The organism is Hydrogenophaga sp. LT287 (genome assembly GCF_055702805.1).
In genome coordinates this window covers 339,284-396,639 of record NZ_JBVPZC010000001.1, presented here as the reverse complement: position 1 = coordinate 396,639, position 57,356 = coordinate 339,284, and the positions used below count along the sequence as shown (strand labels likewise).

49 protein-coding genes (1 of these 49 cut by a window edge) are annotated in these 57,356 nt (G+C 63.4%); 30 read left to right on the top strand and 19 right to left on the bottom strand.

Annotated elements, in window-relative coordinates; all coding sequences use genetic code 11:
- Window positions 1-462 precede the first annotated feature (462 nt).
- The 3 genes from ligA to smc form a co-directional block, all read right to left on the bottom strand.
- Complete coding sequence (gene ligA / locus AC0GNR_RS01825; protein ID WP_472899292.1) at window positions 463-2,544, bottom strand: NAD-dependent DNA ligase LigA; 2,082 nt, start codon at window positions 2,542-2,544, stop codon at window positions 463-465.
- A 115-nt stretch (window positions 2,545-2,659) separates the two neighbouring features.
- Window positions 2,660-3,820, bottom strand: a complete 1,161-nt coding sequence (locus AC0GNR_RS01820; RefSeq protein ID WP_472899291.1) for a cell division protein ZipA C-terminal FtsZ-binding domain-containing protein — start codon at window positions 3,818-3,820, stop codon at window positions 2,660-2,662.
- 18 nt (window positions 3,821-3,838) lie between these two features.
- A complete protein-coding gene (gene smc / locus AC0GNR_RS01815; protein ID WP_472899290.1) occupies window positions 3,839-7,369 on the bottom strand; it encodes a chromosome segregation protein SMC in 3,531 nt (1,176 codons plus the stop codon).
- A 339-nt stretch (window positions 7,370-7,708) separates the two neighbouring features.
- Here smc and dapC point away from each other — a divergent pair, with 339 nt between their 5' ends.
- From dapC to AC0GNR_RS01760, 11 genes are all read left to right on the top strand, one after another.
- Window positions 7,709-8,932, top strand: a complete 1,224-nt coding sequence (gene dapC / locus AC0GNR_RS01810; protein WP_472899289.1) for a succinyldiaminopimelate transaminase — start codon at window positions 7,709-7,711, stop codon at window positions 8,930-8,932.
- Between the two features lie 50 nt (window positions 8,933-8,982).
- Window positions 8,983-9,807, top strand: a complete 825-nt coding sequence (dapD, locus tag AC0GNR_RS01805; RefSeq protein ID WP_472899288.1) for a 2,3,4,5-tetrahydropyridine-2,6-dicarboxylate N-succinyltransferase — start codon at window positions 8,983-8,985, stop codon at window positions 9,805-9,807.
- Window positions 9,808-9,945: 138 nt separating this feature from the next.
- Window positions 9,946-11,106, top strand: a complete 1,161-nt coding sequence (locus AC0GNR_RS01800; protein ID WP_472899287.1) for a PilT/PilU family type 4a pilus ATPase — start codon at window positions 9,946-9,948, stop codon at window positions 11,104-11,106.
- 4 nt (window positions 11,107-11,110) lie between these two features.
- A complete protein-coding gene (gene dapE, locus AC0GNR_RS01795) occupies window positions 11,111-12,283 on the top strand; it encodes a succinyl-diaminopimelate desuccinylase (RefSeq protein WP_472899286.1) in 1,173 nt (390 codons plus the stop codon).
- A gap of 20 nt (window positions 12,284-12,303) precedes the next feature.
- Window positions 12,304-13,197 (top strand): 50S ribosomal protein L3 N(5)-glutamine methyltransferase, encoded by an 894-nt coding sequence (gene prmB / locus AC0GNR_RS01790; protein WP_472899285.1) that lies wholly within the window; start codon window positions 12,304-12,306, stop codon window positions 13,195-13,197.
- The gene (locus AC0GNR_RS01785; RefSeq protein ID WP_472899284.1) at window positions 13,194-15,254 is read left to right on the top strand and encodes an ABC-F family ATP-binding cassette domain-containing protein; all 2,061 of its coding nucleotides are present in this window, start codon (window positions 13,194-13,196) and stop codon (window positions 15,252-15,254) included. Before prmB ends, AC0GNR_RS01785 begins: the two co-directional genes overlap by 4 nt.
- 177 nt (window positions 15,255-15,431) lie before the next feature.
- Complete coding sequence (locus AC0GNR_RS01780) at window positions 15,432-15,680, top strand: GlsB/YeaQ/YmgE family stress response membrane protein (RefSeq protein ID WP_472899283.1); 249 nt, start codon at window positions 15,432-15,434, stop codon at window positions 15,678-15,680.
- Window positions 15,681-15,750: 70 nt separating this feature from the next.
- Window positions 15,751-16,083: a VanZ family protein gene (locus AC0GNR_RS01775; RefSeq protein WP_472899282.1), complete on the top strand. Its 333-nt coding sequence runs from the start codon at window positions 15,751-15,753 to the stop codon at window positions 16,081-16,083.
- 101 nt (window positions 16,084-16,184) lie between these two features.
- Window positions 16,185-16,955, top strand: coding sequence for a leucyl/phenylalanyl-tRNA--protein transferase (gene aat / locus AC0GNR_RS01770; protein WP_472899281.1), 771 nt, complete (start codon window positions 16,185-16,187; stop codon window positions 16,953-16,955).
- Window positions 16,952-17,692 carry an arginyltransferase gene (locus tag AC0GNR_RS01765; RefSeq protein ID WP_472899280.1) on the top strand — a complete coding sequence of 247 codons (741 nt, stop codon included), beginning with the start codon at window positions 16,952-16,954 and terminating at the stop codon, window positions 17,690-17,692. Before aat ends, AC0GNR_RS01765 begins: the two co-directional genes overlap by 4 nt.
- Before the next feature lie 118 nt (window positions 17,693-17,810).
- On the top strand, window positions 17,811-18,611 hold the full coding sequence (locus AC0GNR_RS01760) for an IclR family transcriptional regulator (protein ID WP_472899279.1): 801 nt from the start codon (window positions 17,811-17,813) through the stop codon (window positions 18,609-18,611).
- Between the two features lie 66 nt (window positions 18,612-18,677).
- Here AC0GNR_RS01760 and pbpG read toward each other — a convergent pair whose 3' ends face one another.
- From pbpG to AC0GNR_RS01730, 6 genes are all read right to left on the bottom strand, one after another.
- Window positions 18,678-19,973, bottom strand: coding sequence for a D-alanyl-D-alanine endopeptidase (gene pbpG, locus AC0GNR_RS01755; RefSeq protein WP_472899278.1), 1,296 nt, complete (start codon window positions 19,971-19,973; stop codon window positions 18,678-18,680).
- Between the two features lie 177 nt (window positions 19,974-20,150).
- Complete coding sequence (locus tag AC0GNR_RS01750; RefSeq protein ID WP_472899277.1) at window positions 20,151-21,692, bottom strand: 2-isopropylmalate synthase; 1,542 nt, start codon at window positions 21,690-21,692, stop codon at window positions 20,151-20,153.
- Window positions 21,693-21,930: 238 nt separating this feature from the next.
- Window positions 21,931-22,740, bottom strand: a complete 810-nt coding sequence (pssA, locus tag AC0GNR_RS01745) for a CDP-diacylglycerol--serine O-phosphatidyltransferase (RefSeq protein ID WP_472899276.1) — start codon at window positions 22,738-22,740, stop codon at window positions 21,931-21,933.
- 183 nt (window positions 22,741-22,923) lie between these two features.
- Window positions 22,924-23,940, bottom strand: coding sequence for a ketol-acid reductoisomerase (gene ilvC / locus AC0GNR_RS01740; protein ID WP_304840010.1), 1,017 nt, complete (start codon window positions 23,938-23,940; stop codon window positions 22,924-22,926).
- Between the two features lie 144 nt (window positions 23,941-24,084).
- Window positions 24,085-24,576, bottom strand: a complete 492-nt coding sequence (ilvN, locus tag AC0GNR_RS01735) for an acetolactate synthase small subunit (RefSeq protein WP_439114320.1) — start codon at window positions 24,574-24,576, stop codon at window positions 24,085-24,087.
- A 115-nt stretch (window positions 24,577-24,691) separates the two neighbouring features.
- On the bottom strand, window positions 24,692-26,473 hold the full coding sequence (locus AC0GNR_RS01730) for an acetolactate synthase 3 catalytic subunit (protein ID WP_472899275.1): 1,782 nt from the start codon (window positions 26,471-26,473) through the stop codon (window positions 24,692-24,694).
- A gap of 329 nt (window positions 26,474-26,802) precedes the next feature.
- Here AC0GNR_RS01730 and AC0GNR_RS01725 point away from each other — a divergent pair, with 329 nt between their 5' ends.
- Genes AC0GNR_RS01725 through AC0GNR_RS01715 form a run of 3 tightly spaced genes read left to right on the top strand, consistent with a single transcriptional unit; the run spans window position 26,803 to window position 28,453 of the window.
- Window positions 26,803-27,411, top strand: a complete 609-nt coding sequence (locus AC0GNR_RS01725) for an RDD family protein (protein ID WP_472899274.1) — start codon at window positions 26,803-26,805, stop codon at window positions 27,409-27,411.
- A 19-nt stretch (window positions 27,412-27,430) separates the two neighbouring features.
- Window positions 27,431-27,829 carry a diacylglycerol kinase gene (locus AC0GNR_RS01720; RefSeq protein ID WP_472899273.1) on the top strand — a complete coding sequence of 133 codons (399 nt, stop codon included), beginning with the start codon at window positions 27,431-27,433 and terminating at the stop codon, window positions 27,827-27,829.
- 36 nt (window positions 27,830-27,865) lie between these two features.
- The gene (locus tag AC0GNR_RS01715; protein WP_472899272.1) at window positions 27,866-28,453 is read left to right on the top strand and encodes an LOG family protein; all 588 of its coding nucleotides are present in this window, start codon (window positions 27,866-27,868) and stop codon (window positions 28,451-28,453) included.
- Window positions 28,454-28,468: 15 nt separating this feature from the next.
- Here the strand turns inward: AC0GNR_RS01715 and AC0GNR_RS01710 are convergent, their stop codons facing one another.
- Window positions 28,469-28,807, bottom strand: a complete 339-nt coding sequence (locus tag AC0GNR_RS01710) for a P-II family nitrogen regulator (protein WP_304840000.1) — start codon at window positions 28,805-28,807, stop codon at window positions 28,469-28,471.
- A gap of 138 nt (window positions 28,808-28,945) precedes the next feature.
- Between AC0GNR_RS01710 and AC0GNR_RS01705 the strand changes: the two genes are divergently transcribed.
- From AC0GNR_RS01705 to AC0GNR_RS01695, 3 genes are read left to right on the top strand one after another with little or no spacing between them, the layout of a single operon-like run.
- The gene (locus tag AC0GNR_RS01705; RefSeq protein WP_472899271.1) at window positions 28,946-29,674 is read left to right on the top strand and encodes an ABC transporter ATP-binding protein; all 729 of its coding nucleotides are present in this window, start codon (window positions 28,946-28,948) and stop codon (window positions 29,672-29,674) included.
- Complete coding sequence (locus AC0GNR_RS01700; RefSeq protein ID WP_472899270.1) at window positions 29,671-32,028, top strand: ABC transporter permease; 2,358 nt, start codon at window positions 29,671-29,673, stop codon at window positions 32,026-32,028. The genes AC0GNR_RS01705 and AC0GNR_RS01700 overlap by 4 nt, the downstream gene beginning before the upstream one ends.
- Window positions 32,029-32,030: 2 nt before the next feature.
- A complete protein-coding gene (locus AC0GNR_RS01695) occupies window positions 32,031-33,227 on the top strand; it encodes an efflux RND transporter periplasmic adaptor subunit (RefSeq protein ID WP_472899269.1) in 1,197 nt (398 codons plus the stop codon).
- Between the two features lie 31 nt (window positions 33,228-33,258).
- Here AC0GNR_RS01695 and AC0GNR_RS01690 read toward each other — a convergent pair whose 3' ends face one another.
- Window positions 33,259-34,956, bottom strand: a complete 1,698-nt coding sequence (locus AC0GNR_RS01690; RefSeq protein WP_472899268.1) for an NAD+ synthase — start codon at window positions 34,954-34,956, stop codon at window positions 33,259-33,261.
- A gap of 103 nt (window positions 34,957-35,059) precedes the next feature.
- Between AC0GNR_RS01690 and AC0GNR_RS01685 the strand changes: the two genes are divergently transcribed.
- The 6 genes from AC0GNR_RS01685 to AC0GNR_RS01660 all read left to right on the top strand — a co-directional run bounded on the left by AC0GNR_RS01685 (window position 35,060) and on the right by AC0GNR_RS01660 (window position 38,845).
- Window positions 35,060-36,490, top strand: a complete 1,431-nt coding sequence (locus AC0GNR_RS01685; RefSeq protein ID WP_472899267.1) for a GNAT family N-acetyltransferase — start codon at window positions 35,060-35,062, stop codon at window positions 36,488-36,490.
- Between the two features lie 86 nt (window positions 36,491-36,576).
- Entirely contained in the window at window positions 36,577-36,894 is a 318-nt protein-coding gene (locus AC0GNR_RS01680) for a hypothetical protein (protein WP_472899266.1), read from the top strand.
- Entirely contained in the window at window positions 36,885-37,325 is a 441-nt protein-coding gene (locus AC0GNR_RS01675; RefSeq protein WP_472899265.1) for a polymer-forming cytoskeletal protein, read from the top strand. Before AC0GNR_RS01680 ends, AC0GNR_RS01675 begins: the two co-directional genes overlap by 10 nt.
- A 20-nt stretch (window positions 37,326-37,345) precedes the next feature.
- Window positions 37,346-37,939 (top strand): bactofilin family protein, encoded by a 594-nt coding sequence (locus tag AC0GNR_RS01670; RefSeq protein ID WP_472899264.1) that lies wholly within the window; start codon window positions 37,346-37,348, stop codon window positions 37,937-37,939.
- A 27-nt stretch (window positions 37,940-37,966) separates the two neighbouring features.
- Entirely contained in the window at window positions 37,967-38,437 is a 471-nt protein-coding gene (locus AC0GNR_RS01665; protein ID WP_472899263.1) for a hypothetical protein, read from the top strand.
- 3 nt (window positions 38,438-38,440) lie between these two features.
- The gene (locus AC0GNR_RS01660) at window positions 38,441-38,845 is read left to right on the top strand and encodes a bactofilin family protein (RefSeq protein WP_305334347.1); all 405 of its coding nucleotides are present in this window, start codon (window positions 38,441-38,443) and stop codon (window positions 38,843-38,845) included.
- Window positions 38,846-38,936: 91 nt separating this feature from the next.
- On the opposite strand, the gene ppa is transcribed toward AC0GNR_RS01660, so the two are convergent.
- Window positions 38,937-39,473, bottom strand: a complete 537-nt coding sequence (gene ppa, locus AC0GNR_RS01655) for an inorganic diphosphatase (protein ID WP_472899262.1) — start codon at window positions 39,471-39,473, stop codon at window positions 38,937-38,939.
- Between the two features lie 303 nt (window positions 39,474-39,776).
- On the opposite strand from ppa, the gene AC0GNR_RS01650 reads away from it, so the two are divergent.
- On the top strand, window positions 39,777-41,837 hold the full coding sequence (locus tag AC0GNR_RS01650) for a sodium-translocating pyrophosphatase (protein ID WP_472899261.1): 2,061 nt from the start codon (window positions 39,777-39,779) through the stop codon (window positions 41,835-41,837).
- 68 nt (window positions 41,838-41,905) lie between these two features.
- Here AC0GNR_RS01650 and AC0GNR_RS01645 read toward each other — a convergent pair whose 3' ends face one another.
- Window positions 41,906-42,532: a TetR/AcrR family transcriptional regulator gene (locus AC0GNR_RS01645; RefSeq protein WP_472899260.1), complete on the bottom strand. Its 627-nt coding sequence runs from the start codon at window positions 42,530-42,532 to the stop codon at window positions 41,906-41,908.
- 136 nt (window positions 42,533-42,668) lie between these two features.
- Between AC0GNR_RS01645 and AC0GNR_RS01640 the strand changes: the two genes are divergently transcribed.
- The 4 genes from AC0GNR_RS01640 (at window position 42,669) to moeA (ending at window position 46,847) form a co-directional block, all read left to right on the top strand.
- Complete coding sequence (locus tag AC0GNR_RS01640) at window positions 42,669-43,490, top strand: metal-dependent hydrolase (protein ID WP_472899259.1); 822 nt, start codon at window positions 42,669-42,671, stop codon at window positions 43,488-43,490.
- Window positions 43,491-43,572: 82 nt separating this feature from the next.
- A complete protein-coding gene (moaA, locus tag AC0GNR_RS01635) occupies window positions 43,573-44,709 on the top strand; it encodes a GTP 3',8-cyclase MoaA (RefSeq protein WP_472899258.1) in 1,137 nt (378 codons plus the stop codon).
- A gap of 134 nt (window positions 44,710-44,843) precedes the next feature.
- Window positions 44,844-45,467, top strand: a complete 624-nt coding sequence (mobA, locus tag AC0GNR_RS01630) for a molybdenum cofactor guanylyltransferase MobA (RefSeq protein WP_472899257.1) — start codon at window positions 44,844-44,846, stop codon at window positions 45,465-45,467.
- A gap of 18 nt (window positions 45,468-45,485) precedes the next feature.
- Entirely contained in the window at window positions 45,486-46,847 is a 1,362-nt protein-coding gene (gene moeA, locus AC0GNR_RS01625; protein WP_472899256.1) for a molybdopterin molybdotransferase MoeA, read from the top strand.
- 25 nt (window positions 46,848-46,872) lie between these two features.
- On the opposite strand, the gene AC0GNR_RS01620 is transcribed toward moeA, so the two are convergent.
- The 5 genes from AC0GNR_RS01620 to AC0GNR_RS01600 form a co-directional block, all read right to left on the bottom strand.
- Window positions 46,873-48,258, bottom strand: coding sequence for a phenylacetate--CoA ligase family protein (locus tag AC0GNR_RS01620; protein ID WP_472899255.1), 1,386 nt, complete (start codon window positions 48,256-48,258; stop codon window positions 46,873-46,875).
- 154 nt (window positions 48,259-48,412) lie between these two features.
- Complete coding sequence (locus tag AC0GNR_RS01615) at window positions 48,413-51,502, bottom strand: efflux RND transporter permease subunit (protein ID WP_472899254.1); 3,090 nt, start codon at window positions 51,500-51,502, stop codon at window positions 48,413-48,415.
- 55 nt (window positions 51,503-51,557) lie between these two features.
- A complete protein-coding gene (locus AC0GNR_RS01610) occupies window positions 51,558-52,730 on the bottom strand; it encodes an efflux RND transporter periplasmic adaptor subunit (protein ID WP_472899306.1) in 1,173 nt (390 codons plus the stop codon).
- Between the two features lie 146 nt (window positions 52,731-52,876).
- Window positions 52,877-53,311 (bottom strand): ribonuclease HI, encoded by a 435-nt coding sequence (gene rnhA, locus AC0GNR_RS01605; RefSeq protein WP_472899253.1) that lies wholly within the window; start codon window positions 53,309-53,311, stop codon window positions 52,877-52,879.
- A gap of 75 nt (window positions 53,312-53,386) precedes the next feature.
- On the bottom strand, window positions 53,387-54,208 hold the full coding sequence (locus AC0GNR_RS01600; RefSeq protein ID WP_472899305.1) for a class I SAM-dependent methyltransferase: 822 nt from the start codon (window positions 54,206-54,208) through the stop codon (window positions 53,387-53,389).
- 321 nt (window positions 54,209-54,529) lie between these two features.
- Here AC0GNR_RS01600 and gloB point away from each other — a divergent pair, with 321 nt between their 5' ends.
- A complete protein-coding gene (gene gloB, locus AC0GNR_RS01595) occupies window positions 54,530-55,303 on the top strand; it encodes a hydroxyacylglutathione hydrolase (RefSeq protein WP_472899252.1) in 774 nt (257 codons plus the stop codon).
- A complete protein-coding gene (locus tag AC0GNR_RS01590) occupies window positions 55,300-57,075 on the top strand; it encodes a transglycosylase SLT domain-containing protein (protein ID WP_472899251.1) in 1,776 nt (591 codons plus the stop codon). Before gloB ends, AC0GNR_RS01590 begins: the two co-directional genes overlap by 4 nt.
- Before the next feature lie 35 nt (window positions 57,076-57,110).
- Here AC0GNR_RS01590 and AC0GNR_RS01585 read toward each other — a convergent pair whose 3' ends face one another.
- On the bottom strand, window positions 57,111-57,356 hold the 3' portion of the coding sequence (locus AC0GNR_RS01585) for an ABC transporter substrate-binding protein (protein WP_472899250.1). Its footprint extends 729 nt past the window's final position; the window shows 246 of its 975 coding nt (coding positions 730-975); its start codon lies beyond the right edge, outside the window; it ends in the stop codon at window positions 57,111-57,113.

Genomic DNA, 57,356 nt, shown 5'->3' with positions numbered 1-57,356 from the left:
CGTGCTTTTTGCCTAAAGAACAAATAAATTGAAAGAAGAGGAACTGTCACGTTTTTGACAGTTCATTTTTTCGCGAAAGCTTGCTCTATTTTTTAGAAATACAGCAACTCACCTAATTCAGGCGATGAGGGACCTTAGGCGGCTCACTGAATGGAGCGCTCGTGACGGTCCACCATCGAAGAATCAACGTAACGCGAGCCCTCGGGGCTGCGGTTCTTGGACAGGATGGTTAAACCGCCGAGGTCGAAGCGTGCGTTGGACATCGCCGACCCGCATAGAAGCCATGGCCGGGCGTACACCATATCCAAGCACTGATACTGTTTGCCTCACCCTCTCACCAAGCAGTACTTTTCAATCAAAAACCGTGAAATAAGCTAGGAGCCCCTCCGCCTCCGGGCGATATAACGTACAAAAAAGTGCTATTTCTTCAACGCAACGGATCGCATAAACCGTAGTGTGTGGTCACCCCTGCCCCAGCAACCCCATCATCCCCGCCTCATCAATCACCGTCACACCCAGCACCTGTGCTTTGTCCAGCTTGCTGCCGGCTTCCGCACCAGCCACCACGTAGTCGGTTTTCTTGCTCACCGAGCCGGCCACTTTGGCGCCGGCAGCTTCCAGCAGGTCCTTTGCCTGGTCGCGGCTGAGGGTGGGAAAGGTGCCGGTGAGCACGAAGGTTTTGCCGGCCAGGGGCTGGGCGGCTCGTTCGGCCGGGGCGCCCTCTGCCCAGTGCACGCCGCAGGCGCGCATCTGCTCCACCACCTCGCGGTTGTGGGGTTGGTCAAAAAAGGTGCGAATGCTTTTCGCCACTACCGGGCCCACGTCGTTCACTTCAAGCAACTCTTCTTCGGTGGCGTCCATGATGCAGTCGAGCTGGCCGAAGTGGCGGGCCAGTTCTTTGGCGGTGGCTTCGCCCACATGCCGTATGCCCAGGCCAAACAGAAAGCGTGGCAGCGTGGTGGTTTTGGACTTTTCTAGCGCGGCCAGTATGTTCAGGGCCGACTTGTCGGCCATGCGGTCGAGGCTGGCCAGGGCGGTGAGGCCCAGGCGGTACAGGTCGGGCAGGGTTTTGACCACGCCCGCGTCTACCAGCTGCTCCACCAGTTTGTCGCCCAGGCCTTCCACTTCCACGGCGCGGCGGTGGGCGAAATGCAAGATGGCTTCTTTGCGCTGGGCGCTGCAAAACAGGCCGCCGGTGCAGCGGTAGTCGGCCTCGCCGTCTTCGCGCACGGCGGCGCTGCCGCACACCGGGCACTGGTGCGGCATGGTGAAGGGGGGCGGGTTGCCCACGCGTTTGTCGGGCAACACGGCCACCACTTCGGGGATCACGTCGCCCGCGCGGCGCACGATCACCGTGTCGCCCAGGCGCACGTCTTTGCGGCGGGCTTCGTCTTCGTTGTGCAGGGTGGCGTTGGTCACGGTCACGTTGCCCACAAACACGGGTGCGAGCTTGGCCACAGGCGTGAGCTTGCCGGTGCGGCCCACCTGCACGTCAATGGCGAGCACGGTGGTGAGCTGTTCTTGTGCGGGGTATTTGTGGGCCACGGCCCAGCGCGGCTCGCGGGTGACAAAGCCCAGCTGGCGCTGCAGCGCGAGCGAATTGACCTTGTAGACCACGCCGTCGATGTCGTAGGGGAGTTGGTCGCGCCTGGCGCCGATGCGCTGGTGAAAGGCCACCAGCTCGCTGGCACCGTGGGCGATGGTGGTTTGCTCGGCCACCGGGAAACCCCAGGCTTTCAGCTGCATGAGCAGTTGAAAGTGGGTGTCAAACACCGGCCCGCCTTGCTCGGGCGGCGTCATGTCGCCCAGGCCATAGGCAAAAAAGCTCAAGGGGCGCTGGGCTGCAATGCCCGAGTCCAGCTGGCGCACCGCGCCGGCGGCGGCGTTGCGGGGGTTCACAAAGGTTCTTTCGCCTTTGGCACCAGCGGCGATCTTGGCGCGCTGTTTGTCGTTGAGCGCATCAAAGTGGTCGCGGCGCATGTAGACCTCGCCCCGCACCTCCAGCACGGGCGGTGCGTCGGCCGGTAAACGCAGCGGAATTTGCCCAATGGTGCGGATGTTGCCCGTGACATCTTCACCCATCTCGCCGTCGCCGCGCGTGGCGGCTTGCACCAGCACGCCGTTTTCATAGCGCAGGCTCATGGCCAGGCCGTCAAACTTCAGCTCGGCCACGTATTCCAGCGGCGCGTCTGCCTCGCCCAGCCCGAGCGCGCGGCGCACGCGGGTGTCGAAGTTTTGCGCCCCGGTGGGTTCGGTGTCGGTCTCGGTGTTGATGGACAACATGGGCACGGCGTGGCGCACCGGCGTAAAGGCGTCCAGCACCCCGCCACCCACCCGCTGCGTGGGTGAATCCGGCGTCAACAGCTCGGGGTGCGCAGCCTCCACCGCCTGCAACTCACGAAACAGCCGGTCGTACTCGGCGTCTGGAATCTCGGGCGCGTCCAGCGTGTAGTACAGATGGGCGTGGCGGTTGAGCTGCGTGCGCAACTCTGCCGCGCGCTCGGCCGGCGTGGGCTGCAATGAAAACAGGTCAGGGGTCGTCATAAACAGGATGCTTCGAATCTGAAGGGAAGTCAGACCCAGAACGCCGCGGAACCGGCTCCGCCGGGCCGCCAGCGTTGCCCCCTGGGGGGTGACGCCGCAGGCGGCGCGGGGGGGGTTAACTAAACAATCGGCGAGCCTGCGCCGAACCCGCCGCCAGGTCGCGGCTGTCCAGCGCGTCGTACAGGCTTTCCAGGTCGGCGCCGATGCGGTCCATGGTGTCGGTGGACAGCAGCTGCCCGGCGTCGTCGGTAATGACACCGTCCATGGCTTCTGCCAAGGCGGCTGCGGCTTGGCGCATGCGCACAAACGGCTGTTCGCTGCGCGGCACGTGGGTCACTTCCAGCGACAGGGCAATGTCGCGCAAGGCGCTTTGTTCGGGGTCGTCGGCCATGGCGGCTTGGGGGTCAAACGCCAGGCTGAGAATGGGCGCCTGCCCGTGCTGGCTGCCGGCCAGCACCATGCGGCCGGGCAAGGCACCCGCCACAAAGCCCAGGCGAGCAGCGTGCTGCGCCAGGTAGCCGGGGCTCCAGGCGGCCCGGCGGGCGCGCAGGGTGAAGCCCAGTTGCGCGTCGTGGCCGCTGGCAAAGGCGTCAAGCTCGCGGGCGCGGGCCACTTCGGCGCGCATGTCGGGGAAGTCGGGCGCGGCGCCCACCGCGTCGGCAAAGGCCTGTACCTTCACCACAAACTCTGAAAACTCAATGTCGTTGAGTGCGCCGGATCGGTTGGCCAGTTGCACACCAGCCTGCAAAGCACGGTAGCGCTGGCCCAGGCGCGGCGTTTCCCACTCGCCCGTGGCTTCGCTGAGCCCTTCCACCGCAAAGGGTTTGCTGCCCACGCGGCGCGTGCCGGGCAGCGCGGCCAGCAAGGCGTCGCCCGAGACCTCGCCTTCAAGCAACAACGGGGTGATGACGTCGATCAGGGCGTCAAGCCCGGCTTTTTTCTCGGGCGGGTTGACCACATGGTTGAGCGTGACCGGCACCACCGGCGGCGGCTGCAGGCGCTCGCCATCGGCCATGGCAGAGCCGCTGCCGTTGCCGTCGCTCTCAAACTCGCCGCCCAGCACCGGGTCGATGCGGTGGTCGCCGGGTGGGCGGGCTTCGCTGCTGTCGGCCACCGGGGCGGTGTCGTCAAAACCGGCGGCATCGCCACGGCCTTCTTGCACGCGCTCGCTGGCGGTGCGCGGGGCGCTTTTGCGTGTGATCCAGGCGTTGTAGGCGACCACGCCCGCCAGCACGAGACCGCCGATGATGGCCAGACTGATTTGCAGTGTGCTCATGGTGCTTGGGACTTGGTTTTAGGTGGACTCAATCATGCCGGCGGCGGACTCCATGTCCACCGCGACGATACGGGAAACGCCCTGCTCTTGCATGGTCACGCCAATCAGTTGTTCGGCCATTTCCATGGCGATTTTGTTGTGGCTGATGAACAGGAACTGGGTGCCTTTTTTGCTCATGCTGGTCACCAGATTGGCGTAGCGTTCGGTGTTGGCGTCGTCCAGCGGCGCGTCCACCTCGTCCAGCAAGCAAAACGGTGCGGGGTTGAGCTGAAAAATGGCAAACACGAGCGCAATGGCGGTCAGCGCTTTTTCACCGCCCGAAAGCAGGTGAATGGTCTGGTTTTTCTTGCCGGGTGGCTGCGCCAGCACCTGCACGCCGGCGTCCAGTATTTCTTCGCCGGTCATCACCAGGCGGGCGTTGCCGCCACCAAACAGCTCGGGGAACATGCGCCCGAAATGGCCGTTGACGGTCTCAAAGGTGCTGCCCAGCAGCTCGCGGGTTTCGCCGTCGATCTTCTTGATCGCGTCTTCCAGCGTGTTCATGGCTTCCACCAGGTCGGCCGACTGCGCGTCCAAAAAGGTTTTGCGCTCGCGGGCGGCGGTCAGTTCGTCCAGCGCAGCCAGGTTCACCGCGCCCAGCGCCTGAATTTCGCGGTGAATGCGGTCGATCTCGCTTTGCAGCCCGGTCAGGCGCACGTTGCCTTCGGTCACGCTTTGCGCCACGGCGGCCAGGTCGGCTTCGGCCTCGGTCAGCAGCTGGCTGTATTGCTCAACGCCCAGGCGGGCAGCCTGCTCTTTGAGCTGGAATTCGGTGATGCGGTTGCGCAGCGGCTCCAGTTCGCGCTCCAGCTGCAGGCGGCGTTCGTCGCTGGCGCGCAGTTTGGCGGTGAGGCCGTCGTAATCGCTGCGCAGCGTGCCCAGCGCCTGCTCGCGCTCCATCTTCACGGCCAGCGCGCTTTGCAGCCCGCCTTGGGCGGCGGCGTCGTTCAGGCGGGCGAGTTCGTCGCGGGCGCGCTGCTCTTCGTCGGCCAGCGACTTTTCCTGGCTGGCGGCCGTTTCCAGCGAACGCTGCAGCTCGCCCTGGCGCGCTTGCAGGCTGCGCAGGGCAAAGGTGGCTTCCTGGGCGGTGCGCTCCAGCGTGCGTTGCTGCTCGCGGGCCTGGTTCAGGGCGCGCTCGGCGTCAATCACTTTGTCGTCCAGCTGGGCGTGGCGCTCCTGGCTGTCGGCCAGCTGCATGTCCAGTTCTTCAAAGCGGGCTTCGGCGGTCACGCGGCGCTCTTGCAGCTCGTCGAGCTGGGCATCCACCTCGGCCATGTCGCCGGCAATTTGCTGGCTGCGCGCGCGGGTTTGCTCGGCCAGCTGGGCCAGGCGCAGGGCTTCCACCTGCAGTTCGTGGGCGCGGGTGCGAGCTTCGGCGGCATCGCGGCGGGCGCTCACCAGGCGCTGCGAAGCGTCGGCGTAAGCGGCCTCGGCGCGCACCAGCGCGGTGCGGGCCTGCTCGGCCATGAGCACCTGGGCGCGCACGGCTTTTTCCAGGTGTTCAATTTCTTGCGCCCGGGCCAGCAGGCCGGCCTGCTCGCTGTCGGGGGCGTAAAAACTCAGGCTGTGGGCGGTAACGGCGTGGCCACCGGGCACAAAAATGACTTCACCGGGCTGCAAATGGCTGCGCTGCGCCAGCGCTTCTTCCAGCGTGGCGGCGGTCAAGCAGCCGTGCAGCCACTCGCCCAGCAGGGCTTGCTGGGCCGCGTCTTGCTGGCGCAGCCAGCTGGCCAGCGGCTTCAGGCCGGTGGCGCTGGCACCCGCCTGCACCGGCGCAGCACCGGCGGGCGGGTTGTAAAAAGCCAGTTTGGCGGGCGGCGCGTCGTTGCCAAAGGCCCGCATCATGTCCAGGCGCGACACCTCAAGCGCGCCGAGGCGCTCGCGCAGCGCGGCTTCCAGCGCGTTTTCCCAGCCCGGCTCCACGTGCAGGCGGCTCCAGAGCGCTTGCAGGCCGTCCAGCCCGTGCTTGGCCAGCCAGGGCCGCAGCTTCCCGTCGGTACGCACCTTGTCTTGCAGCGCCTTCAGCGCTTCCAGCCGTGCGGTCAGCTCGGACTGCCGGGCCGACTCCTGGTTCACCGCTTGCTGGGCGGTGCGGCGCTCGTCGTCCAGCTGGGGCACGCTGTCTTGCAGTTCCTGCAACACGGCGTCGTTCAGTTCGGTCAACTCTTGTGCGCTGGCCAGCTGGGCCTGCGCTTCTTGCAAACGGCCTTCGTCGGGCGCGGCCAGCGCGTTGCGGTCGGCGGTCAACCGCTCGCGGCGCTGGTTGAGCTGGCGGCTTTGCTCTTCAATGTTGCGCTGCTCGGCGGCCAGCACCTGGATTTGCTGCTGCACCTGCGTCACGCTGGCGCGCTGTTCGTTGGCGCGGGCCTGGGTTTGGCGCAAGTTGTCTTCCAGCGCGGGCAGGGCCATGCCCTGCTCTTCGCCTTGTGCTGCCAGCACCACCGACTTGTCTTCGGCGTCCAGCATGGCTTCGGCCAGTTGCTCCAGCTCCACGCCGGCGTCTTCGCTGCGGGTGCTCCAGGCGCTGATCTGCTCTTTAAGCTGCAGCAGGCGCTGTTCGACCCGCTGGCGGCCTTCCACCACAAAGCGGATTTCAGCTTCCAGCTTGCCCACCTCGGCAGTGGCTTCGTAGAGCTTGCCCTGCGCCTGGTTCACCTGGTCGCCAGCGGCGTAGTGCGCCTGCCGGATGGTTTCCAGCTCGGCTTCCACCCGGCGCAGGTCGGCCGTGCGCGACTCCAGGTCGTTGAGCGCCTGCGCGGCGTCGTTTTTCACCTTGGCCTGGTCGGCGTCGGCCTCGCTGCGCTTCAAAAACCACAGCTGGTGCTGTTTGAGCGTGGCGCCGGCTTGTAGGGTTTTGTAGCGCGCCGCCACCTCGGCCTGCTTTTCCAGCTTGTCCAGGTTGGCGTTAAGTTCGCGCAAGATGTCTTCGACCCGCGTGAGGTTTTCGCGCGTGTCGGCCAGGCGGTGCGCGGTTTCGCGGCGGCGCTCTTTGTATTTGGAAACGCCGGCGGCTTCTTCGAGAAACAGACGCAGCTCTTCGGGCTTGCTTTCAATGATGCGGCTGATGGTGCCCTGGCCAATGATGGCGTAGGCGCGCGGGCCCAGGCCGGTGCCCAGGAACACGTCTTGCACGTCGCGCCGGCGCACCGGCTGGTTGTTGATGTAGTAGCTGCTGGTGCCGTCGCGCGTGAGCACGCGCTTGACGGCAATTTCACCAAATTGGCCCCACTGGCCACCGGCGCGGTGGTCGGCGTTGTCAAACACCAGCTCCACGCTGGAACGGCTGGCGGGCTTGCGGGTGTTGGTGCCGTTGAAGATCACGTCCTGCATGGACTCGCCACGCAGCTCGGACGCTTTGGACTCGCCCAGCACCCAGCGCACCGCGTCCATGATGTTGGACTTGCCGCAACCATTGGGCCCCACCACGCCCACCAGCTGACCGGGGAGCATGAAGTTGGTCGGCTCAGCGAAGGACTTGAACCCGGATAACTTGATCGAATTGAGGCGCACGGGGATTCGGTCGCGGAAGGCTAACTGTTTGATTTGTAACGAAAATCCTCCCCACACAGGGGCCGGACCGCAACGCGCATGATACCGTGTCCACCCACCCCAAAGCCCGAATACGCCCCCGCGCCAGCGACCGTCTTGCGTGCCTTGGGAAAATCCGTGGTTGTCCATTGGGCGCACCTTCGGTGCTGTTGGGGTGCTGGCGGCGCCGTTGCGGCCATTTTTGCCCCTCTTCGGCGGCCATGGCACAAGCCATGGCCTTCTCAGTCGGGACACAACTGACTCGCAACGGCATCCACCAGCCCACCCGACCCCCATGGGCAATCTCGGATAATGCACGCCATGAATCCCAAGTTGTCCCTCCTGCAGCCCTACCCCTTCGAGCGGCTGCGCAAGCTGTTTGCCGACGTCACCCCCAACCCGGACTACCGCCCCATCAGCCTGGGCATTGGCGAACCCAAACACGCCACACCCGACTTTTTGAAGCAGGCCCTGGCCGCCGCGCTCGACACCGGCCTGACCACCTACCCCGCCACCGCTGGCGAACCCGCGCTGCGCGAAGCCTGCGCCGCCTGGTTGCAGCGCCGTTATGGCGTGAGCGTGAACCCGGCCACCCAGGTGCTGCCGGTGAACGGCTCGCGCGAAGCCCTGTTTGCCTTTGCCCAGACGGTGATTGACCCCACCCAGCCAGGCGCCACGCTGGTGTTTCCCAACCCGTTCTACCAAATCTACGAAGGTGCGGCGCTGCTGAGCGGTGCCCGCCCGCACTACGTGGCCAGCGACCCGGCCCGCAATTTCGCGGTGGACTGGGACAGCGTGCCCGAAGCGGTGTGGGCACAAACGCAGCTGGTCTTTGTGTGCTCGCCCGGTAACCCCACCGGCGCCGTGATGCCGCTGGACGAGTGGAAAAAGCTGTTTGACCTGAGCGACCGTTTTGGCTTCGTGATTGCGTCGGACGAGTGCTACAGCGAAATTTACTTCCGCGACGAACCGCCGCTGGGCGGTCTGGAAGCCGCGCTGAAACTGGGCCGCACCGACTTCAAGAACCTGGTCATGTTCACCAGCCTGTCCAAGCGCAGCAACGTGCCGGGCCTGCGCAGTGGCTTTGTGGCGGGCGACGCAGCGCTCATCAAACCTTTTTTGCTCTACCGCACTTACCATGGCGGCGCCATGAGCCCAGCCGTGCAAGCCGCCAGCGTGGCGGCCTGGAACGACGAAGCCCACGTGGTGGACAACCGCCGCCAGTACCGCGAAAAATTTGCCCAAGTGACGCCGGTGATGGCGCAAGTGCTGGACGTGGCCCTGCCCGACGCCGCTTTTTACCTGTGGGCCGAGGTGCCCGAGGTGTTTGAAGGCCGCCTACCCGGGCTCACGGCCGACGAAGCCTTCGCCCGCGAATTGCTGGCTCAATACAATGTGACGGTTTTGCCGGGCAGTTACCTGGCCCGCGAAGTGGCCGGCGTCAACCCGGGCAAGGCCCGCATCCGTATGGCGCTGGTGGCCGAGCCCGCCGAATGCCTGGAAGCCGCAGGGCGCATCAACGCGTTTGTGTTCCACAACGACTGAACCCTGACCCCTTTTCTTTTCACCGCATCTTTTCTACAGAGCCTGAAACCATGACCCAACAACTGCAAAGCCTGATCGACACCGCCTGGGACAACCGCGCCGAACTCTCCCCCGCCTCGGCCCCCAAAGAGGTGCTGGACGCTGTGGAACACGTGATTGCCGAGCTCAACGTGGGCAAGCTGCGCGTGGCCACCCGCGAAGCCGTGGGCCAGTGGACGGTGCACCAGTGGATCAAAAAGGCCGTGCTGCTGTCGTTTCGCCTGAAAGACAACGAAATGATGCGCAGCGGCGACCTGGCGTTTTACGACAAGGTGCAAACCAAGTTTGCCCACCTGTCGGAGGCCGAAATGAAGGCCACCGGCGTGCGCGTGGTGCCACCGGCCGTGGCCCGCCGCGGCAGCTTCATTGCCAAGGGCGCGATCCTGATGCCCAGCTACGTGAACATTGGCGCCTATGTGGACGAAAACACCATGGTGGACACCTGGGCCACCGTAGGCTCGTGCGCGCAGATCGGCAAAAACGTGCATTTGTCGGGCGGTGTGGGCATTGGCGGCGTGCTGGAGCCGCTGCAGGCTGGCCCCACCATCATTGAAGACAACTGCTTCATCGGCGCCCGCTCCGAGGTGGTCGAAGGCGTGGTGGTGGAAGAAAACTCGGTGATCTCCATGGGCGTCTACATTGGCCAGAGCACCCCCATTTACGACCGCGCCACCGGCGAAGTGAGCTACGGCCGCATCCCGTCGGGTTCGGTGGTCATCAGCGGCAGTCTGCCCAAAGACGGCGGCAAGTACAGCCTGTACGCGGCCATCATCGTCAAGCGCGTGGACGCGCAGACGCGCAGCAAAACCAGCCTGAACGACCTGCTTCGCGACTGAATTTGGCCCACCCCCGTCGCTGCGCTCCGCCCCTCGAGGGGCAACATCTGCGGACTGGCCAAGCCAGATCCGCGATGTTCTGGGTGAAGGCACGTACTCCGGTCACGTATGGTTTTTTTCTTCAGTTAAGGACACGGCATGAGCAGCGGAACGATGGAGCGCATCCTGCGCCTGATGGCTGAGAAGAAGGCTTCGGACGTGTACCTGTCGGCGCACGCTCCGGCCATGATCAAGATCAACGGACAGACCATCGCGGTGAACAGCCAGGTGCTGCCACCCGATGCGCCGCGCAACCTGCTGGCTGAAATTGTGCCGGCCACACGCATGGAAGAGTTGGTGGAAACCGGCGAGCTCAACATGGCGGTGCCGCTGGAGGGCGTGGGCAACTTCCGCGTGAGCGCCTTTCGCCAGCGCGGCAACTATGCGGTGGTGATCCGGTTTGTGCCTGGCGAAGTGCCTGCGCTGGACTCGCTCAACGTGCCGACCATCCTGGGTGATCTGGTGATGGAAAAGCGCGGCCTGGTGCTGATGGTGGGCGCCACCGGTGCCGGCAAGACGACCACGTTGGCGGCCATGATCGACCACCGCAACGACCGCGCCACGGGCCACATCCTCACCATTGAAGACCCGATCGAATACGTCTACCGCAACAAAAAGTCGGTGGTCAACCAGCGCGAGATTGGCACCGACACGGCTTCGCTGCAAGTCGGTCTGAAAAACGCCTTGCGTCAGGCGCCCGATGTGATCCTGATCGGCGAGATTCGCGACCGCGAAACCATGTCGGCGGCCATTGCGTACGCGCAGTCGGGCCATTTGTGCCTGGCCACCATGCACGCCAACAACAGCTACCAGGCGCTCAACCGTATTTTGAGTTTTTACCCGGTGGAGGTGCGCCCCACCATGCTGGGTGACCTGGCCTCTGCGCTGCGGTCCATTGTTTCGCAGCGGCTCATGCGCACCCACACCGGCGGGCGCGTGCCGGCCATGGAGGTGATGCTGAACACCGCGTTGATCTCGGACCTGATCCAGAAAGCGGATTTTTCAGGCGTGCGCGAAGCCATGGAAAAGTCGATGGCTGAAGGCTCGCAAAGCTTCGAGCAAGATCTGGCCCGCCTCATCAACGACGGTCTGGTGTCGCGCAACGAGGGCCTGGCCCACGCGGACTCGCCCAGCAACCTGTTGTGGCGGCTGCAAAACGACTTCAATGCGTCGAAATCCAACCAGACGGCCACGCCGTCGGAAGACGACCATGGCGACAACGCCACCTTTACCGAGTTCACGCTCGACGTGAAATTCTGATCCTATGAATGCCACCCTGCGCCTGACCGAAGAACTGATTGCACGGCCCTCTGTCACCCCCAAGGACGAGGGTTGCCAGGCGGTGATCGCCAGCCGCCTGTCAGCGCTGGGTTTCGTTTGCGAGACCATCGAAAGCGGCCCGGCCGACTTCCGGGTCACCAACCTCTGGGCGCGCTTGGGGCAAGGCCGGCAACCCACCCTCATCTTCGCGGGCCACACCGACGTGGTACCCACCGGCCCCACCACCGCCTGGTCCAGCGACCCGTTTGTGCCCACGCACCGCGACGGCAAGCTCTTTGGCCGCGGCGCCAGCGACATGAAAGCCTCACTCGCGGCCATGGTGGTGGCTTGTGAAGAATTCGTGGCCGCCCAGCCCAACCCGGCCATTGACATCGCTTTTTTGCTCACCAGCGACGAAGAAGGCCCAGCGCTGGATGGCACCGTGGTGGTGTGCCGCGAGCTGCAGCGCCGCAACGAGCGCATGGACTGGTGCATTGTGGGCGAGCCCACGTCGGTGGAGCGCACCGGCGACATGATCAAGAACGGCCGCCGCGGCACCATGAGCGGCAAGCTCACGGTTAAGGGCATTCAGGGCCACATTGCCTACCCCCACATGGCCAAAAACCCCATCCACATGGCGGCACCGGCCCTGGCCGAGCTGGCCGCCACGGCCTGGGACGCCGGCAATGCCTATTTCCCGCCCACCAGCTGGCAGATCAGCAATATCCACGGCGGCACGGGAGCGAGCAACGTCATCCCGGGCACCGTGGTGGTGGACTTCAATTTCCGTTTTTCCACCGAATCCACCCCCGAGGGCCTGCAGCAGCGCGTGGCCGACATCCTTGGGCGCCACAGTCTGCAGGCGGGTGCCGACTACGACCTGGCCTGGACCGTGGGCGGCTTGCCGTTCCTCACCGCGCCCGGCACCCTGGTGGACGCCGTGCGGGCAGCCATTGACGCCGAAACCGGGCTGGACACCCAGCTGTCAACCACCGGCGGCACCAGCGACGGGCGCTTCATCGCCCAGGTCTGCCCGCAGGTGATCGAACTGGGCCCACCCAACGCCACCATCCACAAAATCGACGAGTGCGTGTCCGTGGCCGACATCGAACCCTTGAAAAACATTTACCGGCGCACCCTGGACAACCTGGCCCAAGAGGCCAGCGCCAGCCGCTGAACGCTCCACCGGACATCCTTTTGAAACTGCAACAACTTCTGACCGAAGCCACCCACAGCCTCGATGCGGCCCAGCTGGCCTACGGCCACGGCACCACCAACGCCCAGGACGAGGCCGCCTGGCTGGTGCTGTGGCAACTCGGCCTGCCGCTGGACAGCGACCTGGACGCGCTGGCCGAGCAGCCCATTTCACCCGAGCAGCAAGACGCGGTGCGCGCGCTCGTTCAGCGCCGCATCGACACCCGCGAACCCGCGGCCTACCTCACGCAAGAAGCCTGGTTGCAGGGCGTGCCGTTTTACGTGGACCGCCGCGCCATCGTGCCGCGCAGTTTCATCGCCGAGCTGATTGCCGAAGGCAGCATTGACCACTGGCTGGGCGCACATACCCGCACGGTGCTGGACCTGTGCACCGGCAACGGCAGCCTGGCGGTGCTGGCGGCCCTGGCCTGGCCTGACGTGCAGGTCACCGGCACCGACATTTCCACCGACGCACTGGCCGTGGCCCGCATCAACGTGGACCAGCATGGCCTGCAAGACCGCATCACCCTCATCGAGTCCGACGGCCTCGCGGCCTGCCCCGGCCCCTGGGACCTGGTGCTGTGCAACCCGCCCTATGTGAACGCAGCCAGCATGAGTGCCCTACCCGCCGAATACCGGGCGGAGCCCGAACTGGCGCTGGCCGGTGGCGCCGATGGCATGGATTTCATCCGCGCCTTGCTGCGCGACCTGCCCGCTCGGCTCAGACCGCAAGGCGTGCTGGTGCTTGAAATTGGCAACGAGCGCGAACATTTCGAAGCGGTGTTCCCGCAGCTGGAAACCGTCTGGCTGAGCACCAGCGCAGGCGACGACCAGGTCCTCCTTATCACTTCTGAATCCCTTTCGGCGCTGGCAGCATCGCCCTCGCCCCATCCATGATCACGCTCAAAAACCTTGTCCTTCGTCGCGGCACGAAGGTCCTGCTCGATGGCGCCTCCTGCACCATCAACCCCGGTGAAAAAGTCGGCCTGGTCGGCCGCAACGGCGCGGGCAAGTCCAGCCTCTTTGGCCTCCTCAACCACACCCTGCACGAAGACAAAGGCGACTTTTACGTGCCGGCCCAGTGGCGCATGGCGCAGGTGGCACAGGACATGCCTGAAACCGACATGCCCGCCACACAGTTTGTCATTGAAGGCGATGTGACGCTGCTGGCGGCGCAGACCGAAGTGGCCGCCGCCGAAGCCAGCGGCGACGGTGAACACATGGCCAACGCCTACATGGCGCTGCACGACGCCGGCGCTCACGACGCACCGGCACGTGCGCAAGCGCTCATTCTGGGCCTGGGCTTTCGCACCGACGAACTGGAGCACCCGGTCAACAGCTTCTCGGGTGGCTGGCGCATGCGCCTGCAGCTGGCCCGCGCCCTGATGTGCCCCAGCGACTTGCTTTTGCTCGACGAACCCACCAACCACCTGGACCTGGACGCCCTGGTCTGGCTGGAAGCCTGGCTCAAGCGCTACGAAGGCACCATGCTCGTGATCAGCCACGACCGCGAGTTTCTGGACGCGGTGACCGACGTCACCATCCACATTGAACGCGCCCAGCTCACGCGCTACGGCGGCAACTACAGCCGCTTTGAGGACATGCGCGCCGAACAAATGGCGTTGCAGGCCACCGCCTATTCCAAGCAGCAGGACAAGATGGCGCACCTGCAAAAGTTCATTGACCGCTTCAAGGCCAAGGCCAGCAAGGCCAAGCAGGCACAAAGCCGCGTGAAAGCGCTGGAGCGCATGGAGAAAATTGGCCCGGTGCTGGCCGACGCCGAATTCACCTTCGAGTTCAGCGAGCCGCAAAACCTGCCCAACCCCATGCTGGCCATGCAGGACGTGAGCTTTGGCTACCCCCCGGCGGTGGAAGGCGGCGAGCCCACGCTGATCGTGCGCAACGTCAGCAAGTCGGTGCTGGCCGGGCAACGCATCGGCATTCTGGGGGCCAACGGCCAGGGCAAGTCCACCGTGGTGAAGACCATCGCGCGCGACCTGCAGGCGCTGGCCGGCACCATCACCGAAGGCAAAGGCCTCAACATTGGTTACTTTGCGCAGCAAGAACTCGACGTGCTGCGCCCGGCCGACACACCGCTGGAACACATGATCCGCCTGGTGCGCGAGTGCACGGCTGAGGGCCGCCTGAGCGGCCAGGCCACGCGCGAGCAAGACCTGCGCGGCTTCCTGGGCAGCTTCAACTTCACAGGCGACCAGGTGAAACAGGCGGTGGGCAGCATGAGCGGCGGCGAAAAAGCCCGCCTGGTGCTGTGCATGATTGTGTGGCAGCGCCCCAACCTGCTGCTGCTGGACGAGCCCACCAACCACCTGGACCTGGCCACGCGCGAAGCGCTGTCCATGGCGCTGAACGAATTCGAAGGCACCGTCATGCTGGTCAGCCATGACCGTGCCCTGCTCCGCGCCGTGTGCGACGAGTTCTGGCTGGTCTCGCGCGGCGGCATTGAGCCGTTTGACGGCGATCTGGACGACTACCAGCGCTATCTGCTCGACATGGCCAAGCAGTCCCGCGAAGCCCAGCGCCAAGAGCAGCGCGACCAACAGCGCAGCAGCACGCCCTTGGCGGCAGCGTCCCCAGCGCCCAGAGCCAACGACAAGGCGGCGGTGGTGATAGCAGCACCCGTACCAGTTTCAAATGCGGTGGACCTTCAGTCGCTCACCAGCCGCAGCCCGGAGCAGCGCCGACAAGACGCCCTGCGTCGCCAGCAGGTGGCCGAAAAAACCCGGCCATTGAAGAAAGAGCTGGAACAAACCGAAAAACGCATGGCTTTGCTGGCGCAAGAAAAGACCAAGCTGGAAACCGCTTTGAGCCAGCCGATAAACAGCAGCGACATCGCAGACTCCGGGCGGCGCCTCAAAGCGGTGAACGATGAAAACGACACGCTCGAAGCGCGCTGGCTGGAACTGACCGAGGCCATTGAAGCCGCCAGCGCTTAAGCGGGCGACCTCCAGGCGCTTGATCACCACAGAACAGTGACAGGGCACACGCCTGGATCGCCGTCTTTGTGCTGCACTGCCGTCGGTGGTGAACCAACCGCTCGATGTTCGATACAGTTGAGCGGCGTTTGCGGCGGGTGCTAGCCCGTCATCCTTTCAACGAATCAGGGTCTCCACATGATGTCCATACTCGGCACGCTTTTCATTGGCCTCATTGCAGGCTTCATCGCTCGGGCCATCAAACCAGGTGAAGACGGCATGGGCTGGATCATGACCGCCGTACTGGGTGTAGCGGGCTCATTTGTCGCGAGCTACCTCGGGGCGGCGCTGGGCCTGTATGCACCCGGCCAGGCAGCCGGCTTCATCGCGTCCGTCATCGGCGCGGTGTTGTTGCTGGTGATCTATGGTTTTGTGAAAAAGAAATGAATCGCCGCTGGCCGACCGAGCGGGCCACAGGCATGGGCGCAGACCACGCAAAACGGCAGCCTGTGCCGGCATGAAAAAGACCGCCTTCTGGTGCGCCTTGGTCACGGTCATTGCGCTTTCGCTCATGCCCGGTGCCATGTTGCCCCCGGTGTTCAATTTCTGGGACAAGGCGCAGCATGCGCTGGGCTTCCTGGGTTTGACCTGGCTTGCCCTGTCGGCCTACCCCAAAAAGTCGCCGTATCACATCGGCACGGGCCTGCTGCTGGCCGGGGGTGCCATTGAATTGGCCCAGTCAGCCACAGGCTGGCGTTATGGTGACTGGCTCGATCTTCTGGCTGATGCGGTGGGTATTGCTGCAGCCCTTGGTGTACAGCGCGTATGGCGAGGCAAATCGGCCACCTGACGATGTACGAATGGTTGGCCAGTGTCTGAAGCTGAGCAGCCCGCAAAGCGCAACCGCTCGGTTCACGCTGGCGCACAGGTACCTGACGGCACAATAGAAACATGTCCCACAACCCAGCAACCCCCACCCTGCCCTGGCTGGAACCGGGCCAGGCATTTCCACCGGTGGAAATGGCCTGGGGCCCGCTCGACCCCGCACCGGGGTTGCTGGCTGCTGGGGGCGTGCTGGACGTTGCGACACTTGTGTCGGCCTACTCGCAAGGCATTTTTCCCTGGTACAGCGCAGGCCAGCCCATTTTGTGGTGGAGCACCGACCCCCGCATGGTGCTGCGCACCGACGCGTTTCGTCTGCACCGCTCGTTGCGCAAGACCATCCAGAGCCTGCTGCACGCCGGCCGACTGGAGATCCGTTTTGACCACGACTTTGAACGGGTGATACGCAGCTGTGCTTTGGTGCCCCGTGCAGGCCAAGATGGCACCTGGATTCTGCCGGCCATGGTGCAAGCCTACCTTCGGCTGCACCAGGCGGGCGTAGCGCACAGCGTGGAGACCTGGATAGACGGTGAGCTGGTGGGCGGGCTCTACGCCATCAACCTCGGCGCCATGGTGTTCGGTGAATCCATGTTCAGCCGGCAAAGCAACGCATCCAAAATCGCCCTGGCGGCGCTGGTCGCGTTTTGCCGAGCCCAGCAAATTCCGCTGATCGACTGCCAGCAAGACACCCCGCACCTGGCCGCATTGGGTGGTGAACTCATGCCGCGCCAAACCTTTAGCCAGCACATCAAAAGGGCCACGCAACACGCTGCGCCGCGCTGGGAATTTGAGCCGATATACTGGCAAAAATTGTTCAGCGAACACAGCCCACCCGCGTGACGCACCTCAAAGAACTCCCGCTTCAAGCGCTGCAGTTTTATGCCACGGCGCCCTACCCCTGTAGCTACTTGCCGGGCCGCCAAGCCCGCTCGCAAGTGGCCACGCCCAGCCACCTGATCCACAACGACGCCTATTCGGACCTTGTGACCCGCGGGTTTCGCCGCAGCGGCATGTTCACCTACCGGCCGTATTGCGATGGCTGCAAAGCCTGTGTGCCGTTGCGGATACCCGTTGCCGACTTCACCCCCAGCCGCAGCCAAAAGCGCAGCCTAGCGCAACACGCGGCGCTGCAAACCCGGGTGCTCAAGCTTTGTTATGTGCCCGAGCACTACCAGCTCTACCTGCGCTACCAAAACAGCCGGCATGCGGGCGGCGGCATGGACCACGACAGCATCGACCAGTACACGCAGTTTTTGCTGCAAAGCCGCGTGAATTCCCGTTTGGTCGAGTTTTACGAGCCTGGGGCCGATGGCGAGCCCGGTCCATTAAAAATGGTTTCCATCGTCGACGTCTTGAACGACGGTTTGTCCGCTGTCTACACCTTCTACGAACCCGACGGGCGGTCCAGTTATGGCACCTACGGCGTCCTGTGGCAGATTGAACAGGCGCGCGCGCTGGGCCTGCCCTATGTGTACCTGGGATACTGGATTGCTCAGAGCAGCAAGATGAACTACAAGGCCGGCTACCGGCCACACGAACTGCTGATCGACGGCGATTGGGTCCGCGACAGCGTGTGATCCCAGCGGCTGGATCGCAGCCGGACCGTCCGATCCAGACCGAAGCGCCACGCTGCTACGGGCCATGTGGCGGGGTGCAATTTCATCTCGTAAAATAAAAACAACCACTGCAGAGCCCATGACCAAACGATCCGACCAACTGCCCACCACGCCCACCGTACAGGTGATTGAACGCATGTTCAATCTGCTGGAAGTGCTGGCCTCACGAGAAGAGCCGGTTTCGCTGAAGGAAATCAGCGAAAAGACCGGGCTGCACCCATCGACGGCGCACCGCATCCTGAACGATCTGACCATTGGCCGCTTTGTTGACCGTCCCGAAGCGGGCAGTTACCGCCTCGGCATGCGGTTGCTGGAGCTGGGCAATCTGGTGAAGGCACGCCTGAGCGTGCGCGACGCGGCCCTGGTTCCCATGCGCGAACTGCACAAACTGATCCAGCAACCGGTCAACCTGAGCATGCGCCAAGGCGACGAAATTGTGTACGTTGAGCGTGCCTACAGCGAACGCTCTGGCATGCAGGTGGTCAGGGCAATAGGTGGCCGTGCACCGCTGCACCTCACCTCGGTCGGAAAATTGTTTTTGGCGGCAGACGACCCGCAACGCGTGCGCGCCTACGCTACGCGCACAGGTCTCGTGGGCAACACACGCAACAGCCTGACCCAGCTGGCAACGCTGGAGCGTGAACTGACCCAATGCCGTCAGGCCGGGGTGGCGCGGGACAACGAAGAGCTGGAGATGGGCGTGCGCTGCATGGCGGCAGGCATTTACGACGACCAATGCAAGCTGGTGGCCGGCCTGTCCATCTCGGCACCGGCCGATCGCATTGACGAGAACTGGGTGCCCAAACTCCGCGCCACGGCGGCGGAAATTTCGTCGGCCTTGGGGTGCCCCAAAGCGCAGCTGGGCGCTGGACGGCCCTGAGCCTCGGGGCGCAACTGCAGCACCAACAAAAAAACGGTCCAACTGGACCGTTTTTTTGTTGGGGTGTCAGCCCTGGGGTCTGACGAACACCGGTTCCCGGGTCTGGGCCTCTACCCAGCGGCGCACCCGCTCAGCATCCTGGACGCGGCTCAGCTTGCCGGCCGAATCGAGGAACACCATGATCACTTTGCGCCCTGCCACCTTGGCCTGCATCACCAGACAACGGCCAGCCTCCGAGATGTAACCCGTTTTCTGCAAACCAATATCCCATTCGGGGTTGCGAATCAGCCGGTTGGAATTGTTGAACTGCAGCGTGCGATGACCCAGCTCCAACTGGTGGCTTGGTGAAGTCGACAAGTCGCGCAAGATGGGACGCTCGTAGGCCACGGAAACCAAGGTGGCGAGGTCCCTGGCGCTGGACTGGTTCTGGCTCAACAGGCCGGTGGGTTCAACATAGCGGGTATCGTGCATGCCCAGTTCACGGGCCTTGCTGTTCATGAGCGAAACAAAATGTCGCAGGCCGCCCGGATAGGTGCGCCCCAAGGCGTGAGCAGCGCGGTTTTCGCTGGACATCAGCGCCAGATGCATCAGTTCACCACGACTCAAAGTAGAACCCACAGCCAGCCGCGAACGGCTGCCTTTGTAAATGTCCACATCATCTTGCGTGATGGTGATGGCCTCGTCCATGGGCAAGTTTGCATCGGCGATCACCAGGCCCGTCATGAGCTTGGTCAGCGAGGCAATGGGAAGCACCGCGGAATCGTTCTTGCTGAAGAGCACCTCGTTGGTGTCCTGATCCACCACCAGAGCCACGCTGGAGCTGAGATCCAGAGCGTCTTCGCTGCCTCTCAGACCCAGACGCTCGCCTGCGGACAGACTGGGCACCGCGGCCACACGCACCACGGAGGAAGCCGCACTGTTGCGCACCGCCACCTTGCTGGTGGCTGCAGCGTTGCGGCTCTTCGCAAGGACGGTATTTTTACGGGCCTGCTTGGACAGACCCGTCTTGTTGCCGCTCTTTTTCGCTGCCACGACGGTGCGGACATTGCGCGCCCCGCTTTTGGCTTGCTTGGTGTCTGAGACCCTGGCTTTTTTGTCAGGCTTCGCCTTGGCCAGCTTGGATTTGGCTAACGCCTTGGGTGCGGCCGCTTTTTCAGAGCTTGCTTTTTTCCGAGCAACAGCTTTTGTCTGCACAGGTTTCTTTTTGGCAGCAAGCTGGGTGGCGGTGGCCTTTTTGACTTTCTGCGTCTGTTTTTTCTCAGCCGCAGCGGATACAGAAAGGGGAACAGCAAAAACGACCGCAAGCGCGAGAGCGACGGTACCGTGGATGGCTTTTCGAAAGCGGTTTACGCAAGGGTTCATGGGTCCACTCCAGCCAACGGAATTGTGCTGGAGTGGAGTATAGACACATTGAAAAAAACTAGCAATATCAAAAACTTGTGTAACTTATCTCAGAAAAAGCGAGAGAAAGAACTACTTTTACCGTCAATTCTCTCTCTTACTGAAAATAGGCCTCTAAGTCATTGATTTTATTGAGTTTTATCCTTGTGCTGAAACCCGGTCGGCCTTGCTTTGCAGCTTGTTCAAGGCACTGAGGTAGGCCTTGGCCGATGCAACAACGATGTCTGGATCAGCGCCTACACCGTTGACGACCCGACCACCATGCTGCAAACGCACCGTGACCTCACCCTGGCTCTCGGTGGAGCCGCTGGTAATGGCGTTGACCGAGTAAAGAACCATCTCGGCACCGCTGTTGAGCTGGCTCTCAATCGCTTTCAAAGACGCGTCAACAGGGCCGTTGCCGTCGGACTCACAGACCACTTCCTTGCCACCGTTGGTGAACACAATGTTCGCGTGTGGCCGCTCGCCGGTTTCGCTGTGCTGGGACAACGAGACCAGGCCGTACTGCTCTTTCTCAGCGGTCACGCTTTCGTCGCTGCACAGCGCGAGGATGTCCTCGTCGAAGATTTCGCTCTTGCGGTCGGCCAGTTCTTTGAACGCGGCAAACGCGGTGTTGATCTCGCTCTCGGACTCCATCTCAATACCCAGGTCCTGCAAGCGCTGCTTGAACGCATTGCGGCCACTGAGCTTGCCCAGCACGATCTTGTTGGCAGCCCAGCCCACATCTTCCGCGCGCATGATCTCGTAGGTATCCCGTGCCTTGAGCACGCCGTCCTGGTGAATACCGCTCGCATGGGCAAACGCGTTGGCGCCCACGACGGCCTTGTTGGGCTGCACCACAAAACCGGTGGTCTGGCTGACCATGCGACTGGCCGGCACGATCTGGGTCGTGTCCACACCCACATCGAGGTTGAAGTAATCGCGGCGCGTCCGTACCGCCATCACCACTTCTTCCAGCGAACAGTTGCCGGCACGCTCTCCCAGGCCGTTGATGGTGCACTCGACCTGGCGCGCGCCGCCAATCTTCACGCCCGCGAGCGAGTTGGCCACCGCCATACCCAAGTCGTTGTGGCAATGAACCGACCAGATCGCCTTGTCGGAATTCGGAATGCGCTCGCGCAGGGTTCGGATGAACTCGCCGTAGAGCTCGGGAATCGCGTAGCCCACCGTGTCTGGAATGTTCAGCGTCGTAGCGCCCTCTTTGATGACGGCTTCGAGCACCCGGCACAAGAAGTCCATGTCGCTGCGGTAGCCGTCTTCCGGGCTGAACTCGACATCTTCAACCAGGTTACGTGCAAAGCGCACCGACTGCTTGGCCTGCTCAAACACCTCGTCAGGCGTCATGCGCAGCTTTTTCTCCATGTGCAGCGGGCTGGTGGCAATGAAGGTGTGTATGCGGGCGCGCTGAGCACCTTTGAGCGCCTCGGCGGCTCGGGAAATATCGCGGTCATTGGCCCGTGCCAATGAGCAGACCGTGGAGTCTTTGATGGTGTTGGCTATCGCCTGCACGCACTCGAAGTCACCGTTGGAACTGGCGGCAAAACCGGCCTCGATCACATCCACTCGGAGGCGCTCAAGCTGGCGCGCAATGCGCAGCTTCTCATCTTTGGTCATGGAAGCGCCGGGTGACTGCTCGCCATCGCGCAAGGTGGTGTCAAAAATGATCAGTTTGTCGCTCATCTCAAATCTCCGGTACGTGGCACCAATGACCACTCTTGAAAAAAACCCACAACCCAAAAACAAACGGCCCGTTGCAGGTGCAAACGGGCCGTTGTTGGAAATCACTCGCGCGTTACCAAGACTGCCCGTGAAGGACACCCAGTAGTAGAGCGAAAGAAATCCGTTTCATGGGAGCCAATGTATCACAAAGAAAGTTGCGTCTTGATTAAGGAAAACCATGGCCGCGATGCCCAAAACCTTATTCGTGCAGCCCGCGCTCGTCGGGCTCGTCGGTCGACGTGCTGATGACACTGGTTTGCCGCCCTTTGGCCTTGCGCCAGAAATACACCGCATAACCCGACAGCCCGTAGAGCACGAACAACGCAAACAGCACCGTGGGCGGGTCGATGTTGATCACCGCAATGCCCAGCGCCACCAGCACAATCGACGCAAACGGCACACTCTTCTTCAGGCTGAGGTCTTTGAAACTGTAAAACGGCACGTTGGTGACCATGGTCAGGCCGGCGTAAAGGGTGAGACCAAACATGGGCCACACCAGCTCGGACCCCTTGAACCCGTATTCGGTGGCCAGCCAGATAAAGCCAGCCACCAGCGCGGCGGCGGCGGGCGACGGAAGCCCCTGGAAATAGCGCTTGTCGACCACGCCGGTGTTGACGTTAAAACGCGCCAAACGCAAAGCAGCGCAGGCGCAGTAGACAAATGCCGCAATCCAACCCCAGCGACCCAGGCCGCTCAGAGCCCAGATGTATGCGATCAGGGCGGGCGCAGCACCGAACGACACCATATCGGACAAGGAGTCCATCTGCTCGCCAAATGCACTCTGGGTGTTTGTCATGCGCGCCACGCGGCCGTCCAAACTGTCCAGCACCATGGCCACGAAAATGGCCACGGTGGCCAAGTCGTAGCGACCATTCATGGCCATCACGATGGCGTAAAACCCCCCGAAGAGCGCCGCCAACGTGATCATGTTCGGCACCATGTAGATACCCTTGCGCCGTTTGCGCATCTCTTCGTTCTGGGGCATGAGTGGGTCGGATCCGTCGTGCATGTATTTCTCTGAAAAAGCCGAAGCAAATGAGCGGGCAGCTGACCTGCACTGCACCCAAAAAGCAAAACCCCAGTGTAAGCCAGCAACAAGCTGGCGCTACAAATAGAAAAGGCCACCGAGGTGGCCTTGTGTGTGCGCCCCCGCAGCTCCAGGGAGCCACGGGTGCCTATGCACGCAACAAAATCAGTTGCGGGTCTGGTCAACCAGCTTGTTCTTGGCGATCCAGGGCATCATGGCGCGTAGCTGGGCACCCACCACTTCGATCTGGTGATCGGCGGTGTTGCGGCGGCGGGCGGTCATGGAGGGATAGTTCAGGCGGCCTTCCTGGATGAACATCTTGGCGTAGTCGCCGTTCTGGATGCGCTTCAGGGCGTTGCGCATGGCTTTGCGCGACTCTTCGTTGATCACCTCGGGGCCGGTCACGTACTCGCCGAACTCCGCGTTGTTGGAGATCGAGTAGTTCATGTTGGCAATGCCACCTTCGTAGATCAGGTCAACGATCAGCTTGAGCTCGTGCAGGCACTCGAAATACGCCATTTCGGGCGCGTAGCCGGCTTCAACCAGGGTCTCGTAACCCATCTTGATCAGCTCGACAGCACCGCCACACAGCACGGCCTGCTCGCCGAACAGGTCGGTCTCGGTCTCTTCCTTGAAGTTGGTTTCAATGATGCCGGCCTTGCCGCCACCGTTGGCCATGGCGTAGCTCAGAGCCAGTTCGCGGGCTTTGCCGCTCTTGTCCTGGTGCACGGCCACCAGGTGGGGCACGCCGCCGCCCTGGGTGTAGGTGTTGCGCACGGTGTGACCTGGGGCCTTGGGCGCCACCATCCACACGTCCAGATCGGCGCGGGGCACGACCTGGTTGTAGTGCACGTTGAAACCGTGGGCGAAGGCCAGCGAAGCGCCTTGCTTGATGTTGGGGGCCACGTTGTTGTTGTAGACCTCGGCGATCATCTCGTCGGGCAAGAGGATCATGACCACATCGGCTGCCTTGACGGCTTCATCAACTTCCATGACGGTCAGGCCGGCTTTGCCGACCTTGTCCCAAGAAGCGCCACCCTTGCGCAGGCCAACCACGACCTTCACGCCGCTGTCGTTCAGGTTTTGAGCGTGGGCATGGCCCTGGCTGCCGTAACCGAGGATGGCGACGGTCTTGCCCTTGATCAGGGACAGGTCACAGTCTTTGTCGTAGAAAACTTTCATCTTTTGCTCCAGTAGGTGGTTTAGGGGTTGTGCCGTTCTTCGCGAGCCTGTCGAAGGGCTCTCGGGACCCCGGTGAATGCCAGGCACACACCAAGGCTTCGACAGGCTCAGCCCGAACGGGCAAATGGCTGAGCCCTGAAAAACTCAAACGCGCAGGATTCTCTCACCCCGGCCGATGCCGCTGGCACCGGTGCGCACGGTTTCCAGAATGGCCGATCGGTCGATGGCCTCCAGGAACGCGTCGTTTTTGCTCAAGTCACCGGTGAGTTCGATGGTGTAGCTTTTTTCGGTCACATCGATGATGCGACCCCGGAAAATGTCGGCCATGCGTTTCATCTCTTCGCGCTCTTTGCCTACCGCGCGAACCTTCACCATCATGAGCTCGCGCTCGGTGTAGGCGCCTTCGGTCAGGTCGACCACCTTGACCACCTCAATCAGGCGGTTCAGGTGCTTGGTGATCTGCTCAATCACGTCGTCCGATCCGGTGGTCTGGATCGTCATGCGCGAGAGGCTGGGGTCTTCGGTGGGAGCCACCGTGAGCGACTCGATGTTGTAACCGCGTGCAGAAAACAGCCCGACCACGCGGGACAGAGCGCCCGGTTCGTTTTCGAGCAAGACAGCAATGATGTGTTTCATGAAGGGATTCCTCTTTTCTGAGCCCTCCCCTGCGCACGGTAATGCGCAGGCTTGGCTGCAAATAGATTCGTCAGGGGCTGCCGCAGACCCAAGGGCCCGCAACAGGGTAAGTGGCTCAGAGGTCCTCTGAGCCCAACAGCATTTCCGTGATGCCTTTGCCGGCCTTGACCATCGGGAACACGTTCTCGGTGGGGTCGGTACGGAAGTCCATGAACACGGTGCGGTCCTTGAGCTTGCGGGCTTCGCGCAGCGCAGGCTCCACGTCTTCTGGGCGTTCGATCAGCATGCCGACATGGCCATAGGCCTCGGCCAGCTTCACGAAGTTGGGCAACGCGTCCATGTAGCTGTGGCTGTAGCGGCCTTCGTAGTCAATTTCCTGCCACTGGCGCACCATGCCAAGGTAGCGGTTGTTCAACGCCATGATCTTGATCGGGGTGTTGTATTGCAGGCAGGTAGAGAGTTCCTGGATGCACATCTGCACCGAACCTTCACCGGTCACGCAAAACACCTCGCTCTCGGGCTTCGCCAGCTTGATACCCATGGCATAGGGAATGCCCACGCCCATGGTGCCCAGGCCGCCCGAGTTGATCCAGCGGCGCGGCTCATCGAAGCGGTAGTACTGCGCGGCCCACATCTGGTGCTGACCCACATCGGACGTGACATAGGCGTCGGCGTCCTTGGTCATGTTCCAGAGCGTTTCCACCACGTACTGCGGCTTGATCACCTCGGTGTTACCACGGTCGTATTTCAGGCAATCCTTCGAACGCCATCCTTCAATGGTGTCCCACCAGGAAGCCAGTGCTGCGGGCTCGACACGGGTCGTGGTCTCGCGCACCATGTTGATCAGCTCGGTCAACACGTCTTTCACGTCGCCCACAATCGGCACGTCCACCTTGACGCGCTTGGAGATGCTCGACGGATCGATGTCGATGTGAATGATCTTGCGGTCCACCGACGCAAAGTGCTTGGGGTTGCCAATCACGCGGTCGTCGAAACGCGCACCGACAGCCAGCAGCACATCGCAATTTTGCATGGCGTTGTTGGCTTCAATGGTGCCGTGCATGCCCAGCATGCCCAGGAACTTCTTGTCAGACGCGGGGTATGCGCCCAAGCCCATCAGCGTGTTGGTGACGGGGTAGCCCAGCAGGTCAACCAGGGTGCGCAACTCTTGCACCGCATTGCCCAGCAGCACACCGCCACCGGTGTAGATGTAGGGCCGCTTGGCTGAAAGCAGCAGTTGCAGAGCCTTGCGGATCTGTCCGCCATGCCCCTTGCGCACCGGGTTGTACGAGCGCATTTCGACCGACTCAGGGTAGCCGGTGTAGGCGGTCTTGTTGAAAGACACGTCCTTTGGAACATCAACCACCACGGGGCCGGGGCGGCCGGTGCGGGCAATGTGAAAGGCCTTCTTCATGATCATGGCCATGTCGCGCACGTCCTTCACCAGAAAGTTGTGCTTGACGATGGGGCGCGTAATGCCGACGGTGTCGCATTCCTGGAAGGCATCCAGGCCGATCGCAGCAGTGGGCACCTGGCCACTGATGATGACCATGGGAATGCTGTCCATGTAGGCCGTGGCAATACCAGTGACGGCATTGGTCAGGCCGGGGCCTGAGGTCACCAGTGACACGCCCACCTCACCCGTGGCACGCGCATAGCCGTCGGCCGCGTGCACGGCAGCCTGCTCGTGCCGCACCAGCACATGCTGGATGGTGTCTTGCTTGTAAAAAGCGTCGTAGATGTGCAGCACAGCACCACCGGGGTAACCCCAGATGTACTTCACGCCTTCGGCCTGGAGGGCCTTGACGAGAATTTCTGCGCCGCGAAGTTCTTGAGTGGCTGCGCCAGAAGGGGTGGCGGCAGCGGCTGAGGCCAGTTCGGCCTTGTTGATTTCCATGATGAACCTTTCGAGAATTTCTCTGACGAAAAACCTTGGGTGCCTCTACGCCAGCTCTTGTGAAGCGGTGTTGAGACTTGAGGCCAATGGACATGAGCGGACACATACCCCGCCGGACCCTGACCCGTTTGCCGTGTTTTGAAGTGCAACGCGCATTATCGCACTGCAGCACGGTCGTTTTCCTGGCGCGCCCAGTACCGTGGCCTGAAAAAACGCCGATTTTGTTGCAATGCGACAATTCAGCCTGATTTTTCGCAGCGCCACCCGGCTTCTGGCTTCAGCATCGCTCCAGGTGCAGCTGGCAAACTTGACGCTTCCCCATTGCAACCATGACCACCTCCCCCGCTGCGCCAAACGCGCCCTTATCTGCCCCAGACGAGACGATCCAGGGGCCGCCGATGGCGCCACCGCTGATGCGCCGCATGGCCTGCTGGATGTACGAAGGCGCGCTCCTGTTTGGGGTCATCTTTGGCACCGGGCTGTTTGTTTTCGGGTTGGTGTTTGCCGTCGGCTACCTGGTGCCTTCGATGGCGCCCATGCTGGACGCCGTCAACAACCGCTACGCCCTGCAGGCCTACGTTTTTTTGCTGCTGGCGCTCTACTTCACCTGGTTCTGGTCCAAAGGCCAGACGCTGGCCATGAAGACCTGGAACATTCGGATGGTAGATCAGCAGGGACACGCGCTCACCAGGTCCAAAGCCTTGGTGCGCTATCTGTGGTCGTGGATGTGGTTCCTCCCGCCGCTGGCCGCTGGCGGTTACTTCAGCTTGCCGGGCGGCGAGCTGACGGTGATCGTGCTGGGCTGGGTCGCGGTCTGGGCACTGCTGGCGCGGTTTCATCCGCAGCGCCAGTTTCTGCACGACGCGCTGGCAGGCACGCGCCTGGTCCACTACAAGCCCGCCCAACCGGCCAAGAAACGCAAGTTCTGGCAACGCTGACATGCACAACCCCTCACCCATGAACCACGACACCGCTCACGAGGCAACCGACGCGCAGAAACACCGCCGCGGGTTCGGTCGTGTGTGGCATGCTTTCGGCTATTCGTTGGCGGGCTTGCGCGCGGGCTGGAAGGAAACCGCCTTCCGGCAAGAGGCCACGGCGTCGGCTGTGATGTTGCCACTCGCCTTTTGGGTTGGACAAAGCTGGGTCGAGGTCGTGCTGCTGGCGGGTGTGGTGCTGATCGTGATGATTGTGGAGCTGCTCAACTCCAGCGTCGAGGCTGCCATCGACCGCATCGGCCCCGAGTGGCACAGCCTGTCAAAACGGGCCAAGGACATGGGCAGTGCCGCCGTATTGCTCAGCTTGGTCTTGTGTGCAGGCGTTTGGGCTGCGGCGCTCTGGACCCGATTCTTTTGACCTACCCCACCAACCGCATCACCCCATAAGCGCCCCATGAGCACTCCGAACTTCTCAATTTGTGTCTATTGCGGCTCCCGTCCGGGTGTCGAGCCCGCGTTTGCCGACACCGCTCGCGCTGTGGGGCAATGGATCGGCAGCCATGGTGGGCAGCTGGTGTACGGCGGCGGCAGCAACGGCCTGATGGGCATCACCGCCCAGGCCACCCTGGACGCGGGTGGCCGCGTGGTGGGCATCATTCCCAAAGCGCTGGTGGAAAAAGAATGGGCCAAGACCAACTGCACCGAACTGCATGTGGTGGACACCATGCACGAGCGCAAGCGCCTGATGGCCGAGCATGCGGACGCGTTCTTGGCGCTGCCAGGCGGGATCGGCACCTTTGAAGAGTTTTTTGAGGTGTGGACCTGGCGCCAGTTGGGCTACCACGACAAGCCCATCGGCCTGCTCAACGAAGCGGGGTATTACGACGGCTTGCTCGCCTTCCTGCGCACGGGGGTCGAGCAGGCGTTCATGAGCCCGTGGCAGATGGATCTGATTCGGGTGAGCAACAGCGCACAGCAGCTGTTGCCCGAACTGGTGCAGGCTGCGGGCCTGTCACCCGAGGCCCGACTGGAATCTATTTGAACGGCGCGGGATCGATCACACCGCCGTTTCGTCCTCTTCCCCGGTGCGAATGCGCACCACGCGCTCGACCGAGGTGACGAAGATCTTGCCGTCGCCAATTTTTCCGGTGTGCGCTGCGCGGATGATGGCGTCAACGCAGCGGTCCACGTCGTCCGACTTGACCACCACCTCAAGCTTCACTTTCGGCAAAAAGTCAACCACGTACTCGGCACCGCGGTACAGCTCGGTGTGCCCTTTTTGACGACCAAAGCCTTTCACCTCGGTCACGGTGAGGCCGGTCACGCCCTGCTCGGCCAGCGCCTCGCGCACCTCTTCCAGCTTGAAAGGTTTGATGATGGCGGTGATTTGCTTCATGCGAACAGCTCCAGGGTGCGGTAACGGGAAGCCAAAAATGTATCACGCGCACCGAGCGGGTGCGCCGGACTCGGGCTCTGTGCGCACGGCTTGTCCACGATCAACCGCAGCGCCCGCCTGTCAGCGTAGATTGTGGGGATGCAGCCGATACCTGAGACCCAACTTGAGCCCGTCTTTCATGCGCGCGGGCTGACCAAGACCTACACCATGGGCGAGGTCACCGTGCAGGCGCTGCGGGGTGTCGACCTGGATCTTTACGCGGGCGAATTTGTGGTCTTGCTGGGCGCTTCGGGCAGCGGCAAGTCCACCCTGCTCAACATCCTGGGTGGTCTGGATGCGCCCACCCAAGGCCGGGTGGTGTGCCAGGGCCACGAACTGACCGGCGCCAACGAGGATGCCTTGACCCGGTTTCGCCGCGCCTCTGTGGGCTTCGTTTTTCAGTTCTACAACCTCATACCCAGCCTGACTGCGTTGGAAAACGTGGAGCTGGTCACCGACATTGCCGACGACCCCATGCCCGCGCTGGACGCGCTCGCGCTGGTGGGGCTGACCGACCGCAGGCACCACTTTCCGGCCCAGCTCTCGGGCGGTGAACAGCAGCGCGTGGCCATCGCACGCGCGATCGCCAAGCGGCCCGCCGTGCTGCTGTGCGATGAGCCCACGGGTGCCCTGGACTCGGCCACCGGTGTGCTGGTGTTGCAGGCGCTGGAGCATATTCACCGTGAAACTGGGGCGCTCACGGTCATCATCACCCACAACGTGGGCATTGCGGCCATGGCCAACCGGGTGATTTACCTGAGCGACGGCGCAATCGCCCGCGAAGAGCGCCACGCGCAGCCCAGGCCAGCGGCGGAGTTGCACTGGTGAAAGCGCTGCACCACAAACTCTGGCGAGATTTTTGGCAACTGCGTGGCCAGTCGCTGGCCATTGCGCTGGTGGTCATTGGCGGCATCGCCACCATGGTGATGGCGGTGACCAACCACCAGGCGCTGTCTGACACCCGTGCGCGGTTTTACGAAACCTACCGCTTTGCCGACGTGTTTGCGCAGGTCAAGCGCGCGCCGATGCCGCTGTTGCACGAGGTGCGCGCCCTGCCCGGCGTGGCGCAGGCGCAAGCCCGCATCGTGGCGGGCGTGAACCTGGAAGTGGATGGCTACCACCAGGCGGTCACTGCGCAGGTGGTGTCCTTGCCGGAGCCGGGCGACGACGACTTGAACCAGATTTATTTGCGCGAAGGCCGGTTGCCCGAGCGCGCCTGGGAGGTGGTGGCCGGCGAAGCCTTTGCGCAAGCCCACGGGCTGCACCCCGGCGATGGCTTCACCGCCATTGTGAACGGGCGCCGCCAGCGGCTCACGCTGAGCGGCGTGGGCTTGTCGCCCGAATTCATTTACCAGATACGCGCCGGCGACGTGTTCCCCGACTTCGAGCGCTTCGCCATTTTGTGGATGCGGCGCGAGGCACTGGCCAGCGCGTTCGATCTGAACGGCGCCTTCAACCAGCTGAGCATTCGCCTGCAGCCCGAAGCGACCGCACACCAGGTCATAGACCCGCTGGACCGGCTGCTACAGCCTTATGGCGGTCTGGGCGCCCATGGGCGCGACCTGCAAATGTCGCACCGGTTCCTGGACGAGGAACTCAAGCAGCTCAACACCATGACCCGCCTTTTCAGCGGTATCTTTCTGGGCGTATCTGCCTTTCTGCTCAGCGTGGTGATCAGCCGCCTGATCGGCACCCAGCGCGAGCAAATTGCGGTGCTCAAAGCGTTTGGCTACAGCCGCTGGGAGGTGGGACGGCACTACGCACAGCTGGTACTGCTGATGGTGGGCGTGGGGGTGTTGCCGGGCGTGGCATTGGGCGCCTGGATGGGGCGCGGCATGGCCGACCTGTACATGCGTTTTTACAGATTTCCCTTTCTGGAATGGTCGGTAGAGCCGGTGGTGTGGGCCTTGGCGGTGGGCTTCGCTGTGGCGGCGGCCGCGCTGGGCACGGCGCAGGGCCTGCTGCGGGCGTTTCGGCTCTCGCCGGCCGAGGCCATGCGCCCCGAAGCGCCTGCGGTGTACCGCCGCACGCTCACCGAGCGGTTGGGCGCGGGCCAGTTGCTGGACGCGGCCGCCCGCATGGTGGTGCGCAACCTGGAGCGGCGCCCGCTGCGCTCGCTGATGTCGATTGCGGGCATGGGCATGGCCTGCGGCATTCTGGTGATGTCCAACCTGCAGCGCGACGCGATTGAAGAGATGATTGCCGTGCAGTTTGGCCTGGCCCAGCGCGATGACCTCACCGTGACCTTGGCCGAGCCTGCCAGCGCGCGCGCCCTTGAAGAACTGCGGTCCATTGCAGGCGTGCAATCGGTGGAAGGCTTTCGGGCCAGTGCCGTGAAATTGCGCAACGGGCACCGCAGCTACACCACCGCTTTGCAGGGCATGAGCGAACCGGCCGATCTCAAGCGCGTGCTCGACGCTTCGCTGCAGCCCGTGCCCATGCCCACCAAAGGCCTTTTGCTGACGGACTACCTGGCCGAGCTGTTGGCGGTTCGGCCAGGCGACCTGCTGGAGGTGGAGTTTCTGGACGGCCGCCGCGAAACGCTGCAACTGCCCCTGGCGGCCACCGTCACCGAATACTTGGGTGTGGGCGCCTACGCCGATCGAGGTTGGCTCAACCGGCTGCGCCAAGACGGCGACCTGGTGTCGGGCGCCTGGCTCAAGGTGCCACCTGAATCGCGTCCGGCGGTGGTGTCGGCGTTGCGAGAGCGCCCACGGATCGTGGCGGTGAGCGACCGCAACGCCAGCATCGCCAGTTTTCGCGACACCATGGCCGAAAACATTTTGACCTTCACGCTCATCGCCACCCTGATGGCCGCGAGCATGGCCGCTGGCGTGGTGTACAACGCGGCCCGCATTACCCTGGCCGAGCGTTCGCGCGACCTGGCCAGCTTGCGCATTTTGGGCTACACGCGGCGCGAGGTGCGGGCCTTGCTGATGGGCGAGCTGGGCACGCTCACCCTGCTGGCGCTGGTACCCGGTTTTGCTATGGGGTACGGCATGAGCGCCCTGCTGGTCTGGGGCATGCGGTCAGACCTGTACCGCATTCCGCTGGTGTTGCTCCCGTCCGGGTTCGCCATGGCGGGAACGGTGTTGCTGGTGGCCGCAGGCTTTTCGGCCTGGCTGGTGCTGCGTCGGCTGGACCAGCTCGACCTGGTGGCCGTTTTGAAAACACGGGAATGAACATGAAGAACACACCCACTGCCCGATGGTTCCGTTACGCGCTGCTGTTGCTGGTGGCGCTGGCGCTGGCCGTGATGGCCTTGTGGCCCAGCAGCCTGAAGGTGGATAGCGCCAAAGTGCAGCGCGGCACGGTGAGCCAGACGCTCGAAGCCGAAGGCCGCACCCGCCTGCGCGACCCCTATGCCATCACCGCGCCGGTGGCGGCCATAGCCCGCCGCATCGCACTCGCGCCCGGAGATGCGGTGCACGCCGGGCAGGTGCTGGTCACGCTGGACCCGGTGGCGGCGCCCACGCTGGACGCGCGCAGCCGCGCCGAGGCCACCGCCCGACTGGCGGCGGCGCAGGCACAGCTGCAGTCGGCGCAGGCCGAAGCTCGCTCGGCCCAGGCCAGCGCGGCGCAGGCCCAGGTCGAAGCCGAGCGCCTGCGCCCACTGGCAGCCCAGGGCATGGTGTCGGCCCAAGGCCTGCTGGCGGCTGAAACCGCGTGGCAACGCAGTGCGCTGGAGGCCCAGAGTGCCCGCTTTCGGCAAACCACCGCAGCCCACCAGCTTGATGCGGCCCGCGCCGCACTGGCCGTGGGAGGCCCGGGTGCGCCGTCTGCGACAGCCCTGCAAATCACATCCCCGGTGGATGGCGTGGTGCTGCGCCGGCCTGTGGAAAGCGCCCGCCCTGTCATGCCCGGCGATGCATTGATTGAAATTGGCGACCCCGCAGCGCTGGAGGTGGTGGTGGATGTGCTGTCACCCGACGCGGTGCAAATTCAACCCGGCATGGCCGTGGCGCTGCTGCGCTGGGGCGATGGCCCCGCGCTGCAAGGCACCGTGCGCCGGGTAGACCCAGGCGCTTTTACCAAAACATCAGCATTGGGTGTTGAAGAGCAGCGGGTGTGGGTGGTGATCGACATCACCAGCCCGCACGACCAATGGGCGCGTCTGGGTGAGGCTTACCGCGTGCATGCGCGGTTTGTGCTGCATGAAGTGGCCGACACCTTGCGCGCGCCCAGCAGCGCCGTGTTTCGCCACAACGGCGCGTCTGAGGTGTTTCGCATAGAAGGTGGCAAAGCCCGCCTCACGGCCGTGACCTCAGGCTTGCAGGGCGACGGCCACGTTCAGATTTTGGAGGGCTTGTCAGCCGGTGACAGCGTGGTGATTCACCCGCCACGGGAGCTCGCCGACGGTGCGAGGGTGCACCGTCCCTGAGAGGCCCAACGCGCAGCGCCAGGCCGTGTTTTCAAGCCCGGTATTTGCTGGTGATCGGGTAGCGCCAGTCTTTGCCAAAACTGCGGTGCGTCACACGAACGCCCACCGGGGCTTGGCGGCGCTTGTATTCGTTGATGCGGATCAGCCGCACCACCTTGTCCACATCGGCCGCGCTGTAGCCCTCAGCCACGATCTGGGCCGGGCTCTGGTCGTTTTCCATGTAGCGCTCAATGATCGCGTCGAGCACGTCGTACTCGGGCAGGCTGTCCTGATCTTTCTGGTCAGCCCGCAGCTCCGCGCTGGGTGGGCGGGTAATGATGCGCTCGGGAATCGGGTTGGCACCGGTGCCGTAGGGGTCGTGCGCATTGCGCCAGCGCGCCAGGCGAAACACCGCTGTCTTGGCCACGTCTTTGATCACGGCGAAACCGCCGGCCATGTCGCCATACAGCGTGCAGTAACCGGTGGCCATTTCGCTCTTGTTGCCTGTGGTCAGCACGATACCGCCAAACTTGTTGGACAACGCCATGAGCAAGGTGCCGCGTATGCGGGCCTGCAGGTTTTCTTCGGTGGTGTCTTCGGGCAGGCCGGCAAACTCGGTGGCCAGGCTGGCCTTGAAGGCTTCAAATTGCGGCGCAATGTCGATCTCGTCGTAACGCACGCCCAGGCGCTCAGCCATGTCGCGCGCATCGATCCAGGAAATGTCGGCCGTATAGGGCGACGGCATCATCACCGTGCGCACCCGGTCTTTGCCCAGCGCATCCACCGCAATCGCCAGCACCAGCGCCGAGTCGATACCGCCCGACAGACCCAGCAACGCTGAAGGAAAGCCGTTTTTTCCGATGTAGTCGCGCACGCCCAGCACCAAGGCGTGCCACAGGTCGGCATCGGCGCTGTGGTCGCGGTCGGTGCTGGCGTCAATTGTCCAGCCAGCGCCTTGCCGGTGAAAGGTGCAGTCAAACAGCGTTTCTTCAAAACTCACCGCGCGACCGGCCAGCGAGCCGTCTGCCGCCAACACGAAACTGCGGCCTTCAAAAACCACCTCGTCCTGCCCGCCCACCAGGTGCGCGTACACCATGGGAAGGCCGGTGGCTTGCGCGCGTCCACGCATGGCCGCCTCGCGCTCACCGCCCTTGCCCGTGTGGAACGGCGATGCGTTGATGACCACCAGCACCTCTGCCCCAGCGGCCCGGGCATCCGCGGCCGGCTCGTCAAACCAGGCGTCTTCACAAATGAGCACCCCAACGCGCACCGGCGCACCCTCAGCGGTGGTCACATCAAACACGCAAGTGCCCTGGCCTGGTGCAAAGTAGCGCCGCTCGTCAAACACCTGGTAGTTGGGCAACTCGCGCTTGGCGTAGGTATGCGTCACAGCGCCATCGAGCAACACGCTCGCGGCGTTGTGCAGGCGCGCCACCGACACACTGCGCTCGCGGCGGGCTTCAGCGCCCAGCTGTGGGATGCGCGCCGGGTGTCCGACCACGATGTGCAGCCCCTTGAGTCCTGCGGTCTGAAGGGCGATGCTTTTCAGTGCATCATCACAGGCGTCAATGAACGCTGGCCGCAAAAACAGGTCTTCAGCCGCGTAACCGCAGAGGGCCAGTTCCGGCGTGAGCAACACCCGCACACCGCGCGAGTGGGCCTGATGCGCGGCGGCGATGATTTTTTGGGCATTGCCCGCCATGTCGCCCACCACAAAGTTGAGCTGGGCCACGCAAATTGGAAGTGTCATGCAGTCTGGAAGTAGAACGGAATCGGGCAATGGAACAGGCGACGGAACCGGCGCGCCACCCGCCTTCAAACAGCCCTGCGTGCAGGCATGTGAGGGCTGAAACGTGAGTTCGCACGATTATGTCACCCGGGTCTTTTCCTCACCGCTGGACATTCCGGCCGACGCCTGGAATCACCTGCTGGCGCTGGAGACCGACCCGAGCCCCTTCATGGCCCACGCCTACCTGGCGGCGCTGCACGCCAGCGGCTGCGCGCAACACCCGACAGGCTGGCAAGCCCGTTTCGTCACCCTGTGGCAAGGCGCCGATCTGCATGCGGCCTGCCCCCTGTATTTGAAGAACCATTCGTACGGTGAGTACGTGTTTGACTGGGCCTGGGCCAATGCCTACGCCCAGCACGGGCTGGATTACTACCCCAAAGCCCTTGTAGCGGTGCCGTTCACGCCCGTGCCGGGTGCGCGGCTGCTGGCCGAAAATATGGTTGCAAGAACAGCGTTGGTTCAGGCTTTGCTGAGCCATGCCCGAGAGGAAGACCTGTCGTCTTTGCACCTGTTGTTTGCCCAGCCACAAGACGTGGCGGCCTGCGAAGCCGCGGGCATGATGCTGCGCCACACGGTGCAGTTTCACTGGCGCAACGTGGCCCCCACGCTACCCACTTCGTGTGGTTCGCTGCCCCCCGAGGGGGCTGGCCTTGCTGGGGGCGGCCCGGCGCTGCGGCCTGCGGCCCCCGCGCTACCCACTTCGTGTGGTTCGCTGCCCCCCGAGGGGGCTGGCCTTGCTAGGGGCGGCCCGGCGCTGCGGCCTGTAGCCCCCACGCTCCCCACTGCGTGTGGTTCGCTGCCCCCCGAGGGGGCTGGCCTCGTGAGCGCTGAGCCACAACACTTTGCAAATTTCGACCATTTCCTCTCCAGCCTGCAGCAGGAGAAGCGCAAAAAAATCCGGCAAGAGCGGCGCAAGGTGGCTGAGGCGGGGGTGGTATTCCGATGGTCCATGGGCGCAGACATATCGGCCGCAGACTGGGACTTTTTTTACCGCTGCTACGAACGCACCTACCGGGAGCACGGCAACGCACCCTATCTGAACCGCGATTTTTTTCAGCGCATGGCGCAGACCATGCCCGAGCACTGGCTGCTGTTCATTGCCGAGCGAGACGGCAACCCCATGGCCAGCAGCCTGATTGGCATCGACCCGCAGGCGCGCGTGGCCTATGGGCGCTACTGGGGCGCGCTGGAACGCGTGGACTGCCTGCACTTTGAAGCGTGCTACTACCAGCCACTCGCCTGGTGCATCGCCCACGGCTATACGCGCTTTGAAGGCGGCGCGCAGGGCGAGCACAAAATGGCTCGCGCCCTGCTTCCCGTCAAGACCACCAGCGCGCACTGGTTGGCGCACCCATCGTTCGCCGACGCGGTGGAGCGGTTTCTGGAACGGGAAGACCAAGGCATCCAGCAATACCTGGACCACCTGGCACAGCGCAACCCCATGAAGGGCTCGCCGGCGTTGCGAACACCGTTGGCGCCGCCCACCGAAGCGTGACAGGCTGCTCAGGGCAGCAACATTCCTCGCGAAGTGTGAGACGCACGCCCTGCATCACAGAAGCCGGTCGCTAAACTACCGCGAACATGAACGAGACAGACGCCTTCTTTACCCAGACCATTGTGGGCGCACCTTTTTCGGTGCTGCTTGGGCGCCAGCTCGATCCAAGCCGTGCTGCGGTCGCCGGCATTGAAGTCCATCTGATCAACGCAGACACCCGTTTGAGCCGTGTCTGGAAAGACTGGATCGTGATGAGCCATGCCTGTGACCGCATGGGCCAACCCCGCCATCGCCCCGGCCGGGTACGCCGCTGGCTGGAGCGGCACGCCTTGTGGCTCGCCGCACTTGGGGTGTCGAGCCTGCTGGCTACGGCGGTTTTCTGGGGGCTCCAGCAATGGATGTGAAAACACCGCAAGACACGCTCACCATCGACCCCATCGCCATGAACGTGGTGAACCGGGTCGCGGCGGGTAGCCAGCTGAGCGGCGACCTGAGCTTTGAAGGCGGCTTGCTGGTGCAAGGTGAAATTGCGGGCAACATCCGCGTCAACGGACGCTTGATCGTGTGGACCGGCGGCGTCGTGCGCGGTCGTGTCCGGGTGTCGGGCGACACCTACCTTTTTGGTCGGCTGGGCGCTGCCGGTGCCAGCGCCCACGACACTAGCCTGGAATGCCAGGGTATGGCCTATGTGTCAAAAACCGGCGTGTCCACCGGCACGCTGATGGCCAGGCGCCTGCAACTTTACGAGGGTGCCGACTTGCAAGGCCCGTTCAAGACGCTTAAAAAGGGCGACAACTTCCCGGTGTTGCACGATGTGCTGCCGGACCCGCCGTGAGCTGAAAGAACACACCCGCCATGAAAGCCGACCGCTACCTCCACCCCGACCGCCACCTGGAACAGGACATGGACAACAACCCCACGCAACCCGACGAAGAAGCTTTTGCTGCCGACCCCCAGAATGCAGAGGCAAACAACGGAAGCGGTGCCAACCCCTTTATGGAAGTGGATGTGGGCAACGCCATGCCGCCGACCCAGGCGGCCCACATGCCGATGTTGCACCCCCAGGTGCAATCGGTGATGCCCAACGAGGGTGGCGACGGCGGCCAGGCGCGCAGCATGCTGGCCGAGGGCTTGCACTTCGTGGGCCATGCCGAACTCCGTGGCCCTTGCAGCATCGCGGGCACGGTTGAAGGCAACCTCACGCAGGCGCCTGGCGCCGTGGTGTCGGTGGTCGTCACCGAAACCGGACGGGTCAAAGGCGACATCACCGCGCAAAAAATTTCCGTCATGGGGCACACCGACGGCATCCTGGACTCCGGCCAGGGAGAGGTGTCCTTGCACGACACCGCCAGTGTGCACGGCCTGGTGCGCTACGGCCGCATTCAGGTGAACGGCGCCGACCTGAACGCCACGCTGGAGCGTGTGGCGCCCAGCGGCAGCGCCCGCTGAAACCGCTGACAGGCCTGACGGATACCCATGCTGTGGTCGCGTCCGGCTCCACCTGCCCTGCCTGCCGCACCGGCTCATGTGCCCGATGCCCAGGCACTGTTGCGCACCGCGCTCCAGGCCAGCTGGCAACGCGACCGGTGGGTGAGCCGGCGCCGGCTGGCGCTGCGCTGGCTGGTGTGGGCTTTCTGGCGCTATGGCCTGCCCTTGTTGCTGGTGCTCAGCGCTGCGCTAGCGGTCTGGCTCTGGCTGCTGCCGGGCCTGCACCAGGCGCTGGCGGTGACCACACAGGAAAAGCCCGCACCCACCGCCACCCAGCAGGTACCCGCGCCAACAGAACCCCACGAAACAGCCGCCGACGCCATCACGCTCCGCCTGGAGCCGGGTTGGTCGTCAAGCCGCACCACGCCACCCGCTGCAAGCGCCTCGCCGCCTGCCACCGAAGCCGTCCAAGATCCCTCTCTCAAACCCGAAAACTGGTTGCACAGCAAGGAGCCCTGACCCATGAGCCAAAACCCCGCCACCACCCGCCTGGTACCCGTGGAGCGCCTGAGCGCCATCACCAGCCTGATCGCCGAGGGCGCCGTGTTTGACGGCAACTTCCACACCACCCGAGACCAGGGCATCAAGGTGGATGGCCTGCTCAAAGGCAACATCACGTTTGAGAGCGGCGGCACGCTGCACGTGGGCGCCACCGGGGTGATTGAAAACACCCGGCTGGAGGCCGACTACGTGTTTATTGAGGGCAAGGTCATTGGCACGGTGATTGCGCGCAAAGCGCTCGAAATCACCGGCTCGGCCACCTTGCTGGGCGACGCCAGCTACGACGAAATGATCGACATGCATCCACGCGCTCGCGTGCGCGGCAAGATCGAGTACCGCGGCGACATTGACGCAGCCGCGTCCTGATCGCGCCGTTTCACCCGCAAGTCTGGTCAAGAAAAAAGCGCCTGTGCGGGTGACCGCACAGGCGCTTTTTGACGCTTGAAGCGCTGAAGAATCAGGCTTGGGCTTTGTTGTAAGCCTCAATGCCGTCGGTGATTTCCTTGTGGGCGGCGTCTTTGCCTTCCCAGCCGATCACCTTCACCCATTTGCCTGGCTCCAGGTCTTTGTAGTGTTCAAAGAAGTGCTGAATCGTGTTCAGGCGCATGGGGTTCAGGTCTTCGGGTTTTTGCCACTGGGTGTAGATAGACAAAATCTTGTCGATCGGCACCGCCAGCACTTTGCCATCTTCGCCGGCTTCGTCCTGCATCTTCAGAATACCGATGGCGCGGCAAGGCACCACCACGCCCGGGATCAGCGGCACGGGCGTGATCACCAACACGTCCACCGGGTCGCCGTCGCCAGACAAGGTCTTGGGCACGTAACCGTAGTTGGTCGGGTAGTGCATGGCGGTGCTCATGAAACGATCGACAAAAATCGCGCCGGTTTCTTTGTCCACTTCGTACTTGATCGGGTCGGCGTTCATCGGGATCTCGATGATCACGTTGAAAGAGTCAGGGACATTTTTTCCAGGGGTGACGTTGTCGAGGGACATGTTGTGAGTCTGAAGGTTGGTTGAAAACGGATCGGCCCTTGGGGCACCTTGGCACCGGGCGCGGGCCACGTGACAGTGTGAACCGTGCAGCGCCTAGGATTTACCCTGATTTTACTGATTCCAGGCTTACTTCCGTCGCACGGGCGGTACCCAGCGCACGCAATACCCGCTAAATTTGACACGTTGGCCAATCGCCCTGCACGCTCGCCCAGCCGCGAACGAACAAGGACACGAGGAAGCAACGCAGCGGGGATGACCCAAAGGCGTTGCCCCCTCCAAGTCAAAAACGAGCAGGAGAAATACATGGTTGGACAATCTGCGCTGATATTTGCGCTGGTGTGCGGACTGGTGGCGGTGGCCTACGGCTTCTGGTCCCGCAGCTGGATTCTTTCGCAAGACGCGGGCAACGCCCGCATGCAAGAAATTGCCGGTGCCATTCAGACCGGCGCTGCGGCCTATCTGGCCCGGCAATACAAAACCATCGCTGTCGTCGGCGTGGTGCTCGCGGTCCTCATCGGTGTCTTTCTGGACGCTCAAAGCGCTGTGGGCTTTGTGCTGGGGGCGGTGCTCTCGGGCGCTTGTGGCTTCATCGGCATGAACATTTCGGTGCGGGCCAACGTGCGCACCGCACAAGCGGCCACCCGCGGCATTGGCCCGGCGCTGGACGTGGCGTTTCGCGGCGGCGCCATCACCGGCATGCTGGTGGTGGGCTTGGGCCTTTTGGGCGTGGCGGGTTTCTTCTGGTTTTTGGTCGGCAATGGCAACCTGACACCCGACAAAGACCTGGCCAAGCTGCTCAACCCGCTGATCGGATTTGCCTTTGGCTCGTCGCTCATCTCCATTTTTGCGCGCCTGGGCGGCGGCATTTTCACCAAAGGCGCCGACGTGGGTGCCGACCTGGTGGGCAAGGTGGAAGCTGGCATTCCGGAAGACGACCCGCGCAACCCGGCCGTGATTGCCGACAACGTGGGGGACAACGTGGGGGACTGCGCCGGCATGGCCGCCGACCTGTTTGAAACCTACGCGGTCACCCTGATCGCCACCATGGTGCTGGGTGCGCTGATGGTGTCGGCCGCACCCATGCAGGCCGTGTTGTACCCGCTGGTACTGGGCGGTGTTTCCATCATCGCGTCCATCATTGGCTGCTTCTTTGTGAAGGCCAGCCCCGGCATGAAAAACGTGATGCCGGCGCTCTACAAGGGCCTGGCGATTGCGGGCGTGCTGTCGCTCATCGCGTTCTGGTTCGCCACCGCCTGGATCATGCCGGACAACGCCATCACCGCCGAAGGCAGCCAATGGCGGCTGTGGGGCTCGTGTGCTGTCGGCTTGTTGCTGACCGCTGCACTGGTCTGGATCACCGAGTTCTACACCGGCACGCAGTATTCGCCGGTGAAGCACATTGCCCAGGCATCCACCACCGGACACGGCACCAACATCATTGCCGGCCTAGGCGTTTCCATGCGCTCCACCGCCTGGCCTGTGCTGTTTGTGTGCGTCGGCATCCTGGCTTCGTACCAGCTCGCAGGCCTTTACGGCATTGCGACCGCGGCCACGTCCATGCTCAGCATGGCCGGCATCGTGGTGGCGCTCGACGCCTACGGCCCCATCACCGACAACGCCGGCGGCATCGCTGAAATGGCCGAACTGCCCAGCAGCGTGCGCGACGTGACCGACCCGCTGGACGCCGTGGGCAACACCACCAAGGCCGTTACCAAGGGCTACGCCATCGGCTCGGCCGGCTTGGCTGCGCTGGTGCTGTTTGCCGACTACACCCACAAGCTGGAAACCTACGGCCACCAGATCACGTTTGACCTGAGCGACCCGATGGTGATCGTGGGCCTGTTCATCGGCGGCATGATTCCTTACCTGTTTGGCGCCATGGCAATGGAAGCCGTGGGCCGGGCGGCCGGTGCGGTGGTGGTGGAAGTGCGCCGCCAGTTCAAAGAAATCCCCGGCATCATGGAAGGCACGGCCAAGCCCGAGTACGGCCGCGCGGTCGACATGCTGACCACCGCGGCCATCAAGGAAATGGTGATTCCCTCGTTGCTGCCCGTGGTGGTGCCCATCTTGGTGGGCATCTTCCTCGGGCCGAAGGCCCTGGGTGGTCTGCTCATGGGCACCATCGTGACCGGCCTGTTTGTGGCCATCTCCATGTGCACCGGTGGCGGCGCCTGGGACAACGCCAAGAAGTACATCGAAGACGGCCACCACGGCGGCAAGGGCAGCGAAGCACACAAAGCCGCGGTCACCGGCGACACCGTGGGCGACCCCTACAAGGACACCGCTGGCCCGGCTGTGAATCCGCTGATCAAGATCATCAACATCGTGGCGTTGCTGATCGTGCCTTTGCTGCCCATGGCTTGACAGCGCTGCGCTGACACAAAAACGGCCCGCTTGTGCGGGCCGTTTTTACGACCCCGCTTGGAGAAGCATCAGAGCCCAGCCAGATCCGCGTGGGTCAGCACCCGCACAATTTCCCCGGCACCTGCGGTGAGATTTGTCAACAGCGCCGCATTCCCTTGTTCGATGGCTTGCAGCACCAGTTCGTTGATACCCCCCACCGCGGCCATGGCCATGGCTGGTGATATCGCGCGCACCGGCGCAGCGCCGGGCGAGGCTGCTCCGTTCACGGTGCTCACCATGAAGTCTGCCAGTTGCTGCATCACCTCGCGGCGCGCGCGCAAGCCTTCGGAGCCAAGTTGGTGAATATCGACAAACAGCACACGAACCAGGCCTGGGCCGGCCGCCAGGTGCTCAAAATAGGCCCGTAGTGCCTGCTCAATCTGGGTCTGCCAAGGCCGATCGGGCTTCAGCGCTTCGCGCAGGGTGCGCAAGGCCGATCCGCTGGCTGCACGGTACAGCGCCAGGAAACAGGCCTCTTTGCCGTCGAAGTGTTCATAAAACGTGCGCTTTGATACGCCAGCTTCGCGCACGATGTCAGCGATGGTGGTCACCGCCAAACCCTTCTCAGCCGACACCGTGGCCATGGCCTGAAGCAGACGGGTACGGTGTTCATGCTCCAGTTCATGGGCGTGGTCGGGCGCTGCAACGGTGTTCATGCGCCAGATCTTAGGCGGCGTCACCGGCGCCAAGCTGACAGGCCACAGCGGGCTTTCCCCGTTGACAGGATGGCACGTGGAGTGACACACTGAGCCATTCGGTACCAGCAGGTACCAGCTTGAAAAAGTACCTGATATGACCGCACTTGTTGTCCGACGCCTGTTGATCGACCTCGAAAAGCCGGTGCGCCGGCATTGGTGCAATGGCGACGCGTTCCTGACTGCGTGGTTCAACGCGTTGTCCATGAGTTTCCCCGTCGGAGAACAGTTTTTCATTGACTCGGTGCGGGCTGGTCTCCAGGCACTGCCTGAAGACAAACAGCGCGCTTTCAAAACCGAAGTGCAAGGCTTCGTGGGCCAGGAAGCCACACACCGTCGCATCCACGCGCTGTTCAACGCCCAAATCGAAAAACACGGCTTGGTGAACGACTGGGAGCCACGCGCCCGCGAGCGCTTGAGCTTGGTGAATGGCAGCGATCCACGTCACGGCCTGGCCATCACCGCGGCCAACGAGCACTTCACCGCGCTGTTCGCCGAATGGATGCTGTCGCACCCGCAGCTGCTTGATGGGTGCGAACCCCGGCTGAAAGCGCTTTGGCTGTGGCACAGCGCTGAAGAAGCCGAACACAAATGCACCGCTTTTGACCTGTACCAGGCGCTGGACGGCAGCCACGCCTGGCGCGTGAAGTGGATGCGACGCGTCACATTGATCTTTTTGACCGACACGCTGCGCCAAACGCTGAACAACCTGCAGCGAGACGGCACGTTGTGGCGCTGGAACACCTGGCAAAGCGGTTGGAAACACCTGCTGGGCCGCCAAGGCCTGCTACGCCAGAGTTTCCGCCCCTGGCGGGCATACTTTTGTGCCGACTTTCACCCCAGCCAGCAGTCCAGCAACTTGTCTGAAAACTGGCTGCAAGAAAACACCCACCTCTACACCCGGGTTGGCGCTGCCTGAGCGGGCTGCAGCCCTCCGGTGAAACCCCAAGGCCTATGGGTGCGTCCCCGCATTCGGTGCGGGTGTCACCCATAATCGAGCCATGTCTGAACGCGTCATTCCCCTGGTAGACCAGCGCATCGCATCGCGCTCTGCCGCTATTCCTTCCGTGCCCATTGCTGCTACTGGCTTGTTGGGCGACCAGCTTGGCCGACCGCTGCGCGACCTGCGCATCAGCGTGACCGACCGCTGCAACTTCCGTTGCAGCTACTGCATGCCCAAAGAAGTCTTTGACAAAGACTACCCTTACCTGCCGCACAGCGCGCTGCTCAGCTTCGAAGAAATCACCCGCCTGGCGCGGCAATTTGTGGCCCACGGCGTGCAAAAAATCCGCCTCACGGGTGGCGAGCCGCTGCTGCGCAAAAACATTGAGATATTGATCGAGCAACTGGCAGCCTTGCGCACGGTCGAAGGCAAACCGCTGGACATCACCCTGACCACCAACGGCTCCTTGCTGGAACGCAAAGCAGCGTCGCTCAAGGCCGCTGGTTTGCAGCGCGTCACGGTCAGCCTGGACGGGCTGGACGACACGGTCTTTCGGGCCATGAACGACGTCGACTTTCCCGTGGCCGACGTGTTGCGCGGCATTGAGGCCGCGCAAGCAGCGGGGCTCGGGCCGATCAAGGTCAACATGGTGGTCAAGCGAGGCACCAACGACCACGAAATATTGCCCATGGCGCGCCACTTCAAAGGCACGGGCATTGTGCTGCGGTTCATTGAATACATGGACGTGGGCGCCACCAACGGCTGGCGCATGGACGAGGTGATGCCCAGCGCCGAGGTGGTGAAACACATCCACACCGCACTGCCGCTGGTGCAGCTTGACCCTTCCGCGCCGGGCGAAACCGCTGAGCGCTGGGGCTACGCCAACGCCGATGGAAAGCACGACACAGCAGCGGGTGAGATTGGCGTCATCAGCAGCGTTACACAGGCCTTTTGCCGCGACTGCAACCGCGCCCGCCTGTCCACCGAAGGCAAGCTCTACCTGTGCCTGTTTGCCAACGAAGGCCACGACCTCAAACCCTTGGTGCGCGCCAACGCCACGGACGAGCAGCTGGCGAGCGCCATTGCCGCCGTATGGCAGGGCCGCAGCGACCGCTATTCCGAGCTGCGGGCGAGCCTGCCGCCCGACGCGTCCACCGGAGGCCGGCGCGTCGAGATGAGTTACATCGGAGGCTAGAGAAAGCTCCCCCCCTGCGTCGCTTCGCGCCGTCCCCCCAAGGGGACCACGCTGGTGGCCCGGCAAAGCCGGTTCCACGGCGTTCGCTGAACAAGACATCCCCCCGCACACCGTTTTTCTCATCAAAAGTTCACATGATCCACACCCATGAAATCACCGCCATCGTGCTCGCGGGTGGCCGAGGCTCCCGCATGGGCGGCGTCGACAAAGGGCTGCAAAACTTTCACGGCACCCCGTTGGCGCTGCACACCGTGCTGCGGCTGCAAATGCAAGAAGGGGGTCTGGTGGGCGAGTTGATGATCAACGCCAACCGCAACCTGTCGGCCTATGAAGCTTTTGGCGCCCCCGTATGGCCCGACACGCTGAGCGACTACGCTGGCCCACTGGCGGGCTTCATGACAGGGCTGGAGCGCTGTGAAACGCCGTATTTGCTCACGGTGCCTTGCGACACACCGCTGTTTCCATTCGACCTGGCGCAGCGGCTGGCGCAGGCGTTTGAAGATGACAGCACCGAAATCGCTATGGCCGCCGCGCTGGAAGAGGACGGCCAGTTGCGCGCGCAGCCCGTGTTTTGCCTGATGCGCGTGGAGCTGCTGGAAAGCCTGGTTGCGTTCACGCAGGCGGGTGGGCGCAAGATTGACCGCTGGACCGACCAGCACAAGACGGTGTTGGTGCCGTTCACCTTGCCGGGCGATGATGCCCGGGCGTTTTGCAACACCAACACGCTGGCCGAACTGCACGCGCTGGAAAACCCCTGAAAAGCCCTGAGTTGTGCCATGAAAACCATTGCCCAGATAGCCGCTGAATTGCAGGGCTACGACCCGCAGACCCTGAGCGCCGAGCGCGCCAACGACTTCCTTGCAGAGCTGATCGAACCCGTCACCGAGATCGAAACGCTGTCCGTGTTTGATGCATTGGGCCGCGTGCTCGCACAAGACGTGATCTCACCCATCAGCGTCCCGCCACACGACAACTCGGCCATGGACGGCTTTGCTTTCAACAGCGCCCAGTTGCGCCCCGGCCAACCGTTGGCGCTGCAGGTGGTGGGCACCGCGTTTGCCGGCAAAGCCTGGGCGGGCCGTGTGGCCGCAGGCGAGTGCCTCAAGATCATGACGGGCGCCATCATGCCGCCCGAGCTGGACACCGTGGTGCCGCTGGAATTTGTGCAGGTGCAAGGCGACCGCGTGGAGATGCCGGCTGGTGTGGTGAGCGCTGGCGACAACCGGCGCCTGCTGGGCGAAGACCTGATGGCGGGCCAACCTGCGTTGCGCAAAGGCCAAACCCTGGGCCCGGCTGCACTCGGCCTGATCGCCAGCCTGGGACTGCCGAGCGTGACCGTATTCCGGCGTGTCAAGGTGGCGTATTTCTCCACCGGAGACGAAATTCTGAGCCTGGGCGAAGCGCCACGCGAAGGCGCTGTGTACGACAGCAACCGCTACACCGTGTTTGGCCTGCTCACCCGGCTGGGCGTGGAGGTGATCGATATGGGTGTGGTGGGCGACGAGCCGGCTTTGCTTGAAGCCGCTTTCCGCCAAGCGGCGGCCACGGCCGACGCCATCATCACCAGCGGCGGCGTGAGCATGGGCGAGGCCGACCACACCAAGGCCATGATGAAGCAGTTGGGCGACGTGGCGTTTTGGCGCATTGCGATGCGCCCCGGGCGGCCGATGGCAGTGGGGCGAATTGTTCACCCCCACGCTCCACCGCTGTGTGGGTCGCTGCCCCCCGAGGAGGAAGAGCCCGGCTTGGGACGTCCCGGCGCCGGTCGCACCGAGCAAGGCCGCTCAGCCATCCTGTTTGGCTTGCCGGGTAACCCCGTGGCCGTGATGGTGACGTTTCTGGCCTTTGTGCGCCCTGCCCTGTTGCGGCTCATGGGCTGCACCGCGGCTGAGCCGGTGTTGCTCAGGGCACACAGCGGCGAAGCCTTGCGCAAGAAGCCCGGGCGCACCGAATACCAGCGTGGCATCGTCACACGCCAGGCCGACGGTGCGCTGCATGTGCGTACCACCGGCAACCAGGGCTCGGGCGTTTTGCGCTCCATGGTGGAAGCCAACGGCCTGATCGTGCTGCACCACGGCCAGGGCAACGTGGCCGTGGGCGATGCGGTCGACGTGATGATGTTTGACGGCGCGATCTGACGGCAGGCCACCGCCCCTCAAACGGCTAACCGCCCTTGGCCACAATGCGGCAGGCCTTGCCACTGCGTCCCCGTGGCACCGCCTGGCCCAGCTCGCCCAGCACTCGAATGGGCAAAGCCCCCTGCGAAACCGCAAAAGACTGCAGCGCCTGACGGCAACACTTCAAGGCCTCGCGCCCGGCTTGACCCGCCAGGGGCAGACGCAGCACCAGGGTGCTTTCGTCGCGCTGGCGCAGTTGAAAATCAAACACCCCGGCCTGCTCTTCCAGCACGGTGGACAAGGCCAGAGGCAACAACGCAACGTCACCGGTAAGCCCGCGCATGCGCAGGATGTCGTCGCGCCGGCCCTGCACGTCAACCACCGGGAACGGTGAACCGCACCCGCAACGCTCAGGGTGAATGGTCACCTGGTCCCCCATGGCATAGCGGATCAGCGGCTGCACGGTGTTGGCCAGGTTGGTCAGCAACACGCCACACGACGGCTGCCCGGGCGGCACCGGGCGGTTGTGTTCGTCCACCGGCTCCAGGACCAGCCAGTCGGTGTTCAGGTGCAATTGGCCAGCCTCGCACTCCCACCCCATGGCAAGAAATTCAGAGGCGCCGTAGCTGTTGCGCACGCGACAACCCAGCGCCGTTTCAATGCGCTGGCGCACCGCGGGGCTCAGCGTTTCACCACCCGTCCAGACTTCGCGCAGGCCCGGTTTCAAGCGACCCAGGTCGGCCTGCTCGGCCAGCAAGAGTGCGGCTGTCGGGTAGCTCGCCAGCACCGTCGGGGCAAAGGCGTTGAGCGCATCCACCAGAGCACCCACGGGCTGCAAGATAGAGAAAGAACGCATGGAGGGCGCCAGCCAGGGCTGCAGCTGGCGCAGCCGTTCCAGGCTGACAAAGCTCGCGAAATGCCCCCCGGTGGCGCCCACAAACGCCATGCGCTCGCTCAGGTAGAACGGGTCAAACCAGCGCTGGGTACGCTGGTCGGGGCTGCGACGCACGGCTTCCAGTGCGTCGTACACCGCCATGGCACGCGCGTCCTGCACAAAAATGCCGGGTTGGCCACTGGTGCCCGAACTCTCCCACACCAGGTAGCGCCCCAGGTAGGGCTCGCCCATGCGCAAGGGGTCGGATGTAAAAGCCTGCAACTCGCTCAGCACAAGGCCGGGGTCGGTCACCCAATCCGAAAAACGGCCCATGAGCTCGTCGCGGCAGACCGGGGCCAAGTGCCCGAGAGCGCTGGCGTGGTCGGGTAACTTCGCCAGGCGTTCGCGGTACAAGGCAGAGCCGCACCGCGCCGCCGCCAGCAGTTGGCCCAAGCGCTCCTGCTGCCAGCGTGCCACCGACGTTTCGCTGGCATGCGCCTGCGACAGCACCTGGGCGGTGGTGGTGGCGAGCAAAAAAGGATCGAAAACAGTGCCCACGCAGAGACTCCCCGGGGCCGGTGGAGCACACGCGGCCAGGTCGACGGCCCAAGCCCCAGCGCGGCACCAACAACAAGCGGGTGCCACACCATGCTACCGGCCGGCGGCGCACCCCGATTGCTCTGGGTCAAGGGGCCAGGCTTCCCTTGCCGATTCAGCTCGCCGGTGTTTCCAGCGGCGAAGCCACCGCTTTCAGACCCGCCTGGCGCACCTCGCCCGAGGTTTTTTTGCGCGCCAGCAGGGTGTACATGGTGGGCACCACAAAGATGGTGAGCAAGGTGCCCAGGCTCATGCCACCCACAATCACCCAGCCAATTTGCTGGCGGCTTTCAGCACCCGCGCCACTGGCCAGCGCCAGCGGAATGGCCCCAAGCACCATGGCACCGGTGGTCATCAGGATGGGTCGCAGGCGCAGCGCAGCCGACTGTTTGACCGCCTCCAGCGTGGTCAGTCCCTGTTCACGCAACTGGTTGGCGAACTCCACGATCAAAATACCGTGTTTGGTGATCAGCCCCACCAGGGTGATCAGCCCGATCTGGCTGAACACGTTGAGCGTGCCCCCGGAAAACTTCAGCGCCAGCAGCGCCCCCAGCATCGACAAGGGCACACTCAGCATGATGACCAAGGGGTCAACGAAGCTTTCAAACTGCGCCGCCAATACCAGGTAGATGAACAGCAGCGACAGAGCAAACACAATGGCCAGCGAGCCTGACGCGCTTCTGAACTCGCGGCTCTGGCCGTTGAGGTCGGTGGTGTAGCCCGGCGGCAAAATTTCAGCGGCCGTGGCGTCCATGAATTGGAGCGCATCCCCCAGCGCCAGCTCGGGCGCCAGGTTGGCGGTGATGGAGGCACTGCGCCGTTGCCCAAAGTGGTTGAGTTCTCGCGGCACCACCACCTCGCGGATTTTCACCAGCGAGGCCAGCGGAATCATGGCCTCGTTGCGACCCCGCACAAACAGGCGGTCGATGTCGTCGGGCGTGCTGCGCTGGGCGCTGTCGGTCTGCACGATCACGTCGTATTGCTCGCCATCGCGCTTGTACCGGGTCACGATCCGGCCGCCCAACATGGTTTCCACCGTGCGGGCAATGGCGTCCACATTGACACCCATGTCGGCGGCGCGTTCACGGTCCACGTCCATGCGGATCTCGGGCTTGTTCAGGCGCAGATCAGTGTCCACCTGAACAAAACCAGGATTTTTGGCCAGGGCGTCCTGAAACTGACGCACCACTCTGGCCAGGTTGTCGTAGCTGTCCGAGGTGACGATCACGTAGTTGATCGGCCGCTCGCGAAATCCCTGTCCCAGCGAGGGCGGCGTGATGGGGAAAGCGCTGATGCCCGGCAAGGCCGCCATGCGCGGCGCAATTTCGCGGGCAATTTCTTGCGTGGTTCGTGTGCGTTCCTCCCAGGGTTTGGCGCGCAAAAACACGTTGCCCTGAGCCACGGTAGGGTTGCCGATGTTGCTGAAAATACGGTCGAACTCGGGGTAGTCCTGGCCAATGCGCTCAATGGCTTCGGCATAACGGCGGGTGTAGGCCAGGGTGGCGCCATCGGGGCCGTTGATGCTGGCCAGAATCACCCCACGGTCTTCAATGGGCGCCAGTTCTTGCTTGGTGGTTTGCAGCAGCCACCAGCTGCCCGCCGCGCTGGCCACCATGACCAGCACGACCGCCCAGCGCAGGCTCAAGGCAAGCGCCAGCGCGCGGCTGTAGCCGCGCGTTACGGCGTTCAGCACGCGTTCCATGCCGCGGTCAAAACGGCCCGGCTTGGGGTTGTGGCGCAGCAGTTTGGAGCACAGCATGGGCGACAGCGTGAGTGCCACAAAGCCCGACACCACCACTGCACCGGCCAGCGCCAACGCAAACTCTGCAAACAGGCGACCCGTGCGCCCGGGTGTGAAGGCCAGCGGCGCGTACACCGCCGCCAGAGTGAGCGTCATCGCCACCACGGCAAAGCCCACTTCACGAGCGCCCTGAATGGCGGCTTCAAACGGTTTCACACCTTCTTCAATGTGGCGGTAAATGTTCTCCAGCACCACAATGGCGTCGTCCACCACCAGGCCAATGGCCAACACCAGTGCCAGCAGGGTGAGCGTGTTGATGGAGAAACCAAACAGGGCCATCAGCGCAAAGGTGCCGATCAGGCTCACAGGAATGGTCACCAGCGGGATGATGGACGCACGCAAGGTGCGCAAGAACACAAAGATGACGAGCGCCACCAGCACCACGGCTTCGGCAATGGTGGTGTAGACCGCCTTGATCGACCGGTCAATGAAGACCGAATTGTCGTTGGCAATGTCCACGTTGACACCGGGTGGCAGGTCGGTCTTCACCTTTTCCAGCAACTGGCGCACGCCGGCGGAGAGTTCCAGCGGGTTGGCCGTGGCCTGGCGAATGACGCCGAGCGAAATGGAGTCGCGCCCGTTCAGGCGCACCGAAGTGCGCTCATCCTGCGGACCTTGCAGCACGCGGGCCACGTCGCCCAGGCGGATGGTCTGGCCATTGATGTTGCGAATGGCCACGTCGCGAAACTGCGCCGGCGTTTGCAAGTCGGTGGCGGCGGTCACGTTGAATTCGCGCAGCGTGCTTTCGATGCGGCCCGCGGGCACTTCCAGGTTGGAGCGTCGCAGCGCGTCTTCCACGTCCTGCACCGTCAACCGGTAGGCGGCCAGGCGGTCGGGGTCGATCCAGATGCGCATGGCGTATTTGCGCTCGCCATACACCCGCACATCGGCTGCACCGGGTGCCGTTTGCAGCACCGGCTTGGCCAGGCGGTTGGCAAAATCAGAGAGTTGCAACGCATCGTGCGTGTCAGAGCTCAGCGCCAGCCAGATCACGGGGAAGGCGTCGGCCTCCACCTTGGCAATCACCGGCTCGTCAATACCTTGCGGCAGGCGCTGGCGCACCCGGCTCACTTTGTCGCGCACGTCGGCAGCGGCGGAATCGGGGTCGCGCTCCAGCTTGAAGCGCACCGTGATCTGGCTGCGCTCCTGGCGGCTGATGGAAGTAATGACGTCGACACCCTCAATACCTGCCAGTGAATCTTCCAGTGTTTTCGTCACCTGCGACTCGACCACTTCACTGGAGGCACCGGTGAAACTGGTGCTGACCGTGACCGTGGGCTCGTCGATCTTGGGGTACTCGCGCACCGTCAAACCGGTGAACGACACCCAGCCCACCAGCAGAATCAGCAGCGACAGCACGGTGGCAAACACCGGGCGGCGAATCGAAATTTCAGGCAATTGCATGCAGCGGACTCCCGAACAAAAGGGCCATCAAGGGGTCATGGACAGAAAAATGGGGTCATTTGGCCGGCGCGGCAGCAGGGCCGGCGCTTGCAGCGCGCGGTGCACCGCCAGGTTTGCTCATGTCGACCACCCGCACGGCTGTGCCATCGCGCTGCAGCCGTTGCTGCCCAGCCACCACCACCGTATCGCCCTCGGCCAGCCCGACCAGCACCTGCACCTGCGCGCCCTGGCGCACGCCCAACTGCACTTCGGTGCGGCGCGAAACGAGCTTGGCGGCATCACCCTCGCCTTCTTTTTCCAGCTTGAACACAAACTGTTTGCCGCCCTGGGGCACCAGCGCCTCTTCCGGCACCACCAGCGCCGCTTCGTCTACCGAAAAGACGGTCAACACCCGCGCAAACATGCCCGGACGCAGATCTCCGGCGGGCGACGGTGGCAGCACCGCGCGCACCGCCACCGAGCGGCCATTGGCGTCCAGCAGCGGGTCGACTGCCTGCACGCGGGCCACGAAAGATTGACCGGGCAAAGCGTCCAGCTGCACTTGCACCGACTGGCCAGCGGCTATGCGGGTCTGGTAGCGCTCGGGCAGACGAAAGTCCACCGTGAGGGCCGAGGTGTCTTCCAGGTTCACCAGATCCGCACCGTCTTTGACGTATTCGCCGAGGTTGATGCTGCGAAGACCCACGGTGCCGTCAAACGGAGCCGTGACGCGCATGCGTTGCAGGCGCGCCTGCGCCAGCGCCACCTGGGCCTCGGCCACCTGCAAGTTGGCCTGGCTTTCGTCCAGCACCCGCTGGGCCACAAAATTCTCTGCCACAAGCTCCTGGTTGCGCTTGAGGTTGGCCCGCGCAATGGACAACTGGGCCTGCGCCTGGCTGAGCTCCGCACGCTGCAGCACGTCGTCAAGTTGCACAAGCAACTGTCCGCGGCGAACGCGCGCGCCATCGGCAAAGGCAATCTGGGCAATGCGACCGCTGACCTCGGGTCGCAGCGTCACGCTCTGGCGCGAACGCAGCGTGCCCACGGCCTGCGCGTCGTCCTGAATGCGAAGTGTCTTCACTTGGGTCACCTCGACGCCCGGAACTCCGCCCGCGCGGCCGGCTGCTGCAGGGGTCACCTTTGTTGAAGGCGTTCCCGACGAGGTCTCAGCCGGCGCCGATGCAGCCCGGTTTTGAAACCACCAGGCACCGGCAGAAGCCAGTCCAATACCCGCGGCAGCTACCACCATGTAAAGCGTCTTGTTTGACATGTTTCAAATCATCTGGAAAGAGACCAACAGCGACCGCAGGAGGCTTTAAAAGAATCAATGTAACAGTCAAGAGACCGAGGCGCTGGCAGAAGTTCAATCACCCAGCTGCTTCCCGGGCTGGGGTCTCAACTCGGCACCCCCCGGTTGGCGAGGGCGTCGGCCCGCTCGTTGCCAGGGTCCCCCGCATGGCCTTTCACCCAGTGCCACTCGATTTGGTGGATGCCGTCGTGCGTCAGGGCGTCCAGTCTTTTCCACAGGTCCGCGTTTTTCACGGGCTGCTTGGCGGCCGTTTTCCAGCCCTTGGTTTTCCAGCCGTGAATCCATTCGGTGATGCCCTTGCGCACGTATTCACTGTCCAGGTACACCGCTACGGTACAGGGCCGCTTCAGGGCCGAGATGCCCTCGATCACTGCCATCAGTTCCATGCGGTTGTTGGTGGTTTCGCGTTCACCGCCCCACAGTTCTTTTTCATGACCGCCCGCCTTCAGGAACACACCCCACCCACCAGGACCGGGGTTGCCCTTGCAGGCCCCGTCGGTATAGATCACCACATGATTCAATCAAAAACTCCAAAAAAACAGAAAAGGTATGGGCCACCCGCAGCCGACCCCAGGCACCTCCGCGCCAGGGTTTGATCAGTGGCGGTTGGTGACCACGGCGGTGGCCGAGGCCGTCGCACGCCGGGGTTTCCAGGCAGGCCCGAGCAGGCGCACGCCACGCACCCGCTTCACCGCCACAACGAAATACACCGCACCGAAAATGGGCCACCAGCGGGGCCCTGCGGTGTCCATCCATGCGGTGCGCTGCAGCCATTTTTCGGTTTTCACCGCAGGTCGGTAGCAGCCGTAGCGGTCAGACTCTACTTCAAAACCGAGCAGGCTCAGCCAGTCACGCAACCGCCACGGGCCGATGAAATCCCCAGCCTCGGGCAGGTACAGCGGTGTGGCGTCAGCCCCCGACAGCCCCAGCCGTGCGCCCAGCCGGCCCCGCCCTTGCCGCAGGCCCCACAGGCTGGCTGGATTGAACCCCGAGATCACCACCCTGCCCTCGGGTACCAGCACACGTTCCACCTCCCGCAAAACCTGGTGCGGATCGGCGCTGAGTTCCAGCGTGTGGGGCAGCACCACCAGATCCAGGCTCGCCGCTGGAAATGGCAGCGCCGCGGCATCGGTGATCAAGGCCACGCGGCGCACAGGCTTGTCGTGCTCTACGCTGTCCACCAAGCGAGCACCTTCCTCACTGATCAGGCTTCCGTTCAACGTCGGGCCCAGCGGAACCCCTTCTTCGGGCAGCGCCAGCCAGCGGTGGGGCATGCGGTTCGCGCGCAATGCATCCAACTCACACAAACCGAGCTGCAGCGCGTTGTAACCAAACAGGTCTGCCACCGCCAGATCAAACTGTGCATGCTCCCAGCCCAGCAGGTACTGCCCCGGCGCGGTTTGAAGCCAGCCGCCCAGCGCGCCGGGTGACAGGTCGCCAAGTCCTTCGGGGTGTTCGGGGTTCAAGGTGCTGACTCTCCTGTGGTTGCCGTCACGCTGACATGACTACAGACAGTCCTGCGGCTTTCTGCGCGAAAGATACGGTGCATGCTCGATAGAACGGGCCTGAACCGCCACAGGTTTGTTGATCTACATATGCCTGAGGAAAAACCCGTCCACAGGACGGTTCCGGTGTTCCACACACAAGATACCGTCTGCGATACTCCGTATTTTGCGGCTTCCGTGAGTTTTCCGTTTCTGTGACGGCTGTTTTTTTAATCCTAAACACCGCGTATTTACATGCAACTGCTGCCCATACCTGCCTTCACCGACAACTACATCTGGGTGTTGCACGATGCGCAGCGCGCACTGGTCGTGGACCCCGGCGAGGCCGAAGGCGTGCTGCATTGGTTGAAGCAGCAGCGTGTGCAACTCGACACCATCCTGATCACCCACCACCATGCAGACCACACCGGCGGCGTGGCAGCATTGCGGCAAGCCACGGGAGCGCGGGTGATTGGCCCCACGGCAGAGCAAATGCCTGAGCCCCTGCAACGGGTGGACGACGGCGAAGTTGTCACGGTCCTCGGCCTGCCGTTTCATGTGATCAAGGTGCCTGGTCACACGGCGGGACACGTGGCATTTTTCTGTCCGAACGTCGATGGTGCGCCTCTGGTGTTTTGCGGCGACACGCTCTTCTCAGGGGGCTGCGGCCGCCTGTTTGAGGGCACCCCGGCACAGATGCTGGCGTCGCTGGACCGCTTGAGCCGCCTGCCCGACGCCACCCAGGTCTGTTGCACCCACGAGTACACGCTGTCCAACCTGAAGTTTGCTCAAGCGGTCGAGCCGTTCAACGCCGAGCTGAAGGCCTACTTGGCCCGGTGCCAGCAGCTGCGCGCACAGAACTTTCCAACGCTTCCCAGCTCCATCAGGGTCGAGAAGCAGATCAACCCCTTCCTTCGCAGCCGTGAGGCCACCGTTCGCCAAGCGGCAGCCACCCACGAGCCCCTTGCATCCACCGACGACGCAGGCGTATTCGCCACGCTTCGGACTTGGAAAAACGATTTCAGATGACCCACACCCTGCTTTTTTCCTGCCCTGCCTTGCTCACACCCACCGCCCCCCTGGAGCGTACGACACCCCAAACCGATCGATCTTCACGGGTCACAGCGCGAGGCCCCAAAGCTGGCCTGCTGGGCCTGGCCATTCTGGTATTGAGTGGTTGCGCCACGGTCGGCCAGGATGTCGGCAGCCTGCCCACCGATGGCGTGCGTGCCGCCAGCGAAGCCAACCGGCAAAGACCTCGGTCGCTGGCGGCCAGCGAGCCAGGCGCCCCGCTCAGCGCCATCGGTATCGCCAACACCAGCCTGCCATCGGTGGTCACGCTGGCCGCACCTTCCGACTTATGGGACCGGATACGTCGCGGATTGTCCATGCCCGATCTGGACACCGACCTGGTGCGCGACCGTGAGCAGTGGTACGCCAGCAGGCCCGACTACATCCAGCGCATGACCGAGCGGTCCAGTCGGTACCTGTTCCACATCGTTGAAGAAATCGAGCGGCGCAACATGCCCATGGAACTGGCGCTGCTGCCGTTCATTGAGAGTGCGTTCAACCCGCAGGCGGTTTCCAGCGCGCGGGCCGCTGGCATGTGGCAGTTCATGCCAGCCACCGGTGAGTCGTTCGACCTCAAGCAGAATATTTTTCGTGATGACCGGCGCGACGTACTGGCCTCAACCCGCGCCGCGCTGGACTACCTGCAGCAACTGCACAACCGCTTTGGTGACTGGCATCTGGCACTGGCGGCCTACAACTGGGGGCAAGGCAACGTCAGTCGGGCCATCACCCGCAACCAGCGCGAAGGCCTGCCGACCCGCTACACCGACCTGAACATGCCGATGGAAACGCGCATGTACGTACCCAAGTTGCAAGCGGTGAAAAACATCATTGCCAGACCGGAAGCGTTTCGCACCCAGCTGCCTCTGATCGGTAACCATCCATTCTTTGACACCGTGACCCTGGACCGCGACATGGACGTGGCCGTCATCGCCCGCCTCTCAGGGATCAGCGAACAAGACTTCCGCGCGCTCAACCCGTCATTGAAGCACCCGGTGGTGATGGCGGCAGGCACACCCAATATTTTGTTGCCGTGGGACAGCGCGGCGGTGTTTCAAAGCAAACTTCAAACCCACGGTGGCCAGCTGGCCAGCTGGACCGCCTGGGTGGTCCCCAGCACCATGACGGCGGCACAAGCGGCCGATCGCGTGGGGATGAGCGAAAGTGAGTTGCGCAGCATCAACAGCATTCCTCCACGGATGCTCGTTCGTGCCGGCTCCAGCTTGCTCGTGCAGCGCTCCGGCCAGCACAACAACGACGTGTCGATGCATGTGGCCGACAACGGCCACCTGAGTCTGCAGCCCGAAGTGATTTTGAAGCGCACCTCGGTGCGCGCTCGCAAGGGTGAAAATCTGGCTCAACTGGCCGACCGCTATGGCGTGAGTCCGGTCAGCGCGGCAGGCTGGAACAAACTCGCGGTCAACGCTCGGCTAAAGCCCGGTCAGCGCATTACCCTGATGCTGCCGCAGCGCGCCGCGATGATCCTGGCATCTGCCCCGGTGAAGAAAGCGGAGGGCATCGAAGAAAAAACGAATAAAAAACCTCGAAAAACAATCGCTGACACGAAAAAAACCGGCCAAGCCGCACCACAGAAAGATAAAAAAACCGCAGCCAGAAGCAAGGTCGCACCGGCCGGGAAAACCCCCGCACCCACCGGAAAAACACAACTGGTCAGCAAAAAGGCTGTGACAAAGGTCGCCGCGAGCACCAAGTCGTCCAAACGGCCCTGAGTTTCCGTCGGGCCAGCGCTGGCCCGTTACAGCACTCAAGCCCGGTACTTCGCTTTGGCCTTCCGAGCAAACTCGTTGGTGAAGGTTCGCTCAAGGTCCACCCGCTTCGGCGGACCGGTGTCGTCAAACTGGGCCAGTATGCGTGCCGCGGTAGCCGGTCCCTGTTCAGGCATCAGGCCGTCGGGCGCCCAGGCCTCACGGGCCCGGCTGAAAGCGGCCAGGTACAAGGCGCGATCACCCTGAAAATAACGCTCGGGCACGGCCTTGATGATGTCCGACGG

Excerpts from the sequence above, each read along its gene's own strand:
- ligA (WP_472899292.1), bottom strand. The coding sequence starts at position 2,544 with ATGACGACCCCTGACCTGTTTTCATTGCAGCCCACGCCGGCCGAGCGC.
- AC0GNR_RS01820 (WP_472899291.1), bottom strand. The coding sequence starts at position 3,820 with ATGAGCACACTGCAAATCAGTCTGGCCATCATCGGCGGTCTCGTGCTG.
- dapC (WP_472899289.1), top strand. The coding sequence starts at position 7,709 with ATGAATCCCAAGTTGTCCCTCCTGCAGCCCTACCCCTTCGAGCGGCTG.
- dapD (WP_472899288.1), top strand. The coding sequence starts at position 8,983 with ATGACCCAACAACTGCAAAGCCTGATCGACACCGCCTGGGACAACCGC.
- AC0GNR_RS01800 (WP_472899287.1), top strand. The coding sequence starts at position 9,946 with ATGAGCAGCGGAACGATGGAGCGCATCCTGCGCCTGATGGCTGAGAAG.
- dapE (WP_472899286.1), top strand. The coding sequence starts at position 11,111 with ATGAATGCCACCCTGCGCCTGACCGAAGAACTGATTGCACGGCCCTCT.
- AC0GNR_RS01785 (WP_472899284.1), top strand. The coding sequence starts at position 13,194 with ATGATCACGCTCAAAAACCTTGTCCTTCGTCGCGGCACGAAGGTCCTG.
- AC0GNR_RS01780 (WP_472899283.1), top strand. The coding sequence starts at position 15,432 with ATGATGTCCATACTCGGCACGCTTTTCATTGGCCTCATTGCAGGCTTC.
- AC0GNR_RS01775 (WP_472899282.1), top strand. The coding sequence starts at position 15,751 with ATGAAAAAGACCGCCTTCTGGTGCGCCTTGGTCACGGTCATTGCGCTT.
- aat (WP_472899281.1), top strand. The coding sequence starts at position 16,185 with ATGTCCCACAACCCAGCAACCCCCACCCTGCCCTGGCTGGAACCGGGC.
- AC0GNR_RS01760 (WP_472899279.1), top strand. The coding sequence starts at position 17,811 with ATGACCAAACGATCCGACCAACTGCCCACCACGCCCACCGTACAGGTG.
- pbpG (WP_472899278.1), bottom strand. The coding sequence starts at position 19,973 with ATGAACCCTTGCGTAAACCGCTTTCGAAAAGCCATCCACGGTACCGTC.
- AC0GNR_RS01750 (WP_472899277.1), bottom strand. The coding sequence starts at position 21,692 with ATGAGCGACAAACTGATCATTTTTGACACCACCTTGCGCGATGGCGAG.
- pssA (WP_472899276.1), bottom strand. The coding sequence starts at position 22,740 with ATGCACGACGGATCCGACCCACTCATGCCCCAGAACGAAGAGATGCGC.
- ilvC (WP_304840010.1), bottom strand. The coding sequence starts at position 23,940 with ATGAAAGTTTTCTACGACAAAGACTGTGACCTGTCCCTGATCAAGGGC.
- ilvN (WP_439114320.1), bottom strand. The coding sequence starts at position 24,576 with ATGAAACACATCATTGCTGTCTTGCTCGAAAACGAACCGGGCGCTCTG.
- AC0GNR_RS01730 (WP_472899275.1), bottom strand. The coding sequence starts at position 26,473 with ATGGAAATCAACAAGGCCGAACTGGCCTCAGCCGCTGCCGCCACCCCT.
- AC0GNR_RS01725 (WP_472899274.1), top strand. The coding sequence starts at position 26,803 with ATGACCACCTCCCCCGCTGCGCCAAACGCGCCCTTATCTGCCCCAGAC.
- AC0GNR_RS01720 (WP_472899273.1), top strand. The coding sequence starts at position 27,431 with ATGAACCACGACACCGCTCACGAGGCAACCGACGCGCAGAAACACCGC.
- AC0GNR_RS01715 (WP_472899272.1), top strand. The coding sequence starts at position 27,866 with ATGAGCACTCCGAACTTCTCAATTTGTGTCTATTGCGGCTCCCGTCCG.
- AC0GNR_RS01710 (WP_304840000.1), bottom strand. The coding sequence starts at position 28,807 with ATGAAGCAAATCACCGCCATCATCAAACCTTTCAAGCTGGAAGAGGTG.
- AC0GNR_RS01705 (WP_472899271.1), top strand. The coding sequence starts at position 28,946 with ATGCAGCCGATACCTGAGACCCAACTTGAGCCCGTCTTTCATGCGCGC.
- AC0GNR_RS01695 (WP_472899269.1), top strand. The coding sequence starts at position 32,031 with ATGAAGAACACACCCACTGCCCGATGGTTCCGTTACGCGCTGCTGTTG.
- AC0GNR_RS01690 (WP_472899268.1), bottom strand. The coding sequence starts at position 34,956 with ATGACACTTCCAATTTGCGTGGCCCAGCTCAACTTTGTGGTGGGCGAC.
- AC0GNR_RS01680 (WP_472899266.1), top strand. The coding sequence starts at position 36,577 with ATGAACGAGACAGACGCCTTCTTTACCCAGACCATTGTGGGCGCACCT.
- AC0GNR_RS01675 (WP_472899265.1), top strand. The coding sequence starts at position 36,885 with ATGGATGTGAAAACACCGCAAGACACGCTCACCATCGACCCCATCGCC.
- AC0GNR_RS01670 (WP_472899264.1), top strand. The coding sequence starts at position 37,346 with ATGAAAGCCGACCGCTACCTCCACCCCGACCGCCACCTGGAACAGGAC.
- AC0GNR_RS01665 (WP_472899263.1), top strand. The coding sequence starts at position 37,967 with ATGCTGTGGTCGCGTCCGGCTCCACCTGCCCTGCCTGCCGCACCGGCT.
- AC0GNR_RS01660 (WP_305334347.1), top strand. The coding sequence starts at position 38,441 with ATGAGCCAAAACCCCGCCACCACCCGCCTGGTACCCGTGGAGCGCCTG.
- ppa (WP_472899262.1), bottom strand. The coding sequence starts at position 39,473 with ATGTCCCTCGACAACGTCACCCCTGGAAAAAATGTCCCTGACTCTTTC.
- AC0GNR_RS01650 (WP_472899261.1), top strand. The coding sequence starts at position 39,777 with ATGGTTGGACAATCTGCGCTGATATTTGCGCTGGTGTGCGGACTGGTG.
- AC0GNR_RS01645 (WP_472899260.1), bottom strand. The coding sequence starts at position 42,532 with ATGAACACCGTTGCAGCGCCCGACCACGCCCATGAACTGGAGCATGAA.
- AC0GNR_RS01640 (WP_472899259.1), top strand. The coding sequence starts at position 42,669 with ATGACCGCACTTGTTGTCCGACGCCTGTTGATCGACCTCGAAAAGCCG.
- moaA (WP_472899258.1), top strand. The coding sequence starts at position 43,573 with ATGTCTGAACGCGTCATTCCCCTGGTAGACCAGCGCATCGCATCGCGC.
- mobA (WP_472899257.1), top strand. The coding sequence starts at position 44,844 with ATGATCCACACCCATGAAATCACCGCCATCGTGCTCGCGGGTGGCCGA.
- moeA (WP_472899256.1), top strand. The coding sequence starts at position 45,486 with ATGAAAACCATTGCCCAGATAGCCGCTGAATTGCAGGGCTACGACCCG.
- AC0GNR_RS01615 (WP_472899254.1), bottom strand. The coding sequence starts at position 51,502 with ATGCAATTGCCTGAAATTTCGATTCGCCGCCCGGTGTTTGCCACCGTG.
- AC0GNR_RS01610 (WP_472899306.1), bottom strand. The coding sequence starts at position 52,730 with ATGGTGGTAGCTGCCGCGGGTATTGGACTGGCTTCTGCCGGTGCCTGG.
- gloB (WP_472899252.1), top strand. The coding sequence starts at position 54,530 with ATGCAACTGCTGCCCATACCTGCCTTCACCGACAACTACATCTGGGTG.
- AC0GNR_RS01590 (WP_472899251.1), top strand. The coding sequence starts at position 55,300 with ATGACCCACACCCTGCTTTTTTCCTGCCCTGCCTTGCTCACACCCACC.